The organism is Maribacter sp. TH_r10 (assembly GCF_033101095.1).
GTDB classification, from domain to species: Bacteria; Bacteroidota; Bacteroidia; order Flavobacteriales; family Flavobacteriaceae; genus Maribacter_A; species Maribacter_A luteus.
The window spans coordinates 115344-173014 of the sequence record NZ_JAWMPY010000007.1; the positions used below are offsets into that span (position 1 = coordinate 115344).

At 38.9% G+C, this 57671-nt stretch carries 64 protein-coding genes (2 of these 64 cut by a window edge); 48 read left to right on the top strand and 16 right to left on the bottom strand.

What is annotated here, in order from left to right; translation table 11 throughout:
• From R3X28_RS15390 to R3X28_RS15410, 5 genes are all read right to left on the bottom strand, one after another.
• Positions 1–147 carry the beginning of a SusC/RagA family TonB-linked outer membrane protein gene (locus R3X28_RS15390; RefSeq protein ID WP_317665492.1) on the bottom strand. 3033 nt of this gene lie to the left of the window's left edge, so the window shows 147 of its 3180 coding nt (coding positions 1–147); its start codon is at positions 145–147; the stop codon falls past the left edge of the window.
• A gap of 881 nt (positions 148–1028) precedes the next feature.
• Entirely contained in the window at positions 1029–1784 is a 756-nt protein-coding gene (locus R3X28_RS15395) for a hypothetical protein (RefSeq protein ID WP_317665494.1), read from the bottom strand.
• 513 nt (positions 1785–2297) lie between these two features.
• Entirely contained in the window at positions 2298–3257 is a 960-nt protein-coding gene (locus tag R3X28_RS15400; RefSeq protein ID WP_317665496.1) for a hypothetical protein, read from the bottom strand.
• A gap of 27 nt (positions 3258–3284) precedes the next feature.
• Positions 3285–5003 carry a SusD/RagB family nutrient-binding outer membrane lipoprotein gene (locus R3X28_RS15405; protein ID WP_317665498.1) on the bottom strand — a complete coding sequence of 573 codons (1719 nt, stop codon included), beginning with the start codon at positions 5001–5003 and terminating at the stop codon, positions 3285–3287.
• 26 nt (positions 5004–5029) lie between these two features.
• Positions 5030–8263, bottom strand: a complete 3234-nt coding sequence (locus R3X28_RS15410) for a SusC/RagA family TonB-linked outer membrane protein (protein ID WP_317665500.1) — start codon at positions 8261–8263, stop codon at positions 5030–5032.
• Between the two features lie 415 nt (positions 8264–8678).
• Between R3X28_RS15410 and rpsL the strand changes: the two genes are divergently transcribed.
• The 38 genes from rpsL to ctlX all read left to right on the top strand — a co-directional run bounded on the left by rpsL (position 8679) and on the right by ctlX (position 33646).
• Entirely contained in the window at positions 8679–9053 is a 375-nt protein-coding gene (gene rpsL, locus R3X28_RS15415) for a 30S ribosomal protein S12 (RefSeq protein ID WP_154363865.1), read from the top strand.
• A 24-nt stretch (positions 9054–9077) separates the two neighbouring features.
• Positions 9078–9554, top strand: a complete 477-nt coding sequence (gene rpsG / locus R3X28_RS15420; RefSeq protein ID WP_154363862.1) for a 30S ribosomal protein S7 — start codon at positions 9078–9080, stop codon at positions 9552–9554.
• A 6-nt stretch (positions 9555–9560) separates the two neighbouring features.
• Positions 9561–11693, top strand: coding sequence for an elongation factor G (gene fusA / locus R3X28_RS15425; protein WP_317665502.1), 2133 nt, complete (start codon positions 9561–9563; stop codon positions 11691–11693).
• Positions 11694–11703: 10 nt separating this feature from the next.
• Positions 11704–12009, top strand: coding sequence for a 30S ribosomal protein S10 (gene rpsJ / locus R3X28_RS15430; RefSeq protein WP_007094989.1), 306 nt, complete (start codon positions 11704–11706; stop codon positions 12007–12009).
• Between the two features lie 230 nt (positions 12010–12239).
• Positions 12240–12863, top strand: coding sequence for a 50S ribosomal protein L3 (gene rplC, locus R3X28_RS15435; protein WP_154363857.1), 624 nt, complete (start codon positions 12240–12242; stop codon positions 12861–12863).
• Positions 12863–13492, top strand: a complete 630-nt coding sequence (rplD, locus tag R3X28_RS15440) for a 50S ribosomal protein L4 (protein ID WP_154363855.1) — start codon at positions 12863–12865, stop codon at positions 13490–13492. Before rplC ends, rplD begins: the two co-directional genes overlap by 1 nt.
• Before the next feature lie 6 nt (positions 13493–13498).
• Entirely contained in the window at positions 13499–13789 is a 291-nt protein-coding gene (gene rplW, locus R3X28_RS15445) for a 50S ribosomal protein L23 (RefSeq protein ID WP_154363853.1), read from the top strand.
• Between the two features lie 9 nt (positions 13790–13798).
• Positions 13799–14623: a 50S ribosomal protein L2 gene (rplB, locus tag R3X28_RS15450; RefSeq protein ID WP_317665516.1), complete on the top strand. Its 825-nt coding sequence runs from the start codon at positions 13799–13801 to the stop codon at positions 14621–14623.
• Positions 14624–14635: 12 nt separating this feature from the next.
• Positions 14636–14914, top strand: a complete 279-nt coding sequence (gene rpsS, locus R3X28_RS15455) for a 30S ribosomal protein S19 (protein WP_154363848.1) — start codon at positions 14636–14638, stop codon at positions 14912–14914.
• A gap of 3 nt (positions 14915–14917) precedes the next feature.
• Complete coding sequence (rplV, locus tag R3X28_RS15460) at positions 14918–15325, top strand: 50S ribosomal protein L22 (protein WP_317665517.1); 408 nt, start codon at positions 14918–14920, stop codon at positions 15323–15325.
• Between the two features lies 1 nt (position 15326).
• Positions 15327–16046 (top strand): 30S ribosomal protein S3, encoded by a 720-nt coding sequence (gene rpsC / locus R3X28_RS15465; RefSeq protein ID WP_154363845.1) that lies wholly within the window; start codon positions 15327–15329, stop codon positions 16044–16046.
• A 20-nt stretch (positions 16047–16066) separates the two neighbouring features.
• The gene (gene rplP / locus R3X28_RS15470; RefSeq protein ID WP_154363842.1) at positions 16067–16492 is read left to right on the top strand and encodes a 50S ribosomal protein L16; all 426 of its coding nucleotides are present in this window, start codon (positions 16067–16069) and stop codon (positions 16490–16492) included.
• 12 nt (positions 16493–16504) lie between these two features.
• Positions 16505–16696 (top strand): 50S ribosomal protein L29, encoded by a 192-nt coding sequence (rpmC, locus tag R3X28_RS15475; RefSeq protein WP_282054593.1) that lies wholly within the window; start codon positions 16505–16507, stop codon positions 16694–16696.
• A gap of 13 nt (positions 16697–16709) precedes the next feature.
• Positions 16710–16967, top strand: coding sequence for a 30S ribosomal protein S17 (gene rpsQ / locus R3X28_RS15480; RefSeq protein WP_154363837.1), 258 nt, complete (start codon positions 16710–16712; stop codon positions 16965–16967).
• A 1-nt stretch (position 16968) separates the two neighbouring features.
• Complete coding sequence (gene rplN / locus R3X28_RS15485; protein ID WP_089894076.1) at positions 16969–17337, top strand: 50S ribosomal protein L14; 369 nt, start codon at positions 16969–16971, stop codon at positions 17335–17337.
• Positions 17338–17351: 14 nt separating this feature from the next.
• Positions 17352–17666, top strand: coding sequence for a 50S ribosomal protein L24 (gene rplX, locus R3X28_RS15490; RefSeq protein ID WP_154363835.1), 315 nt, complete (start codon positions 17352–17354; stop codon positions 17664–17666).
• Between the two features lie 2 nt (positions 17667–17668).
• Positions 17669–18220 (top strand): 50S ribosomal protein L5, encoded by a 552-nt coding sequence (gene rplE / locus R3X28_RS15495; RefSeq protein WP_154363833.1) that lies wholly within the window; start codon positions 17669–17671, stop codon positions 18218–18220.
• A gap of 1 nt (position 18221) precedes the next feature.
• Positions 18222–18491 (top strand): 30S ribosomal protein S14, encoded by a 270-nt coding sequence (gene rpsN, locus R3X28_RS15500; RefSeq protein ID WP_109649553.1) that lies wholly within the window; start codon positions 18222–18224, stop codon positions 18489–18491.
• A 67-nt stretch (positions 18492–18558) separates the two neighbouring features.
• Positions 18559–18957: a 30S ribosomal protein S8 gene (gene rpsH / locus R3X28_RS15505; protein ID WP_154363831.1), complete on the top strand. Its 399-nt coding sequence runs from the start codon at positions 18559–18561 to the stop codon at positions 18955–18957.
• A gap of 21 nt (positions 18958–18978) precedes the next feature.
• On the top strand, positions 18979–19521 hold the full coding sequence (rplF, locus tag R3X28_RS15510) for a 50S ribosomal protein L6 (RefSeq protein ID WP_154363829.1): 543 nt from the start codon (positions 18979–18981) through the stop codon (positions 19519–19521).
• 11 nt (positions 19522–19532) lie between these two features.
• Entirely contained in the window at positions 19533–19889 is a 357-nt protein-coding gene (rplR, locus tag R3X28_RS15515; RefSeq protein ID WP_154363827.1) for a 50S ribosomal protein L18, read from the top strand.
• A gap of 8 nt (positions 19890–19897) precedes the next feature.
• Positions 19898–20422, top strand: a complete 525-nt coding sequence (rpsE, locus tag R3X28_RS15520; RefSeq protein WP_154363825.1) for a 30S ribosomal protein S5 — start codon at positions 19898–19900, stop codon at positions 20420–20422.
• 89 nt (positions 20423–20511) lie between these two features.
• The gene (rpmD, locus tag R3X28_RS15525; protein WP_154363823.1) at positions 20512–20691 is read left to right on the top strand and encodes a 50S ribosomal protein L30; all 180 of its coding nucleotides are present in this window, start codon (positions 20512–20514) and stop codon (positions 20689–20691) included.
• Between the two features lie 16 nt (positions 20692–20707).
• Positions 20708–21160, top strand: a complete 453-nt coding sequence (gene rplO, locus R3X28_RS15530) for a 50S ribosomal protein L15 (RefSeq protein ID WP_154363822.1) — start codon at positions 20708–20710, stop codon at positions 21158–21160.
• 17 nt (positions 21161–21177) lie between these two features.
• Entirely contained in the window at positions 21178–22521 is a 1344-nt protein-coding gene (gene secY, locus R3X28_RS15535; protein ID WP_154363820.1) for a preprotein translocase subunit SecY, read from the top strand.
• 3 nt (positions 22522–22524) lie between these two features.
• Positions 22525–22740, top strand: coding sequence for a translation initiation factor IF-1 (gene infA / locus R3X28_RS15540; RefSeq protein ID WP_013305172.1), 216 nt, complete (start codon positions 22525–22527; stop codon positions 22738–22740).
• A 9-nt stretch (positions 22741–22749) separates the two neighbouring features.
• Positions 22750–22866: a type B 50S ribosomal protein L36 gene (gene ykgO, locus R3X28_RS15545; protein WP_013305171.1), complete on the top strand. Its 117-nt coding sequence runs from the start codon at positions 22750–22752 to the stop codon at positions 22864–22866.
• A 2-nt stretch (positions 22867–22868) separates the two neighbouring features.
• Positions 22869–23243, top strand: a complete 375-nt coding sequence (gene rpsM, locus R3X28_RS15550; protein ID WP_154363817.1) for a 30S ribosomal protein S13 — start codon at positions 22869–22871, stop codon at positions 23241–23243.
• 13 nt (positions 23244–23256) lie between these two features.
• Positions 23257–23649, top strand: coding sequence for a 30S ribosomal protein S11 (gene rpsK, locus R3X28_RS15555; protein ID WP_154363815.1), 393 nt, complete (start codon positions 23257–23259; stop codon positions 23647–23649).
• Positions 23650–23733: 84 nt separating this feature from the next.
• Positions 23734–24339 carry a 30S ribosomal protein S4 gene (gene rpsD, locus R3X28_RS15560; protein WP_317665541.1) on the top strand — a complete coding sequence of 202 codons (606 nt, stop codon included), beginning with the start codon at positions 23734–23736 and terminating at the stop codon, positions 24337–24339.
• Positions 24340–24357: 18 nt separating this feature from the next.
• Entirely contained in the window at positions 24358–25350 is a 993-nt protein-coding gene (locus tag R3X28_RS15565; protein ID WP_154363811.1) for a DNA-directed RNA polymerase subunit alpha, read from the top strand.
• A 67-nt stretch (positions 25351–25417) separates the two neighbouring features.
• A complete protein-coding gene (rplQ, locus tag R3X28_RS15570; protein WP_154363809.1) occupies positions 25418–25921 on the top strand; it encodes a 50S ribosomal protein L17 in 504 nt (167 codons plus the stop codon).
• Between the two features lie 95 nt (positions 25922–26016).
• Entirely contained in the window at positions 26017–27144 is a 1128-nt protein-coding gene (gene carA / locus R3X28_RS15575; RefSeq protein WP_317665544.1) for a glutamine-hydrolyzing carbamoyl-phosphate synthase small subunit, read from the top strand.
• Positions 27145–27246: 102 nt separating this feature from the next.
• Positions 27247–28539 (top strand): phosphopyruvate hydratase, encoded by a 1293-nt coding sequence (gene eno / locus R3X28_RS15580; RefSeq protein ID WP_154363806.1) that lies wholly within the window; start codon positions 27247–27249, stop codon positions 28537–28539.
• Positions 28540–28651: 112 nt separating this feature from the next.
• Complete coding sequence (locus R3X28_RS15585) at positions 28652–30193, top strand: glycogen synthase (RefSeq protein WP_317665546.1); 1542 nt, start codon at positions 28652–28654, stop codon at positions 30191–30193.
• A gap of 131 nt (positions 30194–30324) precedes the next feature.
• Positions 30325–31608, top strand: a complete 1284-nt coding sequence (locus R3X28_RS15590) for a citrate synthase (protein ID WP_317665547.1) — start codon at positions 30325–30327, stop codon at positions 31606–31608.
• Between the two features lie 102 nt (positions 31609–31710).
• Complete coding sequence (locus R3X28_RS15595) at positions 31711–32625, top strand: dimethylarginine dimethylaminohydrolase family protein (protein ID WP_317665609.1); 915 nt, start codon at positions 31711–31713, stop codon at positions 32623–32625.
• Positions 32626–32713: 88 nt separating this feature from the next.
• The gene (ctlX, locus tag R3X28_RS15600; protein WP_154363800.1) at positions 32714–33646 is read left to right on the top strand and encodes a citrulline utilization hydrolase CtlX; all 933 of its coding nucleotides are present in this window, start codon (positions 32714–32716) and stop codon (positions 33644–33646) included.
• Positions 33647–33717: 71 nt separating this feature from the next.
• Here ctlX and R3X28_RS15605 read toward each other — a convergent pair whose 3' ends face one another.
• The gene (locus tag R3X28_RS15605; protein WP_317665548.1) at positions 33718–35145 is read right to left on the bottom strand and encodes an SDR family oxidoreductase; all 1428 of its coding nucleotides are present in this window, start codon (positions 35143–35145) and stop codon (positions 33718–33720) included.
• Positions 35142–35567: a hypothetical protein gene (locus tag R3X28_RS15610; RefSeq protein ID WP_317665550.1), complete on the bottom strand. Its 426-nt coding sequence runs from the start codon at positions 35565–35567 to the stop codon at positions 35142–35144. The genes R3X28_RS15605 and R3X28_RS15610 overlap by 4 nt, the downstream gene beginning before the upstream one ends.
• A gap of 116 nt (positions 35568–35683) precedes the next feature.
• Between R3X28_RS15610 and argS the strand changes: the two genes are divergently transcribed.
• Entirely contained in the window at positions 35684–37471 is a 1788-nt protein-coding gene (argS, locus tag R3X28_RS15615; protein WP_317665552.1) for an arginine--tRNA ligase, read from the top strand.
• Positions 37472–38296, top strand: a complete 825-nt coding sequence (locus R3X28_RS15620) for a zinc-dependent peptidase (protein WP_317665554.1) — start codon at positions 37472–37474, stop codon at positions 38294–38296.
• 5 nt (positions 38297–38301) lie between these two features.
• Here R3X28_RS15620 and R3X28_RS15625 read toward each other — a convergent pair whose 3' ends face one another.
• From R3X28_RS15625 to R3X28_RS15635, 3 genes are all read right to left on the bottom strand, one after another.
• On the bottom strand, positions 38302–40872 hold the full coding sequence (locus R3X28_RS15625; protein WP_317665556.1) for a TonB-dependent receptor plug domain-containing protein: 2571 nt from the start codon (positions 40870–40872) through the stop codon (positions 38302–38304).
• Positions 40853–41764 carry a FecR family protein gene (locus R3X28_RS15630; RefSeq protein WP_317665558.1) on the bottom strand — a complete coding sequence of 304 codons (912 nt, stop codon included), beginning with the start codon at positions 41762–41764 and terminating at the stop codon, positions 40853–40855. Before R3X28_RS15630 ends, R3X28_RS15625 begins: the two co-directional genes overlap by 20 nt.
• An 80-nt stretch (positions 41765–41844) precedes the next feature.
• A complete protein-coding gene (locus tag R3X28_RS15635) occupies positions 41845–42357 on the bottom strand; it encodes an RNA polymerase sigma factor (RefSeq protein ID WP_317665560.1) in 513 nt (170 codons plus the stop codon).
• A gap of 104 nt (positions 42358–42461) precedes the next feature.
• Between R3X28_RS15635 and R3X28_RS15640 the strand changes: the two genes are divergently transcribed.
• From R3X28_RS15640 to R3X28_RS15670, 7 genes are all read left to right on the top strand, one after another.
• Entirely contained in the window at positions 42462–44225 is a 1764-nt protein-coding gene (locus R3X28_RS15640; protein WP_246200109.1) for a hypothetical protein, read from the top strand.
• 333 nt (positions 44226–44558) lie between these two features.
• The gene (gene ffh / locus R3X28_RS15645; RefSeq protein WP_317665561.1) at positions 44559–45899 is read left to right on the top strand and encodes a signal recognition particle protein; all 1341 of its coding nucleotides are present in this window, start codon (positions 44559–44561) and stop codon (positions 45897–45899) included.
• 25 nt (positions 45900–45924) lie between these two features.
• A complete protein-coding gene (locus R3X28_RS15650; protein WP_317665562.1) occupies positions 45925–46809 on the top strand; it encodes a bifunctional 5,10-methylenetetrahydrofolate dehydrogenase/5,10-methenyltetrahydrofolate cyclohydrolase in 885 nt (294 codons plus the stop codon).
• 99 nt (positions 46810–46908) lie between these two features.
• Positions 46909–48954, top strand: a complete 2046-nt coding sequence (locus R3X28_RS15655) for a M13 family metallopeptidase (protein ID WP_317665564.1) — start codon at positions 46909–46911, stop codon at positions 48952–48954.
• Between the two features lie 307 nt (positions 48955–49261).
• Positions 49262–50926, top strand: a complete 1665-nt coding sequence (locus R3X28_RS15660) for an alpha/beta hydrolase-fold protein (RefSeq protein WP_317665566.1) — start codon at positions 49262–49264, stop codon at positions 50924–50926.
• 200 nt (positions 50927–51126) lie between these two features.
• Positions 51127–51996: an alpha/beta hydrolase gene (locus tag R3X28_RS15665; protein WP_317665568.1), complete on the top strand. Its 870-nt coding sequence runs from the start codon at positions 51127–51129 to the stop codon at positions 51994–51996.
• An 8-nt stretch (positions 51997–52004) separates the two neighbouring features.
• The gene (locus R3X28_RS15670) at positions 52005–52193 is read left to right on the top strand and encodes a hypothetical protein (protein WP_154363777.1); all 189 of its coding nucleotides are present in this window, start codon (positions 52005–52007) and stop codon (positions 52191–52193) included.
• Positions 52194–52251: 58 nt separating this feature from the next.
• Here the strand turns inward: R3X28_RS15670 and R3X28_RS15675 are convergent, their stop codons facing one another.
• The 4 genes from R3X28_RS15675 to R3X28_RS15690 all read right to left on the bottom strand — a co-directional run bounded on the left by R3X28_RS15675 (position 52252) and on the right by R3X28_RS15690 (position 55702).
• The gene (locus R3X28_RS15675) at positions 52252–52674 is read right to left on the bottom strand and encodes a VOC family protein (protein WP_317665570.1); all 423 of its coding nucleotides are present in this window, start codon (positions 52672–52674) and stop codon (positions 52252–52254) included.
• A 67-nt stretch (positions 52675–52741) separates the two neighbouring features.
• Positions 52742–53581 carry an alpha/beta hydrolase gene (locus tag R3X28_RS15680; RefSeq protein WP_317665572.1) on the bottom strand — a complete coding sequence of 280 codons (840 nt, stop codon included), beginning with the start codon at positions 53579–53581 and terminating at the stop codon, positions 52742–52744.
• Between the two features lie 55 nt (positions 53582–53636).
• On the bottom strand, positions 53637–54191 hold the full coding sequence (locus R3X28_RS15685; RefSeq protein ID WP_154363771.1) for a hypothetical protein: 555 nt from the start codon (positions 54189–54191) through the stop codon (positions 53637–53639).
• 5 nt (positions 54192–54196) lie between these two features.
• Positions 54197–55702: a helicase HerA-like domain-containing protein gene (locus R3X28_RS15690; RefSeq protein ID WP_154363769.1), complete on the bottom strand. Its 1506-nt coding sequence runs from the start codon at positions 55700–55702 to the stop codon at positions 54197–54199.
• A gap of 74 nt (positions 55703–55776) precedes the next feature.
• Here R3X28_RS15690 and R3X28_RS15695 point away from each other — a divergent pair, with 74 nt between their 5' ends.
• Positions 55777–56409 (top strand): 7-carboxy-7-deazaguanine synthase QueE, encoded by a 633-nt coding sequence (locus tag R3X28_RS15695; protein WP_154363767.1) that lies wholly within the window; start codon positions 55777–55779, stop codon positions 56407–56409.
• 60 nt (positions 56410–56469) lie between these two features.
• On the opposite strand, the gene R3X28_RS15700 is transcribed toward R3X28_RS15695, so the two are convergent.
• Together R3X28_RS15700 and R3X28_RS15705 are read right to left on the bottom strand one after the other, a co-directional pair.
• Entirely contained in the window at positions 56470–57291 is an 822-nt protein-coding gene (locus R3X28_RS15700) for a hypothetical protein (protein ID WP_154363765.1), read from the bottom strand.
• Between the two features lie 42 nt (positions 57292–57333).
• Positions 57334–57671: the end of a class I SAM-dependent methyltransferase gene (locus tag R3X28_RS15705; RefSeq protein WP_317665573.1), read on the bottom strand. 376 nt of this gene lie beyond the right edge of the window; 338 of the gene's 714 nt are visible here — the last part of the coding sequence; its start codon lies beyond the right edge, outside the window; the stop codon is at positions 57334–57336.

Consider the following 57671-nt stretch of genomic DNA (forward strand, 5'->3'; position numbering starts at 1 on the left):
GGTATTTTTAATTAAAATGTTGACCCCGGGCAATGGTAGACCGTCTTGGTCCGTGACATTACCGGAAATCGATTTCTCTTGTGCAAAAGAAATGTGCACAACAAGCGCTAAAATTAGCGCTAGGATTCCACTTAAATTTGTTCTCATTTTTTATAATTATTTGATTTAGCAAAGGCAAAATTCACAAATTCACGTTAATATTCCTATAAATGTTAGTTAAACATTAAGGAAGTGTTGTGAAAATTATAACATTGTTAGTTAAATGTGTTTAGCATTATTATATATACAATAAATAACGATATAAATAAAAATACAATAAAAAAAAGCCCTTATAATTAAGAATATGGCTAATTAATTGAATTACAGCGGTTTATTTTTGTTGATACAATAATTGATATAATTGCTTAAAAACAATAAATTAACATAAGAAATAAACAAAATATAAAGAAATAAGCTCAGTTGCTCATTAAGTGTTGTTAATAGGTGCGATTGTTGAGAATAATGGTAAATGATAATTGCTTGGCTAGGTGTTTTCTGAATTTTGTATTTCTTTGGTTTACGTTAATTGTTCTACTATATAAGTGTTATTCTACGCAAGATTTGGGTTGATATAGTTTTCAGCAATGTTAATAGTAAAGGAATTTACTGTTAAGTAAGAGGTGTCTATGGTTTAAAAAGAGGTAAAATGTTGCGATATCGTTGTTATAAATTTTTCTATTGTGTTAGGGTATTCTTTTAAATAGAGGATTCTACTTGTTCTTAGGAAGTATTTAAATTTGGTGTTTGCTGATTGGAGTTCAGCTGTAACTTTTAGTGTTAAATTATAGTTTCTTGGTTTAATAGTAAGATATCTGGTTTGGAAGTGTTGTGATGTTTTGTGGCTAAGCTTCGAATGGAGTATATTTCATTTTGTTAGATGTCATATTTATTTTTCTATTGTTTAGTTGCTAAATACATATCTAATTAAGGCATAAAAAAACCATTCAGTTGTATCTGAATGGTATTTGTTTTTAAATATTTGCTTTATATTAAGGAAGTGAATTGTAGTAATCGATTAAAGTAATAGCATCCTTTTCTTCTTCTAAATTTAGATTGTTTGTTTTTATGTATTTTTTGAGTCTATCTTGGTTTTCTGGGAAAAGCTTTATGAATTTACCTTTTTTTAGTTTAATTTCAAAAGGAGCTTCATTGCCAAACTTTAAAAAATAGTTTTCATATGCTAAGAATTTAGCTGGAGTTGCTTTATGAAAACTTGTTTTTGCCTCTTGTGCAGGTTTCACTTTTTTGTATTTTCTTAAGAAAAGACTGGCTTTTGGTCCTTCTGATTTAATGATAAAAAAACCTTTTTTAATTTCTCCATTTTCATCAATATAATTTAAGGGTCTATAACTATCACCAGCTAAGTTTACCCTTAAATAGTCAGCTTTATTTAGGAATCCGGGTCCTTCTGCATTGCTGATTTCAAATTCATCGGCAAATGAATGATATCGCATTAGGTACTCCCCAAGTTCTATGCTGTCTTTGTACATTAGTCTGCCCTTTAAAAAATTTTCATTTAGATAAGGGTTGCCTTCAATTTCGGAGAGAGACAGCTCATTGTTGTTTTTTTGTTTCAAAACATCCTGTAATAAATCCCTGCCCCTTAGAACATTGTTGGCGGCTAAATTAGCCTCAAAGTTCGCATTGGATTGTCGACCATTGACATTGCCATATTGGGCAAAATTCGTAGCTGAAGTTAAAAGTGCTATAAGGCATACAGGAATGATTTTTTTTAGTTTGATCATAATTAATGTGTTTTATAATGGGTTGTTAATCAAATAATAAGCTCAAAAATCGGGCCAACATCTAGTTTTCATGGACAAAAAATTTAAACTTATCGAATTTCATTTAAATTGAAATGAGTTAAGTATAAAAGGTTTTGATTTGAATAAATTTAAGCATATTCTTTTTATTTAAATAAGGGTGTACTTGCAGGAAAATAAAATAGAATGTAAATATATTGGTAGTAGTATACTATGTATTTCAAGAAGAGGTATTGTATATTGACTCCTAACTCTTCTTAATGCCTTATTAAGTGGAGGTTGTTTTTATGATAAAGTATTTTTCCAAAAAAACATTAATCGTTATAGGATTTAGGGGGTAAAATATACTTATGAAATGGTCATATAGGGAAATACAATTATTAATTTAAAATTAGTTGTTAGGCATGTTTTTTAGGTTTAATTCCTAAAATAAAAAAGCCGTTCTAATACTAGAACGGCTTAATTATTTTAGGTATAATATGTTATACCTAATTATTATTCATTACATAAGTTCAGTGGGATTAATCCTTCACCAGAGCCTACACCATATGAAGCTATCAAATTACCACTTGGGGCGTAGATTTGAAATGATATTTCTGCGTAAAAATCACCTGGGAAATACCAATCTGCGGATGTAAGACCTTCAGGAATTGTTACCGTCGTAGTTCCGGCAAATCCGTCACCGGCTGTACAATCATAGGTTGTTTCGTATGCAGAGCAAAGACCTGCTTCAAGTATTTCTCCATTAGATAAGGTAATGGTGATACCAGGTCCTCCATTCCCGTTAGAAGTCTGCCAACCGTCACCATATGAATCTTGCATTACAAGAGTATAATCGCCAGCAGGTGGGGAAGGTAAGACGCAAACAACAGTATTGTCATACCTAAACCCAGAAGCAAAGAATTGACCTGTTACGTTACCATTTACGTTGGTGCTTGTGTAAACGGATCCGTCTTCTAAAATCATTGCTAAACGCACTCTGATAATGTCACCTCCATCTACCTTTGGTAGGTTGTCCCCGATGTTTAAAGCGGAAATCGCTTCGGCACCAGTAAAAGATACCGTGTATCTAGGTTTTCCACTTTCACTCGAAATAGTAAATTCGGAAGCGGATACGGTGGTGAATAGAACATCTGAAATGCTGATGTCTTCATCATCAAGTTCCGTTTCGGTTTCGCCATCACGGTCAACAAAATTATCGACTAAGGAAATATATACCTCCATAGAAGAGAATCTGGTATTGTTCTGAAAATCATCTGCCTCGACTTCTACAAAAAACTCAGAACTTCCTGGGTCATTTTTATTGATGTTAGCAGGGCTAACCAAATCAATAGTTCTTAAAACTGCTGCTTGTTCCAATATATCTAATGGAAACGGGTTCTTATCCTCATCCTCGCAGCCGAATATCAAGACCAATAGAGGTAGAAATAAGAAAAGTTTATTTATTTTTTTCATGATTATATTTTTTTCTTAAAATTATTTTTATTCCAATGTTGGTCCACCTTCAGCCCAGAAAACACGAACTGCTTGGCTAGCTTTTTGGCTTGCGCTTGAGTTTTGATTTACCAATTCATCTGGATAAAGGAAAGAATTGATGAAATCACCAGGGCTCTCTAATAAAGTAGGTTGCATATCTGATGGGAAACCTGTTCTTCTATACGTGTTATAGGCTTCTACACCGTTTCCAAAAAGGGCTTTGAAATATTCGTTAACAACAATTTCTACCCTGTCCTCGCCAGACGCGGCATCGTAAGCTGCTAATACGAAATTCACATATCGATCAACATCATCAGCGTCAGGTACATATAGGTCTCGAACGGTTTTTTCTTCATCTACATCTTCTGTGTCCGGGTCATCAGCTACAACAATGTCTTCTAGATAATCAACACCTTCACCAACTGCTTGGACTTTGGCAATCGAGGCTCTAACTCCAGCTTCAAGATAAGCTCTTGCATCTCCGGTAACCCCTGCTGTTAATACACCTTCGGCCAACATAAAGTTGGTAAAAGAAGATAGCATTATCGGAGATAGACCGGCACCTTGTAAACCTATGTTCCTTCCTGGTATAGCTTCGCCTCTACTGTCGTCAAATAAGCCACCTATTGGGTATACGCCCCAAGTTGATCTAATACCGCCATCTGGTGGAATACCATCGTCATCTGCATGGTCACGTCCCCAATACCCATCTCCAGGATTACAGAAAACATCGCTAGAAGAGTAATGGGAAGGTCTTGGTTGTGTTATACATTCTGCTTCGTTCGGGTCTTCAGTGAAATCTAAAGATTGTCTATAGAAGTAATATCTAGTTCTAGGGTCGGTACCACCGTATTCATCTTTTATCCTAACCATATATGAATTGGACATATAATCGGCAACATCGGCAGCAACGTTAAAGTTACGTGCAAAGATTGGGTGTCTACTATCTGGGTTGGCATCTGTCGTTGAATAAGTAAATGCAAAATCGTCGGCTTCCGATAATATTAAATTTCCACCATTCACCAAACTATTGATTTTACCACCAACGCTAGAGTCTACTAAACGAGTTTGGATGTATAATTTCAATTTTAATGTATTTACGAATTTTATCCATTTAGCTTCGTCTCCACCATAAAATAAATCAGATGTTGGGCCTGTAAGCTCTTCTTTATTGAATTCTGCCAAGGCTTCATCAAGTAAAGATTCTACTGCTGAATACACAGCGGCATCATCATCTAATGCAGGGTTGGTGTTATCGGCGCCCGCTAAAGCTTCTGAATAGGGTATGTCGCCATAGTTGTCTACAAGGGTCATAACCACGTATGCCTCAATTGCCTTACCTATACCTATATGGGTATAGAGTCCTGCTTCTTCAGCAACTTCCTCCATAGCTCTAATATCAGCAAGAACTTCGGCATACGCTTCTGTCCAATTTTCGTCGAAATCACTACCTGCGTATGCATTGGTATATGTAGGGCCGAACATATGTAACATTCTTGTTACTTCCATTCCTTGTTCTGATATTCCTTGGGTATCACCATCGAAAAAGGTCGCTAATCCTATTTCTACTGAATTAAGGAATAAGTCAGCGTCTGCTTGGGAAGGTGTCAGTGCATTAGGATTGTCTAGAATTTGCAACTCCGTTGTTTCGCAGGAGTTGAAACCAAAGGATAGCATTAGTATGCCTAAGCCTTTGGATATATGTTTTTTATATTGTCTTAACATTTTCTTTAAGTTTATAAAGTTTATTATTAAAATGTTGCTTTAACACTAAGTCCATATCTTCTAGAGCTAGGTCCTGTGATATAGTCAATCCCCTGTCCGTTTCCAACTCCTGTACTTAGGGTGTTCGTGTCAAATCTTACATCTTCCGGGAAATTAAATGCTTTATACCAAATGTTGTTTCCACTTAATGTAAAACTAAGTTTGCCAAAAGGGGTTTTGTCTAAAAATTTGGCAGGTAAATCATAACTAAGACTAACTTCGTTCAATCTTAGGGTGGATCCATCATAAATTTGTAAATCGTTACCGTCACTAAATCCGATTGTATTGAATCCAAGTGTTGTTGCAGTTACTTGGATGTTATTAGGAGAACCATCTTCTAAAACTCCAGGGAGGATATAAGTAGACTCGCGGTCAATTCCTGCAACGGCTACCGTACCACGGCCCAATAAAGTAGCTGCAGTTTGGGAGAAGATATCCCCGCCATGACGATATAATACGTTTGCGGAAAGAGTAAAGTTCTTAAAAGTGAAAGTCGAAGTAATACCGGCATTCCAATCTGGGTTGGGGTCGCCAATAACTTCTAAATCATTTCCAACCAAGTATTCTCCACTTGCCGCTACGATTCTATTTCCTGCGTCATCTTTTAAAGTTGCACGGCCTAGTAGGACACCGTAAGGCTGACCTTCGATAGCGTAGTTAGCTGGACGGCCTCCAATAGAACTGGTTAGAACGATTTGTTCAGTACCTGCAGGGAGCTCTGTGATTACACTTTCATCTGCAAAGAAATTTCCTGCAAGGTTCCATCTAAAGTTTGGAGTACTTATTGGTGTAAAATCAAAATCAACTTCAATACCTTTGGTTTCCAATGAACCTGCATTGATCCTTGTTACGGTGAAACCTGTTGAAGGATCAAGATTTTGATCGGTTATCAAATCCTCAGCGGTCTTTTTATAAACACTGACATTCAATGATAATCGGTTTTGGAAAAATTGGGCATCGATACCCGCTTCCAATTCTGAAACGGTTTCTGCTTTTAGATTCGGATTACCTAATCGGTTAGATACCGCATTACTGGATAAAACACTACCTGCAGACGTAACAAAATCCCTAGATGTTAAGGCTAATGTGTTCCTTGTACCATAAGGGTCAGGGAATCCTGCCGAAGTACCGTAACCTACTCGCATTTTAAGACTGCTCAGGAAGTTTTCACTAATCATACCATCTATAAATTTAGTGGGTATAAAAGAAAGACTTGCCGCAGGATAAAAGATGCTATAATTATCACGTTCCAAAGTAGAACTCCAATCATTACGGGCCGCAAGGTTCAAGAAAAGTCCTGATTTATAGCCTAGGGTAATATCAGCATAAATACCTGTTTGGTTTTCTAATTGTTCGCGGGCAATGTCCAAACCGGTAAAACTGTTTACTGTTGAGTGGTTAACGAAGTTAAAATGTTTAAGTACACCAAAAGCCAATTGATCTGTGCTTTCAACCCCGTCCCTGAAGAAAGAATCCTGACGGGAAGAAGCTCCTAGAACTGCCTGTAAATTCAAATCTTCGCTAAAGTCTTTATTATAACTAAAGTTAACGGCATGGTTCCATATCTTATTCTTGACAGTGGTAGTTCTATAGATACCCGTTGGGTCGCCATCAACACCACCAGCATTTTGACCATAAGTTCCGAATTCCGTGTAGGTATCAAGTCCTAGTTGGTATGATACGCCAAGATTTTCAGTAAGTTGGTAATTAAAACTTAGATTTCCATAAACACGTTCCGTATTTTGAGTTGTCTTGGCATTTGCCACGGTCCATCTTGGATTTTGAATATCGTTACCGGAACGGTAATAGATACTTCGTCCATCAGCAGTTTGATATGGAAGTCCGAATAAGTCAACTCCTCTTGGTGTGTACATTACATCACCAAATACTGATGAACCGTCACCAACGGTACCACTACCTGCGGATGCAGAGATTGGAGGGGTTCTATAATCGGTATTTGCATAATTCAATGTACCGCTAACGGTAATCTTGTTAGTTAAATTAGCAGAACCACCGATTCCGATGTTATTCCGTATTACCTTGTTTCCAGGGGTAAAACCTTTGTCCTCTAAATGACCCATGTTCACATTATAAGTGGCATTTTCAGTAGCTCCCCTTAAGTTGATTGAATTAGTGGAAACTCCACCGGTTCTAAAAAATTGCTGTACGCTGTTATAGTTTTGGTATCGGTAGTTGGAGGCTGCTAAATCTTCAAACCCAACGATTAAAGATTGGTCAGCAATAGCATCAAATGGGTGTCTAACTAAAACTGTGCCATCTGTGTCAATTCCTCTAAAGTTCGCTCCATATGGAAATTCTCTAGTGTCTGCGAAATCAGGTCCCCAGTTACTGAAGAAAAAACCGAAAGCTTGATGAAAACCACCGCCATATTGTGTTTGGAATTTAGGGAGTACGGCTTCACTAATAAAATAGGAAGAACTGGCTGTTACCTCTAGTTTCTTCGCGGTTGCTTTTGAACTCCCACTCTTTGTGGTTATAAGTACAACACCATTTCTACCTCTTTCTCCGTAAAGTACTGTTGCACTTAATCCTTTAAGTACTTTAACGTTTTCAATGGAATTAGGATCTAAATCCAAAAATCTACTGGATTCTCCCGCGCTGTCAAAAAAATCGGATTGTTCGTTAGCGCCACCGTCAAAAGGAACACCATCTACAATAAAAAGAGGTTGGTTGCTTCCTGATAATGAGGTGTAACCCCGTATGATGAAATTGGTACCCGAACCAGAAACACCGTTGGTAGCGGTTATGTTTACACCTGCGGCTTTACCTTGAAGTATTCTACCGATATCGCCTTGTGCGCGTTCCTCGATTTGTTCTCCGCCAACGTCACTAACAGCATAACCTAAGGAACCGGCTTCCCTTTTAATGTTTTGAGCAACAACAACAACCTCTTCAAGTGCTTGTGCGTCATCTTCCATTTGGATGCTAATAGTGTTGCCAACACCAATAACTTTTCTTACGTCTTTTTGACCTACATAAGTAAAAAGGAGTGTTTGTCCTTCCGAAGCACTAATTGAATAGAGTCCGTCAAAATCGGACTGTGTTCCAGTTGTGGTGCCAAGTACAACAACATTGACCCCCGGAAGCGGCAGACCATCTTGGTCTGTTATCGTACCGGAAATCGTTTTTTCCTGTGCAAACGTAATGTGCACAACAAACGCCAAGAGCAGCGTTAAGATTCCTCTTAAATTTGTTTTCATTTTTATAATATTTGAATTAGTTGGCGGCTAAAATCTTAATATAAAGTTAATAATGCAAGTTTATTTTAATAATATTTTAGGTTTTTGTGTAAATAATGCAACTAATGTAATATGAATTGTTATAAAATAGGGATAGTTTAAAATAATTTGAGCAAACTGAGGAAATGGTAAAAAACATTGAAAAGCTCAGCAAAAAGTAAGATAAATTACAATAAAGTATGCATTTAATGTAGCGTGGGATTTTGAGTTAATAGTAAGGAAGACAACGTTGTTCTGAAAACGGGCCAAGGCCAATTGAAGAACGTGGTCAAAAAAAACTTCAAAATTAATTCATATGTGTTTGAATTATAATGAAATATTACTACATTTGCCAGCCCTTAAACGAAGGGTAAAATATTTATACATTATATATAGTATGCCAACAATTTCACAATTAGTACGAAAAGGAAGGGCCTCGATTACCAAGAAGAGTAAATCGGCTGCTTTGGATTCGTGTCCTCAAAGGAGGGGTGTATGTACTAGGGTATATACAACTACTCCCAAGAAGCCAAACTCTGCAATGCGTAAAGTTGCAAGGGTAAGGTTGACCAATGGAAAGGAAGTGAACGCTTACATTCCAGGTGAAGGACACAACTTGCAAGAGCACTCGATAGTATTGGTAAGAGGCGGAAGAGTAAAAGATTTGCCAGGTGTTAGATATCATATTGTCCGAGGTGCCTTGGATACTGCTGGTGTTGCTGGAAGAACCCAGCGTAGGTCTAAGTATGGAGCAAAAAGACCTAAGAAGTAATCTAAACTTTTTTAAAAGACAGTAATGAGAAAAAGACAGGCAAAGAAAAGACCGATATTACCAGATCCAAGGTTTAACGATCAATTGGTGACTCGTTTCGTCAATATGATGATGTGGGACGGTAAGAAGTCAGTGGCATTCAGTGTATTTTATGATGCGATAGATATTGTAGAATCTAAAAATACGGATGAGGAGAAAACGGCATTGGAGTTGTGGAAAGACGCGCTTTCCAATGTTATGCCTCATGTAGAGGTAAGAAGTAGGAGAGTTGGTGGGGCTACCTTCCAGATTCCTATGCAAATCAGACCGGACAGGAAAATTTCCACAGCAATGAAGTGGCTTATCAGTTTTGCGCGTAAGCGTAATGAGAAAGGTATGGCCCAAAAGTTGGCTGCTGAGATTTTGGCGGCTTCAAAAGAAGAAGGCGCTGCTGTTAAGAAAAGGGTTGATACGCACAAGATGGCCGAAGCAAACAAAGCATTCTCTCACTTTAGATTTTAATCAGAAATGGCAAGAGATTTAAAATATACAAGGAATATAGGTATTGCAGCGCATATTGATGCTGGAAAAACTACGACTACCGAACGTATTTTGTTTTATACGGGGGTTAGTCATAAGATAGGAGAGGTGCACGATGGTGCTGCCACTATGGATTGGATGGAGCAGGAGCAGGAACGTGGTATTACCATTACTTCTGCTGCGACAACATGTGAGTGGAACTTCCCAATGAAGAATGGTAAGGTTACTGATGAGACAAAACCTTATCATTTTAATATTATTGATACTCCGGGACACGTTGATTTTACTGTGGAGGTGAATCGTTCATTGCGTGTTCTTGATGGATTGGTCTTCTTGTTCAGTGCTGTTGATGGTGTTGAGCCTCAGTCTGAGACGAACTGGAGGTTGGCAGACAACTATAAGGTTCCAAGGATTGGTTTCGTTAATAAGATGGACCGTCAAGGGTCTAACTTTTTAATGGTTAGCAAGCAGGTAAAGGAAATGTTAGGTTCCAATGCTGTGCCTATTGTTTTGCCTATTGGTGAAGAAGCTGATTTTAGGGGTATCGTTGATTTGGCCAAAAACAGGGCCATTATTTGGCACGATGAGAATTTTGGTTCCACCTTTGATGTTGTGGATATTCCAGAGGAGATGAAGGAAGAGGTACATGAATACCGTGCTGCCTTGATCGAAGCCGTAGCGGAGTATGATGAAAACTTAATGGAAAAATTCTTCGAGGATGAAGATTCCATTACTGAAGAAGAAGTACATGCTGCATTAAGGGCTGCCGTTATGGATAGGGCTATTATTCCTATGATTTGCGGTTCTTCATTTAAAAATAAAGGGGTTCAGTTTTTATTGGATGCCGTTTGTAGGTATTTGCCTTCTCCTTTGGATAAGGATGATATCGTTGGTATTAATCCCGATACGGAGAAGCCAGAAACCCGTAAGCCAGATGTAAAGGAGCCATTTGCTGCTTTGGCGTTCAAAATTGCGACCGATCCTTTTGTGGGTAGGTTGGCTTTCTTTAGAACTTATTCTGGAAGATTGGATGCTGGTTCGTATATTTTGAACAATAGGTCTGGTAAAAAAGAACGAATTTCTCGTATATACCAAATGCATTCCAATAAACAAAATGCTATCGATTATATCGAAGCAGGGGATATAGGTGCGGCCGTAGGTTTTAAAGATATTAAAACCGGGGATACCATGTCGGCTGAAAAACATCCTATCGTACTTGAAAGTATGGATTTTCCTGATCCTGTAATTGGTATAGCTGTTGAGCCTAAAACCAAGGTTGATGTGGATAAATTGGGTATGGCTTTGGCTAAATTGGCTGAAGAGGATCCAACTTTCCAAGTAAAGACCGACGAATCTTCAGGTCAAACAATTATATCCGGAATGGGAGAGCTTCATTTAGATATTATCGTTGATCGTTTAAGACGTGAATTCAAAGTAGAGGTAAACCAAGGTGAACCTCAGGTAGAGTATAAAGAAGCACTTACCAAGACTGCATCACATAGGGAAACTTATAAAAAGCAATCCGGTGGTAGAGGTAAATTCGGTGATATTGTATTTGAAATGGGGCCTGCTGATGAGGATTTCGAAGGAGATGGTCTTCAGTTTGTTGATGAAATCAAAGGTGGTCGTATTCCAAAAGAATTTATACCGTCCGTAGAGAAAGGTTTTATCGCGGCAATGAAAAATGGCCCTCTTGCAGGGTATGAAATGGATACCATGAAGGTTGTGCTTAAAGACGGTTCTTTCCACCCAGTGGATTCGGATGCATTGTCTTTTGAGTTGGCTGCAAAAATGGGTTATAAAGCGGCAGGTAAAGCTGCTGGTGCCGTAATCATGGAGCCTATTATGAAGCTTGAGGTATTGACTCCTGAAGAAAACATGGGTGATATCGTTGGGGATTTAAACCGAAGAAGGGGTACTATTTCAGATATGAGTGATAGGGCCGGTTCTAAAGTTGTAAAGGGTACTGTGCCTCTTTCAGAGATGTTCGGTTATGTTACTTCTTTGAGAACACTTTCATCCGGTAGGGCAACATCTACTATGGAGTTCTCGCACTATGCGGAAACACCCTCTAATATTGCAGATGAAGTAATTAAAGCAGCTAAAGGCGTAACCGCTTAATTTTAAGAAGATGAGTCAAAAAATCAGAATAAAACTAAAGTCATACGATCATAATCTAGTAGATAAGTCTGCAGAAAAAATCGTTAAAACGGTAAAGACTACGGGTGCTGTTGTTACAGGGCCAATACCTTTGCCAACGCATAAAAAGATTTTTACCGTGTTGCGTTCGCCACACGTGAACAAAAAGTCAAGGGAACAATTCCAATTAAGCTCTTATAAGCGTTTGTTGGATATTTATAGTTCTTCATCCAAAACTATCGATGCCTTAATGAAGTTAGAGCTTCCTAGTGGTGTTGAAGTTGAGATCAAGGTATAAGGATTACAGATTCCTCTTTTTTTAAGAGGAAGGGTGTTGGGCAAACATTTCAGGTAAATTGTTAGTTTCAAGACCTAAAATTTGAAAAACGGACTCTGAATGAAGTTCAGGGTAACATGTCCCAAGCTGCGTGCGAGGGAAAAACGGAATCAAAGATAAATTCAGGGCTGAATTATTTTTGGCCCTGTTTTTTTGAAAAGAATTAATAGTAATTAATAAATAGTAATAATATGTCTGGGTTAATAGGTAAAAAAGTAGGTATGACCAGCATCTTCGACGAGAACGGGAAGAATATTCCTTGTACTGTCATTGAAGCAGGGCCATGCGTAATTACCCAAGTCAGAACCGAAGAGGTCGACGGGTATAATGCCCTTCAGCTTGGTTTCGATGACAAGGCAGAAAAACGTGCAATCAAGGCCGAACTGGGCCATTTTAAGAAAGCAGGTACTTCTCCCAAGAAAAAAGTCGCTGAATTCCAAGGTTTTGAAGGTGAATACAAACTAGGGGACACCGTAGGTGTTGATGTGTTTGTAGAAGGTGAATTTGTTGATGTTATAGGAACATCAAAAGGAAAAGGTTTTCAAGGTGTTGTTAAAAGACACGGTTTTGGAGGTGTTGGACAGGCTACGCACGGTCAACATAACAGACTAAGGGCCCCTGGTTCCATCGGTGCCGCTTCTTATCCTGCAAGAGTATTCAAGGGTATGAAAATGGCCGGTAGAATGGGTGGTGAAAAAGTGACAGTTCAGAACCTGAAAGTTTTAAAAGTAGTTCCAGAGAAAAATCTTTTAGTTGTTAAAGGTTGTGTTCCTGGTCATAAGAATGCTTATGTAACCATTAAAAGGTGGCAGTAATGAAAGTAGCAGTTTTAGATATTAAAGGAAAAGAAACAGGTAGAAAGGTAGACCTTTCCGATACTGTTTTCGCCATAGAACCGAACAATCACGCAATTTACCTTGATGTTAAGCAGTATTTGGCGCATCAAAGACAAGGTACCCACAAGGCTAAAGAACGTGGTGAGATTGCCGGTAGTACAAGGAAGATTAAAAAACAAAAAGGTACTGGTACCGCTAGGGCCGGTAGTATCAAATCTCCCATATTCAGAGGTGGTGGTCGAATATTTGGCCCAAGACCTAAGGATTATACCCAAAAATTGAATAAAAATTTAAAACGTTTAGCCAGGAAATCCGCCTTGAGTCTTAAGACAAAAGAGAATTCTGTAATGGTTGTTGAGGATTTTGATTTTGATACCCCGAAAACAAAGGATTTTGTGCAAATTTTAAAGTCTTTAGGTTTGGAAAACAAAAAATCTTTAATTGTGTTGGGTGATTCAAATAATGGTGTATATTTGTCTTCGCGTAATTTGGAGCGCTCTGAAGTTGTAACTAACACAGAATTAAGCACTTACAAAATATTGAACGCAAATAATATCGTATTGTTGGAAGGTTCTTTGGAAGGAATTGAAACGAACTTAAATAAATAGGAAGCCATGAGTGTGTTGATAAAGCCAATTATAACGGAAAAAATGACTGCGGATAGCGAGTTGCATAATCGTTATGGTTTCGTTGTGGATCCTAAGGCGAACAAAATTCAAATCAAAGATGCTGTTGAAGCAACTTATGGTGTCTCTGTCAAAAAGGTAAGAACCATGAATTATGGTCCTACCAGAAAGACGAGATATACTAAGACCGGAATTCAGCATGGAAAGACAAACGCAGTTAAGAAAGCGATTGTTGATGTTGTAGAAGGTGATATAATTGATTTTTACAGTAATCTATAAAGACAAAAAATGTCAGTTAGAAAATTAAAACCAATCACTCCAGGACAGCGTTTTAGAGTAGTAAATGGATTTGACTCCATTACTACTGATAAGCCGGAGAAGAGCTTACTCGCTCCGTTAAAAAAGTCCGGAGGTAGAAACAGTCAAGGAAAAATGACCATGCGCCATAGAGGTGGGGGTCATAAAAGAAGGTATCGAGTTGTTGATTTCAAAAGGGATAAGCAGGATGTTGCTTCTACTGTGAAATCAATTCAATATGATCCAAACAGAACGGCATTTTTAGCTTTGTTGGAATATACGGATGGGGAGAAACGATATGTTATTGCCCAAAATGGTTTGCAAGTTGGTCAAACTGTATCTTCCGGTGATAATGTGGCTCCAGAAATCGGAAACGCATTGCCGTTAAAGAATATTCCTTTGGGTACTATTATTTCTTGTATAGAGTTGCGTCCAGGGCAAGGGTCTGTAATGGCCAGAAGTGCTGGTACTTTTGCTCAGTTAATGGCTAAGGAAGGTAAGTTTGTTACCGTTAAAATGCCATCTGGGGAAACAAGATTGATATTGTCCGAGTGTATGGCCACTATAGGTGCTATCTCGAATTCCGATCATCAGTTATTGGTGTCTGGAAAAGCTGGTAGAAGTAGATGGTTGGGTAGAAGGCCAAGGACAAGGCCGGTAGCTATGAACCCTGTTGATCACCCAATGGGTGGTGGTGAAGGTAGGGCTTCAGGAGGTCACCCACGATCTAAAAACGGAATTCCTGCTAAAGGCTTTAGGACTCGTTCTAAGACTAAGAGTACGAATAGATATATATTAGAACGTAGAAAGAAATAAAAAGAAAAAGAAATGGCACGTTCATTAAAAAAAGGACCTTACGTTCATTATAGTTTGGAAAATAAAATCCAACAAAGTGTATCCTCGGGTAAGAAAAGCGTTATCAAGACTTGGTCTAGGGCTTCAATGATTACACCGGATTTCGTAGGGTTGACAATAGCAGTACACAACGGTAGACAATTTGTTCCAGTATATGTTACTGAAAACATGGTAGGTCACAAATTAGGCGAATTTTCTCCGACGAGATCTTTTAGGGGTCATGCAGGGGCAAAGAATAAAGGTAAAAAGTAAGCTATGGGAGTTCGAAAAAGACAAATGGCCGAAAGAATCAAGGCTGAAAAAAAACAAATGGCTTTCGCCAAATTGAACAACTGTCCTACATCACCTAGAAAGATGAGATTGGTAGCTGATTTAATTAGAGGGGTTGAAGTAGAGAAGGCATTGGCTATCTTGAAATTCAACTCAAAGGAAGCTTCTCGAAAATTAGAGAAATTGCTTTTATCGGCTTTGGCTAACTGGCAAGCTAAGAATGAGGATTCTAGTTTGGAAGATGCTGACCTTATCGTCAAAGAAGTAAGGGTCGATAGTGGTACTATGTTGAAAAGATTGCGACCAGCCCCACAAGGTAGAGCGCATAGAATAAGAAAACGTTCAAACCATGTGACATTGGTTTTGGGGTCTAATAATAATACAGCAAGCTAGAATGGGACAGAAAACAAATCCAATAGGAAATCGTCTTGGAATTATCAGAGGATGGGAATCTAACTGGTACGGTGGAAATGATTATGGTGATAAGCTGGCTGAAGACGACAAAATACGTAAGTACATACATGCGCGTCTTTCAAAGGCAAGTGTGTCTAGGGTAATAATTGAAAGAACCTTAAAGTTAATCACTATTACGGTTACCACTGCTAGGCCTGGTATCATTATCGGGAAAGGTGGTCAGGAAGTTGATAAACTTAAAGAGGAATTAAAGAAGATTACCAATAAAGAGGTTCAGATCAATATCTACGAGATCAAAAGACCTGAAGTAGATGCGAATTTGGTTGCTGCAAGTATTGCAAGGCAGATCGAGAGTAGAATTTCATTCAGAAGGGCTATTAAAATGTCGATTGCTGCAGCTATGAGAATGAATGCTGAAGGAATTAAAGTGCAGATTTCAGGACGTTTGAACGGTGCTGAAATGGCAAGGTCTGAGTCTTATAAAGATGGTCGTATTCCATTATCCACTTTTAGAGCAGATATAGATTATGCTTTACATGAAGCCCATACTACCTATGGAAGATTAGGTATCAAAGTTTGGATCATGAAAGGTGAGGTTTATGGTAAGAGGGAACTTTCCCCGTTGGTCGGAATGCAAAAAGGCCAAAGTGGAAAAGGTGGAAAACAGGACGGTCAAAGAAAGCAACGTCGTAGAAAGTAATTTTTTAAAGAACTAAAGAAATGTTACAACCGAAAAGAACCAAGTTTCGTAAAATGCAGAAAGGCCGGATGAAGGGTAACTCCGGAAGGGGTCATCAGCTTTCGAATGGTATGTTTGGCATTAAATCCTTGGATTCATCATTTTTGACTTCCCGTCAAATCGAAGCTGCGCGTATCGCTGCAACAAGGTATATGAAAAGGGAAGGTCAATTGTGGATAAAGATATTCCCAGATAAGCCTATTACCAAGAAGCCCTTGGAGGTACGTATGGGTAAAGGTAAAGGTGCTCCTGAATATTTCGTGGCTGTGGTTAAACCAGGAAGGGTTATGTTCGAAGTTGGTGGAGTAAGCCAAGAAATTGCGAAGGAAGCCTTGCGTTTAGCGGCTCAGAAATTACCTGTAAAAACGAAATTTGTTGTTGCAAGGGATTATACGGATCAGAATTAATCGTAAGGAATCATGAAAAATTTAGAAGTACAAAAATTATCGGTCGAAGAACTTACGGAGAAGCTAGCTGAGTATAAGAAGCAGCATGCCGATTTAAAAATGGCACATTTTGTAACTCCTTTGGAGAATCCACTTCAGATCAGGAAAGTAAGAAGAACGGTTGCAAGATTAGCTACTGAATTAACTAAAAGGGAAAACCAATAATTGGTTCTGCTTTATGGAAAAAAGAAACTTAAGAAAAGAGAGAGTAGGGGTTGTTACTAGTGACAAAATGGAAAAATCCATTGTTGTGTCCGAAGTAAAAAGAGTTAAGCACCCTATGTACGGTAAGTTCGTGTTGAAAACAAAGAAATATGTTGCCCACGACGAGAAAAACGATTGCAATATTGGTGATACCGTAAAGATTATGGAGACCCGTCCCATGAGTAAGACCAAATGTTGGAGGTTAGTAGAAATCCTAGAAAGAGCTAAATAATATGTTACAGCAAGAATCAAGACTAAAGGTAGCAGACAATACTGGAGCAAAAGAGGTTTTGACCATTAGAGTTCTGGGTGGTACAAAAAGAAGATATGCTTCAATTGGTGACAAGATCGTTGTTGCCGTGAAAGAGGCTACGCCGAATGGTGGCATCAAAAAAGGAGCAGTTTCTACCGCGGTTGTGGTAAGAACAAAAAAAGAAGTTAGAAGACCGGATGGTTCATATATTCGTTTTGATGACAATGCTTGCGTATTATTGAACCCAACCGGTGAAATGAGGGGTACACGTGTATTCGGACCTGTTGCAAGGGAATTGCGTGATAAGCAATTCATGAAAATTGTATCATTGGCCCCAGAGGTACTTTAATATTTAAGACTACGATGAAAAAGTTAAAGATAAGAACAGGAGATACCGTAAGGATCATTGCCGGAGACCATAAAGGTACCGAAGGTAAAGTTACTAAGGTGTTTATCGAAAAAAATAAGGCTATCGTTGAAGGTGCCAACATGGTTTCCAAGCATGAGAAGCCAAGTGCGAACAACCCTCAAGGTGGTATTGTGAAGAAGGAAGCTCCTATCCATATTTCCAATCTATCGTTGATCGATTCAAAATCGAACGATACTACTAGGGTAGGATTGGAAGTTCGCGATGGTAAGAAGGTTAGGTTTTCTAAAAAATCCAATGAAGTAATTTAGTTATGGCTTACGTTGCAAGATTAAAAAAAGAGTACAGTGAGCGTATCGTAGATGCGCTTAAGGAGGAATTTGGTTACAAAAATGTAATGCAAGTGCCTAAATTAGAGAAAATCGTGGTAAGTAGAGGTGTAGGTGCTGCCGTGGCCGATAAAAAGTTGATTGATCACGCTGTTGATGAATTGACTATGATTACCGGTCAGAAAGCGGTCTCCACGATGTCTAAGAAGGATGTAGCTGCATTTAAATTACGAAAAGGAATGCCTATTGGGGCTAAAGTAACCTTACGTGGTGAGAAGATGTATGAATTCTTAGATCGATTGGTTACCTCGGCTTTGCCAAGGGTAAGGGATTTTCAAGGAATACGTGCAACGGGTTTTGACGGTCGTGGAAATTATAGTTTGGGAGTTACCGAACAAATTATCTTCCCGGAAATAAATATTGACAAGATCAACAGGATAAATGGTATGGATATTACCTTTGTCACTTCTGCGCCAACCGACAAAGAAGCAAAATCATTATTAACAGAATTAGGATTACCTTTTAAAAAGAATTAGTATGGCTAAAGAATCAATGAAGGCCCGTGAAAGAAAAAGGGCGAGAACAGTTGCTAAGTACGCTGAAAAGCGTAAAGCTTTGAAAGAAGCTGGTGACTATGAAGCACTTCAAAAATTGCCAAAAAACGCTTCTCCTGTTCGTATGCACAATCGTTGTAAGCTGACCGGAAGACCTAAAGGGTATATGAGGACATTTGGTATTTCAAGGGTAACTTTCAGGGAAATGGCCAATCAAGGTCTTATACCCGGAGTTAAAAAGGCCAGCTGGTAATAAGAAATTAATAAACTGGTTTCAGGTTTAGCAATAATGCTAAAAACCGTCACCGAATTATATAAAAATGGTAACAGATACTATAGCAGATTATTTAACACGAGTAAGAAATGCCAGTTCGGCAGGCCATAGAGTGGTTGAGATTCCTGCTTCTAACGTTAAGAAAGAGATAACTAAGATATTGTTCGATCAAGGATATATCTTGAGTTATAAATTTGAAGAAGATCAAGTACAGGGTTCTATTAAAATAGCTTTGAAATATGACAAGGCCACTAAAGAACCTGTGATTAAAAGAATACAGCGCATCAGTAAGCCAGGTTTGCGTAAATATGCGAATTCCAGCGATATGCCAAGGGTACTTAATGGTTTGGGAATTGCGATCGTTTCAACTTCTCATGGAGTAATGACCAGTAAGCAGGCCAAGAAAGAGAACGTAGGTGGCGAGGTTTTATGCTATGTGTATTAATACTATATAAAGAGTAAAAAAATGTCAAGAATAGGTAATAATCCGATAGCAATTCCAGAAGGAGTAACTATAGATGTTAAAGAGAATGTTGTTACTGTAAAAGGTAAGTTGGGTGAATTGACCCAAGATTTTTCTGGTGTGGCTATAAAGATTGAAGACGGACAAGCTTGGGTTACAAGACCATCTGATTCAAAAGAGCATAAAGCTAAGCATGGTCTTTATAGATCGCTTGTTTTGAACATGGTAGAAGGTGTTTCTAAAGGTTGGACCAAAGAATTGGAATTGGTAGGGGTTGGTTATAGAGCAAGCCATCAAGGACAAAAGTTAGATTTAGCTTTAGGTTTTTCACATAACATCGTTATGGATATTGCTCCTGAAGTTAAAATTGAGACTACTTCTGAAAAAGGGAAGAACCCGATCATAAAACTTACCTCTTTTGACAAACAGTTGGTAGGGCAGGTAGCGGCCAAGATTCGTTCTTTCCGTAAGCCAGAACCTTACAAAGGTAAAGGAATCAAGTTCGTAGGTGAACTATTAAGAAGAAAAGCAGGTAAATCAGCTTAATAATTAGTGTCATGGGATTATCAAAGACTCAGAGAAAATTTAGAATTAGAAGGAGAATCAGAAAGGTCTCTTTCGGAACCGCTGAAAGGCCGAGATTAGCTGTATTTAGAAGTAATACGGGTATCTACGTCCAAGTAATCGATGATAATAAAGGAACTACTTTATGTGCTGCTTCATCTAGAGACAAGGATTTGGCATCTGCTAAAGGTAGCAAATCTGAAATAGCCAAATTGGTCGGTAAGACAATTGCTGAAAAATGTGTAAATGCCGGAATAGATAAAGTTGCTTTCGATAGAGGTGGCAATCTATATCACGGTAGGGTTAAATCACTCGCTGACGGAGCAAGGGAAGCAGGACTAAAATTTTAATAAATAGTATGTACCAGAAATACAAAAACGTAGAAACTGTTAAGCCAGGAGGTTTAGAGCTAAAAGATAGGTTGGTTGGTGTACAAAGGGTAACCAAAGTAACCAAAGGTGGTAGGGCATTCGGCTTTTCTGCTATCGTAGTGGTAGGTGATGAAGCCGGCGTGGTTGGTCATGGTTTGGGTAAATCCAAAGAGGTTGCCACGGCTATTGCCAAAGCTATCGAGGACGCTAAAAAGAACCTTATAAGAATTCCTTTGGATAAACATACACTTCCCCATGAGCAAAAAGGGAAATTTGGAGGGGCAAGAGTTTATATTCAGCCTGCATCCCATGGTACAGGAGTAATTGCAGGTGGTGCCGTAAGAGCGGTATTGGAGGCAGTTGGTGTACATGATGTGTTATCTAAGTCCCAAGGTTCTTCCAATCCACACAACGTAGTTAAAGCTACTTTCGATGCTCTTTTACAATTAAGGGGAGCCAGTACGGTAGCCAAACAAAGAGGGGTATCATTGGAAAAAGTATTTAAAGGATAAATTCGGGTAATAGGTAAATAGTTGAAACCATAAGGTTTTTAATTGGGTCATTATGACCAAAGATCTAGATACCAAATACTAAAAAGAAAATGGCAAAGATTAAAGTAAAACAGTTAAAGAGTAGTATAAAGCGTCCTCAGAACCAAAAAAGGACTTTGGAAGCTTTGGGACTACATAAGATTGGCCAGATTGTAGAACATGATGCCACGCCAAATATACTTGGCATGATAGATAAAGTTAAACACTTAGTTTCCACAGAGGAAGCTTAATATACATACCTGTGTAATGAATTTAAGTAATTTAACACCAGCTGAAGGTGCTGTCAATAGAGATGGCAAAAGGGTAGGAAGAGGTCAAGGTTCCGGTAAAGGAGGAACTGCAACCAGAGGTCACAAAGGTGCCAAGTCCAGGTCCGGTTATTCTAAGAAAATGGGTTTTGAAGGTGGTCAAATGCCTTTGCAAAGACGTGTTCCTAAGTTCGGGTTTACCAACATCAACAGAAAAGAATATAAAGGGATCAATCTTGATAAACTTCAAGAATTGGTAGACAACAAGGTCATCAAGGATGAAGTTACTTTTGATAACCTTGTAGAGAACGGTTTGGTAAGGAAAAACGATTTGGTAAAGATTTTAGGAGGAGGAGAGTTAAAGGCTTCTTTGAAAATATCAGTACATAAGTTTACAGCTACTGCAAAAGCAGCTATTGAAGCAGCTGGCGGAGAAGCAATAAATTTATAAGCAGATAATACACTACTATGAAGAAATTTTTCGAGACACTATCCAATATTTGGAAGATTGAAGAGCTAAGGAATCGAATAATGATCACCTTAGGTCTTCTTTTGGTATACCGCTTTGGTTGTCAAATAGTTCTTCCAGGTATTGATACCGCGCAATTGGCGGAATTGAGTTCAAGTACGGACAGTGGTATACTAGGTATTTTAAACGCATTTACAGGAGGGGCCTTTGCCAATGCTTCCGTTTTTGCTTTGGGTATCATGCCATATATCTCGGCTTCAATTGTGGTGCAGTTGATGGGTATCGCTATACCGTATTTGCAGAAATTGCAGAAAGAGGGTGAGAGTGGTAGAAAAACCATCAATCAGATTACAAGATGGTTGACCATAGGTATCTGTATAGTACAAGCACCTGCTTATTTGTATAGCCTTGGTGCATTGGGTGTTCCTGATAGTGCTTTCGTTCTTGGAAAAGGATTGGATTTTATAGTTCCTTCTGTGATTATATTGGTAACGGGATGTGTGTTCGCTATGTGGTTGGGTGAAAAAATTACCGATAAAGGTATTGGTAATGGTATTTCCTTATTGATCATGGTTGGTATTATAGCTAGATTGCCACAATCTTTCGTTCAGGAGTTTATTTCTAGAACGGCCAACAATAATGGAGGTTTGATGTTCATTTTAATTGAGGTTATTCTTTGGTTCTTGGTGATTTTGGCCAGTATATTATTGGTCATGGCCACAAGGCAGATACCTGTGCAATATGCAAGAAGAACGGCGTCTGGAGGGTATGAAAAGAACATTATGGGGTCTAGGCAATATATTCCTTTAAAATTGAATGCATCGGGTGTAATGCCTATAATCTTTGCTCAAGCAATCATGTTCGCACCAGGTTTGTTAGGTAGAACGTTTAATGATACTGCTGTTGGGCAATGGATGGAAGTGCAGTTTCAGGATATATTCGGTTTGGCTTATAACATTTTATTTGCACTATTGATTATAATTTTCACCTACTTCTATACGGCTATAACTGTTCCTACGAATAAAATGGCCGATGACCTAAAAAGGAGCGGAGGATTTATTCCCGGAATTAGGCCAGGAAAAGAAACTGGTGATTTTTTAGATAAGATCATGTCATTGATCACTTTACCTGGATCTGTATTCTTGGCACTTTTGGCGGTATTACCTGCCATTGTGGTTAAGCTTATGGATGTTCAATCCGGTTGGGCCATGTTTTATGGTGGAACTTCGTTATTGATTATGGTAGGTGTGGCCATTGATACCGTGCAACAGGTTAATGCGTATTTGTTGAATAGGCATTATGATGGTCTAATGAAATCCGGTAAAAACAGGAAAGTAGCATAAGTTATGGCTAAACAAGCAGCAATAGAACAAGATGGGTCTATTATAGAGGCCCTTTCCAATGCAATGTTTCGAGTGGAATTGGAAAATGGCCATGTGGTCACAGCACATATTTCAGGAAAAATGAGAATGCATTATATAAAATTGCTTCCCGGTGACAAGGTTAAATTGGAAATGAGTCCATATGACCTTACCAAAGCGAGAATTACATATAGATATTAAGAAAGTAAGATGAAAGTTAGAGCTTCAGTAAAAAAAAGAAGTGCCGATTGCAAAATAGTACGCAGGAAAGGCAGGTTGTACGTAATCAACAAAAAGAATCCTAGATTTAAACAAAGACAAGGATAATTATGGCAAGAATTGCAGGTATAGATATACCAAAACAGAAAAGAGGGGTTATAGCCCTTACCTATATTTTTGGTATTGGAAAAAGTAGAGCTAAAGAGATTTTAGAAAAGGCACAAGTTAGTGAAGATACTAAAGTGTCCGACTGGAACGATGATGAAATCGGTCGTATTCGTGAGGCGGTAGCCTTATTTACCATAGAAGGTGAATTGCGATCAGAGACCCAATTGAACATTAAGCGTTTAATGGATATTGGTTGTTATAGGGGTATTCGCCATAGAGCCGGTCTGCCATTGAGAGGGCAAAGGACCAAAAACAACTCTAGAACCCGTAAAGGAAAAAGAAAAACAGTCGCCAACAAGAAAAAGGCAACTAAATAATAAGTAGCAGATTATGGCAAAGTCAAATGCAAAAGCGGCTAAGAAACGTAAGGTTATAGTTGATGCGGTCGGGGAAGCTCACGTTACGGCATCTTTCAATAATATCATTATTTCATTGACCAATAAAAAGGGAGATGTTATTTCTTGGTCATCAGCCGGTAAACAAGGTTTTAGAGGGTCTAAAAAGAACACTCCTTATGCTGCACAGGTTGCTGCGGAGGATTGTGCGAAGGTAGCCCATGAAGCCGGTCTTAGAAAAGTAAAGGTATATGTTAAGGGACCAGGTAATGGTAGGGAATCTGCAATTCGTTCTATTCATAATGCTGGGATCGAGGTTACTGAAATCATCGATGTTACCCCAATGCCACACAATGGCTGTAGACCACCAAAAAGAAGAAGAGTTTAATAAAAAGTAATTCATAGGAAGTGTAGTTACGATTATCGAAGGATAAAGCCTTAATTCATAATCACATTTCCAAATTTAAAGAAGATGGCAAGATACACAGGACCAAAAAGTAAAATCGCCCGTAAATTCGGTGAAGCGATTTTTGGAGACGACAAGTCTTTTGAAAAGAAAAATTATCCTCCAGGACAACACGGACAAAATAGGCGTAGAGGTAAAAAATCTGAATACGCAGTTCAGTTGATGGAGAAACAAAAAGCAAAATATACCTATGGTATTTTAGAACGTCAATTTAGAAATCTGTTCTCCAGTGCGAATAGAAGTAAAGGAGTAACGGGTGAGGTTCTTTTGCAATTATGCGAATCTAGACTTGACAATGTTGTTTACAGAATGGGTATATCCACTTCTAGAAGAGGAGCAAGGCAATTGGTTTCACATAGGCATATTACTGTTAACGGTGAGTTGGTAGATATACCTTCTTATTCTCTAAAGGCAGGTGATGTTGTTGGTGTAAGGGAAAAATCAAAGTCTTTGCAAACTATTCAAGATTCTTTGGCAACGAGCAATCATGTGTATGAATGGATTACCTGGAATTCTGAAAAGAAAGAAGGAACTTTTGTTTCGATTCCGGAAAGAATTCAGATTCCTGAGAATATCAAGGAACAATTAATAGTCGAGTTATACTCAAAATAAAACAACACTGATCCAATTATGGCATTATTTAATTTTCAGAAACCCGATAAAGTAATAATGATCGATTCTTCAGATTTCGAAGGGAAATTTGAATTTCGACCATTGGAACCTGGCTACGGATTAACCATTGGGAATGCATTAAGAAGAGTATTGCTTTCATCTTTGGAAGGCCACGCGATTACTTCGGTTAGAATTGACAAAGTTGAACATGAGTTCTCGGTTATACCTGGTGTTGTAGAAGATGTTACCGAGATTATACTGAACTTAAAGCAAGTTCGTTTCAAAAAACAGATCGAGGATTCTGAAGCAGAGGTGGTTTCTATATCCGTAAGTGGTAAAGATCAAATGACTGCAGGTGATTTTCAAAAATTCATATCCGGTTATCAAGTTCTAAATCCTGATTTGGTTATCTGTAACATGGATTCCAAAGTCGCTATCAATATGGAAATAGTTATTGATAAAGGAAGGGGATATGTTCCTGCTGAGGAAAATAAAAAATCAAATGCCGCTTTAGGGACTATTGCAGTTGATTCGATTTTTACACCAATAAAAAATGTAAAATACAGTATTGAGAACTTTAGGGTAGAACAAAAAACCGATTATGAGAAATTGGTTTTTGAAATCGTTACCGATGGGTCGATCCACCCAAAAGATGCATTGACAGAAGGTGCTAAGGTTTTGATTCATCATTTCATGTTATTCTCAGATGAGCGTATTACATTAGAGGCTGATGAAATTGCCCAAACTGAAACTTATGATGAGGAATCCTTACATATGCGTCAGTTGTTGAAAACCAAATTAGTGGATATGGATCTTTCAGTCCGTGCCTTGAATTGTTTAAAAGCGGCGGAAGTCGATACTTTGGGTGATTTAGTTTCCTTCAATAAAAACGATTTGATGAAGTTCAGGAATTTCGGAAAGAAATCCTTGACTGAATTAGAGGAGTTGGTTATCAATAAGGGTCTTAGCTTCGGTATGGATCTATCAAAATATAAATTAGACAAAGATTAAATAATCATATTTTGCTCTCTTGATGTTGATTGTCGGGATTTGGTAGCAAGATGATAAAAAAGAAGTAATGAGACACGGAAAGAAAGTTAATCATTTAGGAAGAAAGGCAGCGCATAGAAAAGCGATGTTGGCTAATATGGCCTGTTCCTTGATCGAGCATAAGAGAATTAATACTACTGTAGCCAAAGCTAAGGCTTTAAAACAGTTCGTTGAGCCTTTGATTACCAAATCAAAAGCGGAAAACAACCAAACTGCAGATAAGGGCACACATAATAGACGTATCGTTTTTAAATACTTAAGAAACAAATTGGCCGTTGCTGAATTGTTCAGTGAAGTATCTGAAAAAGTTGGTGATAGACCAGGTGGTTATACTAGGATCATCAAATTAGGAAATCGTTTAGGTGATAACGCTGATATGGCAATGATCGAATTGGTGGATTTCAATGAAATTTACAATGCGGATAAGCCTAAGAAGAAAACTACAAGAAGAAGTAGAAGAGGTGGAGGTACCAAGGCTGAAGTGCCGCCGGTTCCTGTGGCTGATAACAAATCTGACGATTCAGAAGAATAGAATGTTATTAACTAATAATATTTACAAAAGGATAAACTTTACAGTTTATCCTTTTTTTATGTTTATTTGTGAAATTAAATTATCGAGATAATAGTATGAAGTATCAAACCAAGAAAAGAGCATTGTTGTTATTGGCTGATGGAACTATCTTCCATGGAAAATCCGTTGGTGGAAAAGAGGGGACATCCTTCGGCGAAGTATGTTTTAACACCGGAATGACCGGGTATCAAGAGATTTTTACCGATCCATCCTACTTTGGGCAACTTATGGTAACTACCAATGCCCATATCGGTAATTATGGTACTAATGCCGAAGAGGTAGAATCTGATTCGGTAAAGATCGCCGGATTGATCTGTAAAAATTTCAGCTATGATTATTCCCGTCCAGTCGCGGATATGGGGCTATTGCAATTTTTGGAAAACAACAATACCCTTGCCATTTCTGATGTAGATACTAGGGCTTTGGTGAGTTACATCCGTGATAATGGTGCTATGAACGCGGTAATATCAACAGAAGTTGACCAAGTAGAAAGACTTAAGGAAGAGCTTCTGGAAATGCCTAGTATGAAAGGCTTGGAACTTGCTTCAAAGGTTTCGACGAAAGAAGCTTACTTTGTTGGTGATGAAAATGCAACTTACAAAGTTTCTGCCTTGGACATAGGTATTAAAAAGAATATTCTTCGAAACCTAGCAAAGAGGGACTGTTATATTAAAGTATTTCCGTACGACACAAGTTTTAAAGAAATGAGCGAGTGGAACCCTGACGGTTATTTTATCTCAAATGGTCCTGGGGACCCAGAGCCATTAAAAAGTGCCATCAAAACGGCTAAGGATATCATAGAAAGTAATAAGCCACTTTTTGGTATATGTTTAGGGCACCAGGTAATTGCGTTGGCCAATGGGGTTTCTACTTATAAAATGCACAATGGGCATCGAGGAATAAACCATCCGGTGATGAACCTGTTAACCGGTAAAGGGGAAATTACAAGCCAGAACCATGGTTTCGCCATTGATCGGGAGGAGACCGAAAACCATCCGGAACTGGAAATTACCCATGTACATCTTAATGACCATACGGTAGCCGGTTTGCGCATGAAAAATAAAGATGTTTTTTCTGTGCAATATCACCCTGAAGCAAGTCCAGGGCCGCATGATGCGGAATATCTGTTCGATCAATTCATTGAATTGATCCAGAATTCAACTATAGAAAAAACAGAAGTTTAAAGTATTGTTATTTTCATGTAAATATAGGCTATAAAGACACCCTAAAACCTCGTTGTTTTGTATCTTTGTGCTTTCAAAAATCAATACTAAAAACAAATTAATATGAGTATTATTCTTAGTGTCCACGCAAGACAGATATTAGATTCTCGGGGCAATCCAACAGTAGAAGTTGATGTAATTACAGAAAATGGTGTTATGGGTCGTGCAGCGGTTCCTTCCGGAGCTTCTACAGGAGAGCATGAGGCGGTTGAACTTCGCGATGGTGGTAGTGCTTTTATGGGTAAAGGAGTCAGCAAAGCTGTTGAAAATGTAAATACGGTAATCGCAGAGGAAATCTTGGGAATGTCCGTTTTTGAGCAGAACCTTATAGATCAAACCATGATAGATTTGGATGGTACGCCAAACAAATCAAAACTTGGTGCTAATGCAATTTTGGGAGTTTCCTTGGCTGCTGCTAAAGCTGCTGCCAATGAATTGGGAATTTCCTTATATAGATATGTAGGTGGTGTCAGTGCCAATACCCTTCCGGTTCCTATGATGAACATCATTAACGGTGGGTCGCATTCAGATGCCCCGATCGCTTTCCAGGAATTTATGATCATGCCTGTGAAGGCAAAGACTTTTTCACATGCCATGCAAATGGGTACTGAAATATTCCACAATCTGAAAAAAGTATTGCATGATAGAAACCTAAGTACCGCTGTTGGTGATGAAGGTGGTTTTGCACCTACTTTGGATGGTACTGAGGATGCTATTGAAACTATCGGTAAAGCTGTTGAAAATGCCGGATATAAATTTGGTAGTGATGTTAAGATAGCATTGGACTGTGCTTCTGCCGAATTCTACGAAAACGGTAAATACGATTATACAAAATTCGAAGGTGATAAAGGTGCTGTTCGTACTTCGGAAGAGCAGGCTAAATATTTGGCTGAACTTTGTGAAAAGTATCCAATTATTTCAATCGAGGACGGTATGGATGAAAACGACTGGGACGGTTGGAAAGTATTGACAGATATGATCGGCGATAAAGTGCAATTGGTTGGTGACGACCTTTATGTAACTAACGTAGAACGTTTGTCAAAAGGTATTGAGAATGGTATTGCTAACTCTATCTTGATCAAAGTAAACCAAATCGGTTCTTTAACTGAGACCATTGCTGCAGTGAACATGGCTAAAGATGCTGGTTACACTTCTGTAATGTCTCACCGTTCAGGTGAAACAGAAGACAATACCATTGCTGATTTGGCAGTAGCATTGAATACCGGTCAAATTAAAACCGGTTCTGCTTCCCGTTCAGATAGGATGGCAAAATACAACCAATTGCTTCGTATTGAGGAAGAATTAGGGACTACGGCCTATTTTCCGCAAGAGAAAGCTTTTAAAGTAAATCAGTAATCTGAAAAGATTCAAAAAAGCCTTTCGAATGAAAGGCTTTTTTTTTGGCCTTATGCGTAAGTTTACCTAACTTAATAGAATATTGACTACTAATTAATGATTTCTCTATTGCATGACTAATTTTCTTTTTGTAGCCGCGGAAAACGATGGGCTATATAAGTGTAAGGCTGGTGGTATGGGCGATGTTGTTCGTGATGTACCTAGACAAATTTCAGAAAGGGGAGATAAGGCACATGTTGTTGTGCCAGCGTATAGCAGGTTGCATAAAGGTGGTACCTTCAAAACCAATCTTCATTTTGAGTTGAGGGGTACGATCTATATAGCAGAGTTATATGAGGTTGTTCCCAAGAAAGAATATCCGAATATTACCCATTATGTAATTCATCACCCCGAAATAGAGGCTGGGGATATTGCCCAGATCTATCATAATAATCCTGTAGAGCCTTTTTATTCTGATTTTGTAAAATATGTAATTTTCTGTACGGCAGTTGCCGAGGCAATAAAACAAGGGGCATTTGGTGATTTGGATATCGTACATATGCACGATTGGCACTCAAGTCTGGTTTTATTCCTTAAGACATTCCATCCTGCATATACCGATCTAAAGAAAATCAGATTTGTATATAGTATACATAATTTGGCCATACAAGGAATTCGCCCTTTTGAGAATAATTATGCATCGTTACGAAATTGGTTTCGCGATATTGATTATGATACTGAACAATTAAAGGATTATAGGTATCAGGATTGTATTAATCTTATGGCAGTGGGCATTCGTTTTGCAGATGCCGTGCATACCGTTTCACCGTCTTACAAAGAAGATGTGTTGTTGCCAAGTGCTCCACCCGAATTTATAGGAGGTGAAGGTCTTGAATTGGATTTGCAAAAGGCGGATAATGAAGGTAGGTTGTTCGGTATTCTAAATGGAAGTAATTATTCCAATATCCGGGTAGCAAAAGAAAATCAGATTTACAAAAATATAATAAAGGCCATTTTTCAATGGTTGCAAGAAGAGTCAAAGAAGTATAAAGCCGATTTTTTGGCCCATACTGGCGAGAAAGTGGTTAAGTTCTTAAGCAAACCACCCAGTTTTATCGTCTCAAGTGTCGCGAGGTTAACTGAGCAGAAATTTTATTTCTTTAAACGATCTCCTGAAGCTCTTTTCGAAATACTGAAAAAGTTGGAAGAGCAAAATGGTATTCTTATGATTTTGGGTACAGGGGCTCCGGAATATGAGGAATTACTGCGATCTATCAGTTATGAATACGAGAACTTGATTTTCATTAATGGACAATCGGAGGATGTGATTGATTCTATTTATATGGAATCTGACCTATATTTTATGCCTAGTTTGTTCGAGCCTTGTGGAATAAGCCAAATGCTGGCCATGAGGAATGGGCATCCTTGTTTGGTACATCATACAGGTGGATTGAAGGATACCGTGGAACATATGAAGACAGGGTTTAGTTTCGATGGAAACACCTATGATGAAAAAATCAGGAATATGGTAGCTTCTTTCGATTTGATATTGGATATTTACAACAATGATAAAGCGCTATGGAAAAAAATTCAAAATGACGCCAAAAAAGTGAGGTTCACCTGGAAAAAGTCGGTCGATGCCTATTATAAGTCGTTATATTTATGTGGTTCTTAGTCCATTTTTGATACATTTTTACTTAAAAACCCAATAGTAATCCTTAAGTAGATTATTAACAATTGCGGAATTGTTAAAATGAAGCGTTTTGTTTAAATTTACCGCTTAATTAAATTCATTAAAATATAAAAATGTCAGACAAAGCAATTCTTGAATACGATGGTAAGAGATATGAATTTCCAGTTATTAAAGATTCTGAGAACGAATTGGCCATCGATATCAAATCATTAAGGTCGTCCACAGGGATGATAACCATCGATCCAGGATTTAAGAATACAGGTTCTTGTGAGAGTGCAATAACTTTTTTGGATGGTGAAAAAGGAATGCTTAGATACAGGGGATACGCGATTGAAGAGTTGGCAGAAAAGGCCGATTTTCTTGAGGTTGCCTATTTGTTGATATTTGGTGAATTACCGAACAAAGAACAATTAAATACTTTTCACGAGGATATAAAAGCCGAATCCCAAGTAGATGAGGAAATGAAAAAGATTTTGGATGGTTTTCCAAAATCGGCGCATCCAATGGGGGTTTTGTCATCCTTGACAAGTGCTTTGATCGCTTTTAATCCTACATCGGTGAATATCTCATCAGAGAAGGATATGTACCATTCCATTGTTAAGATTTTAGGTAAGTTCCCCGTTTTGGTCGCTTGGACCATGCGTAAAAAGAAAGGCTTGCCGCTTGACTATGGTGATGATAATTTGGGCTATGTTGAAAATCTTCATAAAATGATGTTCAAAAAGCCGAGTAAGGAATATAAGTGCAACAAAATAATAATCGATGCCCTAGATAAATTGTTGATTCTTCATGCCGATCATGAGCAGAATTGTTCAACTTCTGCGGTTAGAATCACCGGTTCTTCCCATGCAGGATTGTTCGTTTCATTGTCTGCCGGTATTTCTGCCCTTTGGGGGCCGTTGCACGGAGGTGCGAACCAAGCTGTGATAGAAATGTTAGAGGGTATACAGAAAGATGGTGGCGATACCCATAAATATATGGCTAAGGCAAAGGATAAAAACGATGAGTTTAGATTAATGGGCTTTGGTCACCGTGTTTATAAGAATTTTGACCCAAGGGCAAGGATAATAAAAAAGGCGGCCGATGAGGTCCTTGAAGATTTAGGTATCGTGGATCCTATTTTGGATATTGCCAAGAGATTGGAGAAAGTAGCTTTGGAAGATCCTTATTTTGTGAAGCGTAATTTATATCCTAATGTTGATTTCTACTCAGGAATCATATATAGGGCCTTGGGTATTCCGAGGGAAATGTTCACCGTTATGTTCGCGATGGGTCGACTTCCAGGATGGATTGCACAGTGGAGGGAAATGAGATTGAATCATGAACCTATCGGTAGACCAAGACAAGTTTATATTGGAGAAACCTACAGACCTTTTAAACCATTGGAAGAGAGGTAGGTATCTACTTAGTACAAATATAAGCACCCTTTTCTTAATTAGAATAGGGTGTTTTTTTATGGGCAAAGAAACCGAATGGCTATATTTGGCCAAAATTTGATGATGCTAGATTTACATGTAAATAATGAAACCTCAAAGTTGAAGGTCGTTGTGTTAGGTACCGCTAAAAAGTGTGGGCCTGTGCCATTACCGGAAGAAGCATATGATCCAAAATCCTTAGAACATATTATGGCAGGAACATATCCGTTAGAAAAGGATATGGTTAGGGAAATGGAAGCATTTGCGGAAGTGTTTAAAAAATATGGAGTCAAAGTATTTCGCCCGAAAGTACTTGAGGATTGTAACCAGATTTTTTCCCGTGATATAGCTTTTGTTATTGATGATACCTTGGTAAAGGCCAATATTCTTCCGGATCGCGAAGAAGAATTTGAAGCCATTAAACATGTAATCGATAAGATCGATGAGAAAAAAATACTCTATCCACCACAAGAAGTCCATATAGAAGGGGGCGATGTAATGCCTTGGAACGATTATATCTTTATCGGAACTTATACCGGAAGTGATTATCCTGATTATATAACTGCACGTACAAACAAGGAAGGTGTGGAATATGTAAGGAAGATGTTTCCGAATAAGAAGGTCAAATCTTTTGAGTTGAGAAAGTCGATCACGAATCCAAGGGAAAATGCACTGCACTTGGATTGTTGCTTTCAACCCGTTGGGAAAAATAAAGCAATCATTCACAAGAACGGATTTTTGGTTAAGGAAGAGTACGAATGGTTGGTGGCTTATTTTGGAAAGGAAAACATTTTTGAAATCAATGCAGATGAAATGTATCAAATGTGCTGTAATGTATTTTCAATTGCGCCCGATGTTGTCGTTTCTGAAAAAAACTTCACACGATTGAACATCTGGTTAAGAGAACAAGGGTTTACGGTCGAGGAAATACCGTATGCTGAAATCTCAAAGCAAGGGGGATTACTTCGATGTAGTACCATGCCTTTGATACGTGAATAGTTGTATTCTTAACATACTAGCTCATTTTTGTGTTTTTAAATAGTCAATAGCCGAGCAAAAAGCTATTTTTGCCCAAATTCCATTTGAAATGAAACAGATTACCAATACCATATTGATGATTCGCCCGATCAATTTCAGGATGAACGAGCAAACGGCCGTGAATAATTATTTCATGGAGGAAATGGAGTTGAAAAATCAGACCATAAATAAAAATGCCCAGGATGAATTCGATACTTTCGTAAATACATTGAGGGGCAAAGGGGTACATGTCATAGTTATAGATGATACTAATGAATATGATACTCCGGATTCTATTTTTCCGAATAACTGGATATCTTTTCACGAAAGCGGCAATGTTGTTATATATCCCATGTTCGCGGAGAACAGGCGAAATGAACGTAGGGAAGATATTTTGGATGTTCTTGAGGAAAATGGATTCAAAATAAAAGATATAGTGGATTATACTTCTGCAGAAGAACAAGACGTTTTTTTGGAGGGTACCGGTAGTATCTTAATGGATAGGGTGAACCAAAAGGTGTATTGTGCCCTATCCGATAGGGCACATGAGGAATTGATCATTGAATTTTGTGAGGATTTTGACTGTTTTCCTGTAATATTTACGGCTAATCAAACCGTTGAAGGTCAGCGACTACCGATTTACCATACCAATGTGATGATGGCTTTGGGCGAAGATTTTGCCATAATCTGTTTAGATTCCATCGATGATAAGAAAGAGCGTAAAAATGTCATCGAGCATTTGAAAAAGGATGGCAAAGAGCTTATTAGGATATCCGAAGCTCAAATGCATCAATTCGCTGGTAATATGTTAGAAGTCCTTGGTAGCGATGATAAACGTTTTTTGGTGATGAGTTCTGCGGCATACAACAGTCTTGATTCAGGTCAATTAGCACAAATAGAAAAGCGTTGCGAAATCATCCATAGTCCGTTGGATACCATCGAAACCTGTGGAGGTGGTAGTGCAAGGTGTATGATGGCGGAGGTGTTCTTGCCAAAAGCCTAAGGTATTTGATAGGAGTTTGAAATTTAAGGTTATAGTATCCTGATTATAAGTTTTTTGGGTACATGATATTATTATTCTGTTTTGGTTATATTTCTAATCATTCCGCCAAAGATAAAATAATGAAAGGGAACAATGCTGTACCAGTATAGTCGGCCTTTCAATCCTCGAGGTCTGAACGTAGCGGTTTGGTGCAGTATATTGTTTTCGTCTATTCTAAATTCGAGCCATGCCTCTCCCGGTAGTTTCATTTCGGCAAAAAGCAAAAGTCTTTTGGCTTCTTTATCGGCAAGGAGGACCCTCCAGAAATCCAAAGCGTCGCCAGGGAAGATCTTGTCGGGGTGGGTTCGTCCCCTTCTAAGTCCAACACCACCATTCACCTTATCTAGGAACCCTCTGATTTTCCAGAGCCAATTGCCGTAGTACCATCCATTATCACCACCTATTTTCCAGATGTTATCCAATACGGCCTGTTCGTTAATGACTTTTCGTTTCTGTACGTCTTTTAGAACACCGAATTTTGGAACCTGTATGTATTTTTCCAGATTCCTATCAAAACGACCACTGACCATACTATCCTTCCAACTACTAACAACAAGGTTCTGTTCTATTTTTTTAAAGGCCATTGCAATGGCTTCCTTATAACTATGGGTTTCGATTCCCAGAATATCTTGTAACCTGTGGTCCTTTGCTACGACTTCCATCTTCATACTATCAACAAGATTAACAGCTAATTTATAAGATGTTGAAGTAACGAAATATAGCCAATAGGAAGATAACTTGGGGGTCATGATCGGTACGGTTACGATCCAATTCTTAAATCCCCGTGATTTGGCGTATTGATGCAGCATCTCTTTATAGGTCAGTACATCGGGCCCTCCAATATCAAAAGAGTCATTATAGGTTTTTTCATTGCCGATTACCCCCGTTAAAAATCGAATTACATCCCTAATGGCAATAGGTTGGGTTTTGGTCAACACCCATTTTGGGGTGATCATAAAAGGTAATTTCTCGCAGAGGTCACGAATGATCTCAAAAGAGGAACTTCCTGAGCCTACAATGATACCGGCTCGTAAAACGGTTAAGTTAAAATCTCCTTGGTACAGGATTTCCTCGACGTTTTTTCGTGAACTCAAATGTTTCGATAGTTTTTCATCATTTACGATACCGCTCAAATAAACCACCTGTTTTACATTGGTTTCGGCCATATATCTATTAAATGCAATGGCCGATTGGGCCTCTTTTTCATCAAAGTCAGATGTAGAGGAACTCATGGAATGTATAAGGTAGTAGGCAATATCAATGTTCTTTGGAATACTTCCGGTAGAAAATACTTTTAAGAAATCCAATTCGATAATCTGAACCCGCTCTTTGGTCTGTTCATCAATCGAAAAACGATTTTTGTCCCTGACCGCACAGATGACCTCGTGTCCTAACTCAAGTAGGTTTGGTAATAATCGCATTCCAATATAGCCATTGGCACCTGTGAGCAATATTTTCATAAGTCCTCGATTGAAGTGGGTTTGTTGTCGGTTCTGTAATCCAATATTTTCTTAAAGAACTTTTGGATCGCTTTGGTGTCGGATCGTACTTTAATGAAGTGATGGTCCCGGTAAATTGAATATACAGCCAAATTACCCTTGTAAATGCTTAATTTATAAAAAGGGATAACCAATGCATAGGATTCCAATAAGGAACGGAACCCTACTATAATTCCTTTGGGGCGCAATTCGATGTTGCAGCAATCTAAATTGTTGTCGAGAATCAACAAATTCCTGATTTCGAGACTGGTCTCGGTAATGAACAATTTTGGTGACCCAATACCGCCCATGTCCCAACGTTCCTTAAGGGTAAACGGTTTTCCAACTTCCCTATCTATCTTTTCGGTAATTTCAATACGATTGTAGGAAACATTAAGTAGCATAGTGTTTCTTTTTCATTAGCAGTACTAAAGTTAACCAATTAGTAACGATTTAGAGAATCGCTGCATTATTAAACCTTAAAAAATGTTTAGTTTTGCAGCTCATAATCCATAGTTAAATGAACATTCAAGAAGTCCTGTCAGACAAGGTCAAAGAAGCGATTAACTCAATTTTTAATGTAGAATTGCCGACTGTTGAGTTTCAACCTACCCGAAAAGATTTTGAAGGTGATGTCACTGTTGTGGTATTTCCGATGCTCCGTTTCGTTAAGGGTAATCCGGAACTGATCGGTAAACAGGTTGGGGAGTTTCTTCAAAATAACGTTGAGGCAGTATCAGGCTTTAATGTTGTCAAGGGATTTTTGAATATTGTAATTAGCGATACTTATTATCTTGGTTTTTTCAATAAGATAAAGGATAAAGGTGATTTTGGATATACTCAGGAAACCGGTAATGAGGCGGTAATGGTCGAGTACTCCTCTCCCAACACCAATAAGCCGTTGCATTTGGGTCATATTCGTAATAATTTATTGGGATATTCCGTCGCCGAGATTTTAAAGGCATCGGGTAGAAAAGTGTACAAGACACAGATCATCAACGATCGTGGTATACATATTTGTAAAAGTATGTTGGCCTGGCAACGCTTCGGTAATGGGGAAACACCTGAAAGTTCCGGATTAAAGGGAGATAAGTTAGTCGGCAATTATTATGTGGCATTCGATAAGGCTTATAAAGAAGAGATCGCGGAAATGGTTGCAAAAGGTAGCGATAAGGAAATCGCGGAGAAAGAAGCCCCCATTTTGATAGAAGCCCAAAAAATGTTGCGTAAATGGGAAGCTGGTGACGATGAGGTCGTTGATCTATGGAAACGAATGAACGGCTGGGTCTACAAAGGTTTTGAAGAAACATATAAAAACCTTGGGGTCGACTTTGATCAATTGTATTTTGAAAGTGACACCTACCTTCTAGGGAAGGATGTTGTTGCTGAAGGATTGGAAAAAGGGGTGTTTTATAAAAAAGAGGATGGCAGTGTTTGGATCGATCTTACTGATGAAGGTCTCGATGAAAAAATTGTTCTGCGCTCAGATGGGACTGCGGTGTATATGACCCAGGATATAGGTACTGCGATACAGCGTGTAAAAGATTACCCTGATATTACCGGAATGGTCTATACAGTGGGGAATGAACAGGATTATCATTTTAAGGTATTGTTTTTGATCCTGAAAAAATTAGGTTTTGCATGGGCAGAAAGATTACACCATTTAAGTTACGGAATGGTCGATTTGCCTAGTGGGAAAATGAAAAGTAGGGAAGGTACAGTAGTAGATGCCGATGATCTTATGGATGATATGTCCCAAACGGCCGCCACGATATCCGAGGAGTTGGGTAAGTTGGAAGACTATTCCGAAACTGAAAAACAGGAGTTGTACAAAATGATAGGTTTGGGGGCCTTAAAATATTACATATTAAAGGTGGATCCCAAAAAACGTATTTTGTTCGATCCCGAAGAATCGGTGGATTTTCAAGGAAATACAGGTCCGTTTATCCAATATACCTATGCGCGAATACAATCTATCTTAAGAAAGGCCAATGAAATCCAGGATGTCTGGACAACCACGGTTGATTCTTCCATGGAATTGCATATAAAGGAAAAGGAGCTTTTAAAACAAATTCAATTGTTTCCAGAGGTTATTCAATTGGCGGCTGAAAATTATAGTCCGGCATTGATTGCCAATTACACTTATGATCTGGTGAAGGAATTCAATTCATTCTACCAACAGGTTTCCATTTTGGGTGAATCTGACGTTCAAAGAAAAATACTTCGTGTACAATTGTCCAAAAAGGTGGGGGAGGTAATCCAATCCGCATTTTTACTTTTGGGGATACAGGTTCCTGAACGTATGTAAATGGTAGGGGTCATAAATGTATTGATTTCGGCGGAAGATATTGTACCGTTACTTTTCTTGGCCATGCCGTTCGGTTACTTTTTGTACATCGTTTTTTATACATTGGACCTGTTTTTTTTGAATCCATTCAAAAGGATTCCTCCGTTGACGAAACAAGAAGAACGTTTGATCGCTTCAGAATTACCTTTTTTCAATCAACTTTCCATATCTAAAAAAGAAAAGTTCAAAAAGAGGGTAGTGCGATTTAGAAAGCGTAAAAAGATTGATTTTCATGAAGATGTGGAGGAAAGGGAAAAGATAACCTTATTATTAAGTGCCACTGCTGCAATGCTAACTTTGGGAATGGCTGATTTTCTTATATTATCAATCAAAAGGGTCATTGTTTACCCTACTCAGTATTATTCCCGAATTACCAAAAAGGACCATTACGGGGAGTATAATCCGGGTTTGAAGACCATTGTTTTTTCGGCAGATCATTTATTGGAAGGGTTTCGGATTCCGAACGATAATAGGAATTTGGCCGTACATGAATTTGCCCATGCGATCAGCTTTAATGTTGCCAATAAATTTTATACGCGATCCTATGTTTTCCTTTTGGGATTGAAAAAAATCAAGTGGTTGTTCAAAAATCCTGAATTCAACCTAAAGATGGAGGAATCGGGATATTTTAGGGCATATGGTAAAACCAATGTGCATGAATTTTTCGCGGTGGCCGTAGAGAATTTCGTGGAAACGCCCGAGATATTCGAGAATCAGTTTCCTAAATTATATCGAATCATTAAACGGATGCTCAATTTTGGTTTTTATAGAATGCCCCAACTTTAATAGTTCTAAAAGGTTACCCTGAAGCTTATATTGGGGGTTAGGCCAAGAGAAACATTTTCTATGGTTTCGATTTCATCATTTTCATTAATTTGATAATACCGATTCAAAATATTCTTTCTGTTTATGAAATTCAAAACCGAGATACCGGTGGTGGCCTTGATTCTTGGTGTTAGATTAAAGTTGTAAATGGCAGAGGCATCTGCACGAAGATATTCGGGCAATCTACTACTGTTGGTTTTTTCAAAGGCTATTCTACTTGGGAAAAAATTGTTGTCCACTGGGTTTTCGGCATCAGGTCGGGTGTATGGTTTTCCTGTTCTATAATTAAGTCCTACACCAAATTTAAATTGATTATAGGTGTAATTCCCGGCAAAGGTGATGGTGTGTCTAATGTCTAAGTTATTCGGAAACTTTCTGGGATCGATATCATTGAAATGATAATCGTTCACATTGTAACCATAACTTAACCATGAACTGTAATCCTTTGTTTTTTTATTGATTAAAAATTCAAGGCCTTTTACCGTATAGCCGCCTATTTCCTCATTGAATTCCCCTTCACTTTGAAAACCTTGGGTTCTTGCGCTTATGCCATTAACATCTTTATAAAAACCTTCAAGACCTACATAAAGACTATGATGGTCGTAATTGAGACCTATGGAACCTTGTTTACTTTTGGTTATGGGTAATGGTATCAAAGGGTTATCCGGATCTGCAATATACCAACGGCGTTTCTCTATGCCTAAAAAATTTTGCTCAAGATCAACTACCTGATGGGTGGTTTGGTTTTTGTATTCCCCCTGTAGTTCTATTTTCAAATGGTCTGCGAATTCATAATTGACATTGAGTCTTGGTTCTAGCCGTAATTCACTGAAGGTATTCAGGTTTTCGTTGTAATTAAGGCGTATTCCCCCACGGGCATAGAGCTTGGTATTGGGAGATGTGTATTCCATTTCAGAAAAAAGGACATGTGTCCTCATTACCCCTTTTATTTTATTGCTGTATGGCGGTTGTGTTACATCGGAAAAATTCAAAATCCCGGTTTCTGTAAACTCATATCCATTCAGCCAATTCAACGATTCGCTTAATTTATAAAAGGTATTGGCCTTCAATCCGGTTTCTATGACTTCATTTTCTTGTGATAACAATTGGGGAGAATTTATGGTGGTGTGCTCAGAATCTAAATTATACCTAGTGTAATAAGTGTTTATTTTACTGGAGAAAACAGTATTCCATTCGCTTTCCAAACTCCCTCCGAAAGAAATATTGGTTTGGTTTAATCTACTTTGTGTTTCGCTTGGGGCGCTGAGGTCCTGTTCTGAATAATCCAGATTATTGTGAATATTGATAAAACTGATTCTAATTTTATGCGCTGGATTTATATCGAAAAGAAATTTTCCCGTAAAATCATAGAAGTAGAAATCCTCCGTTCTTTTTATTTCTTCAGTCTGTCCTGTATCTCCTATGATCTGGCTATCCTGGAATGCCCTGTCAAAAAATTGTTTGTAGGTGGGGGTGTCAAAAAAATCGGTCAATGAGCGGCGGGCCGAAAATTGAAAAGCGGCATTATCCGCTATGGGAATTTCTCCGTAAACATCACCATTGATAAGATTGAAACCTGCACCTCCATAAAAATCACCGGTAATATCATTTTTGGACTCAATATCAAGGACACCACTAACGCCACCTCCGTATTGTGAACTTGTACCATTTTTAATTAAAGTCACTTTGTCGGTGAGGTAAGGGTTAAAAGCGGAAATAAGTCCAAAAAAATGGCCGGACTGGTACATTTTAATCCCGTCCCAGAGAATAAGGTTTTGGTCGTTGGTTCCTCCCCGTATATTAATGTTCGATACGGTTTCGTCTATGCTTTCAATACCTGGTAATGCTTGTATGGTTTGCAAGACATCGGGCTCTATCAATCCGGGTAGGATACCAAAATCCTTTGAGGTCATTTGAATACTGGCATCCATTTCTTTGCTAAGCCCCGTGGTCAAAAATTGATAAACAATGACTTCATTCAATTGTTCATAATTCAAGTCTAATAGCAATGTTTTGCAAGGGTTATGGTTCATCAGTTCTTCGGCAGCTATGAACAGGGGTTTAAAGCCTATATGTTTTATCTGTAATATGGAATTCCTTGGAATGTCTTTTAAATGAAATTGCCCTTGATCATCAGTAATCAATGCAATATCGCTTCCTAAAACCTCTACAGAGGAACCGGTTACCGTATTTTCTTTGTAATTGTCCAATACCTTGGCGCAAACATCAATGGTCGTGGTTTTGGAAATAGTATAATAGCGCTCATTCAGTCGCTTTATCTTTAATTGGGTGTGGTTTTGAATATGGTCCAATACGTCTTGCAGTTCCTTCGATGAAATCGGTGGGATGTATATGTTTTTTAAATCTTCATCTACATATGAGAATTTAATATTGTATTCTTTTTCGATAGAATGGATTGCTGTAGTAAGGCGTATGGGTTCGGCATTGTTTTCCTGTGCCATTATCTTCTGGAAGAAAAAAAATGGCAGTAGGCAGATTACAATGGTTAAAAGTGGTTTATGGAGCACTTTCGGCATAGAACAACACTTTATTTCCTTCTAATTTAAACTTGAGTTGAGAAGGTACGCTAATACTTTGTAACGCCAAATCTGTATCTGTGTTGCTAAAAGTGCCGGTAAAAACTTTGTTTAGGTCTATATTTTGGGTTTCGACCTTTACATCATGTTGTCTTTGAAATTCATCCAAAACATATTTTAGGGGAATGCTTTTAAAACTACTTTCCTTATTGATCCATGAAGGCATTGGGCTATTTGGTTTTTCCGCGGAAATGATATTTCCATCAATGACCATGAAAGATGTCCCGGCGGGCAATTTGGTTTCTTTGCCATAATAAGTTACGCTTACCAAGCCTTCGAAACAAGTGACCTCGAAAATTCCCTCGCGATTTTCAACATTGAATTGTGTGCCCAGAACGGCCACCGTACCTTGCTCTGTGGATACCGTAAAACGTTTGCCTTTGGCCACTTTAAAGAATGCCTCCCCTTTTAAGGATACATTCCTTTTTTCATGCCATTTTTTAGAACTGAAAGATAGTTCCGAATCTGCATTCATTATTATTTTTGAGGAATCGGGAAGAAGTACTTCTTCACTTTGTGCAAATTGGGTGGTGAAAATTTCATCAAAAGTATTCAAGTAAAAATAAGAGCCGATCATGATAGCGGCAACTGCGGCCGCAACCTTCAAGAATCTTCTAAAAGGCTTTAAGCGAATTACTCTCGGTTCATTGAGGGTTATTCTGTTTTTGACGGACTCCAAGGCACTATCAATATTAAAATCAGGTGCTTCCAGGGAGTTTGAGGCCCCTACGATACGCTCATAGGAAGCATACTCGTCAGATTTTTTGAATGCTGCGAGCTCTTCTTCAGTGAGTTCGTTGTTGAGCCATTTTGCCAAGTAATTCTCTTGCATTATTTCTTGCTTTACTATGTTATAACAATCAAGGTTGTAAAAACCCTACTTAATACGGGGTTATATCTGTTCTTTCTTTACTAAATCCCTTCAATCTGATTCCTCAAGGATTTTAAGGCCAAGTGCATTCGTTTTTCAATAGCTTTTACACTTACCCCTTCCATTTCCGCGATTTCCGCATATTTTTTGCCGTCGATCCTATTGAGTAGAAAAGTTAAACGCTGATTTTCCGGCAGACCGTTCAATGCATTATCCAACTTTTTATTGAACTCTCCTTCTTCCATTACATATTCCGGAGTCTCATGGTCGGTGGTTTTGACCCGGTCGGCATATTTTAAACGAACTTTCTCGGCCTTTAACACGTTAAGATAAAGGTTGTTGGCTATAGTGTATACATAGGCCTTTGCTTTGGCAGGGGCAACTTTGCCGCAATTTTCCCAAAGTCTCGCAAAAGCTTCTTGTACAGCATCATAAGCCTTTTCTTCATTCCCATATTTATAATATATGTAATTGAAAACCGTTTTTGAATTGGCCTTGAAGAGTTCGCTGTATACCTCTTCATTACATACGTTGTCCTTAGTGTCGTTGTTCAAAACATTGGTTTTGTATCAAAGATATTTGAAAAAAATGAAACAGAGGGTAGGGTTTTTTTTAAGTGGGTTGTTTCAAGAGGGTACAAACAAAATACCAAATCGTTATGAAAAAGTTTTTTAGTTACGCATTTTACACAGGCCTACTGGTAATGGCGTTGAGTTTAACTTCATGTCAAGAAGAATTTGAACCGTTACCGGAAGAAGGTGTTGAAACGGAAGCGATTGCAGCAAGTTCATCAACGGCCAAACTAATAGAGGATACCTGCTCCAATGATGGGTCTTTTGATAATATCGTGGATGAGGCAAGTTGTTTCAATATCAATTTTCCGTATACGGTAAAAGTCAATGGGGTTGAGTTGACCATTAATGGCATAGAAGATCTTGGTGCTATCGAAGAGGTCTTTGATTCATTGGAAGATGATGAGGATATTCTCGATATTATATTTCCAATTACCATTACACTGGCTGATTATACCGAAATCACAATTGATGGAATCGATGATTTAAGGGAAATGGCCCAAGAATGTAAAGAAGAAGGTGAGGATGATGATATTGAATGTATCGACTTCGTTTATCCGATTACGATCTATACTTTCAACCTTAACAATGAAACCACGGGTAATGTTTCTGTAGAGAGTGATAAACAACTTAGACGGTTCTTTGCCGGCTTGGGCGAGAATGATCTGGTCAGTATGGATTTCCCCGTGACCTTAAAGCTTTATGACGAAAGTGAAATCATTGTGAATTCGAATGCAGAGTTGGCCATCGCCATTGAAAATGCAAGAGATCTTTGCGATGAAGACGACGACAACGATTATAACGATGATGATTTTACCCAAGAGGGCTTAGAGGATTATTTGATAGAATGTCCTTTATTGGTCAAAGAGGTGAAAAGGAACGATCAATCGCAAACCGAGCAATACATAGACTATGTCATGAATTTTGATGAAGATGGTTCGGTAACGGTCAAAGACTGGGAAGGAAATAACATGACAGGTGCATGGAGTACTAGGGAAACTGAATTCGGATTACTTCTTAAATTGGAGTTTGAGACGTTGGTCGATTTTAATTTGGAATGGTTCTTATATGATCAAGGAGAAGGAGTGGTTAAGCTACATGTAAGTGATGGGGATAGGATAATCCTGAAAAGTGGCTGCGACGTTATTAATGATGATCCCGATACCTTGAGGGGAGCCTTAAAAGAATGTAGTTGGATAATTAAACGTGTTTTCAATGACGATCAAGAAGTAAAAAGGTTGTTAGGTTTCGAATTCAACTTCGAGGCAGAAGGAGTTGTAACACTTAGTAATGACAATACGATATCCGAAGGAACATGGGATGTTACCACCAATGAACAAGGTAGGTTGGTTATGGCCATTACCATGGGGGATGAGCCGGGAGTAGATTTCGAGTGGCCATTGTCTTCTTTAGCTAACGAAAGGTTGAAGTTTGAAATTCCTGAGACTGATTATGAATTGGTTCTTGAAAGAAACTGTGACAACGATGAGAACGATAATGATGTAACTTGGATCAGGGGACTCTTCAATGATTCGCAATGGGAGCTGGCTTTGTTTTCCCAAAATGAAGATCCTTTGACCGAAGCCTATGGCGTTTTTACCTATGAATTCAATGTTGATGGTACTATTTCCGTACTTGATCAAGATGCAATCGCGATCAGTGTAGGTAATTGGTTTGTGTATCGAAACAGTGATGGTAAGTTGGAAATGATCATTCGTTTCGGATCGGATAGTAACTTCTATCCATTAGGTAATGATTACCTTGTGGTCGAGGTCACCGAAAACCGTTTAGAACTTAAACATGAGAATGAGTATGATGGTTACGACCGTCTTGTTTTCGAAAAGAAATAAATTTGGAACTCCCCGATGTACATTGCATCGGGGTTTCTTTTGTAGTTTGGAATGCGAACAAGGTTCAGATTTTAAAATCAGATGAACAGATTACTTTGAAGTGAATATTTAATCTGATTCTTTGAACTGTAAAATAGATCGATCTTATTTTTGCCCCACAGTTTTTGAAAGCATCCATTTTTAAATGGGTGCTTTTTTTGTCTTTAATAATCAATGGGTCAAGTAATCAACGATTAATTAAATACTGAACAATCGACCATTGTTATTAACACTCCCTTGCCTAGGGGCGCTATATTTCTTTACTTTGCAATCCTCCGCTAATAAGGAAAGCATATGTTCGACAATTTAAGCGAAAAGTTAGATAAGGCCCTGCACGTTCTTAAGGGACATGGGCAGATTACAGAAATCAATGTTGCAGAAACGACCAAGGAAGTCCGTCGGGCTTTGTTGGATGCGGATGTCAACTTTAAGATAGCCAAGGAATTTACCAATCGGGTAAAAGAGAAAGCCTTGGGGCAAGATGTATTGACCACCTTGCAACCGGGCCAGTTAATGGTCAAGATCGTTAAAGACGAGCTTACACAGCTTATGGGTGGCGAGACCGAAGGCGTTAATCTTTCGGGTGCACCATCGATTATCTTAATGTCGGGGCTACAAGGTTCGGGTAAAACCACTTTCTCCGGCAAATTGGCGAATTATCTCAAAACGAAGAAAACAAAGAAACCTTTATTGGTAGCCTGTGATGTTTATCGTCCTGCGGCAATTGACCAGTTGCATGTGGTTGGTGACCAAATCGGTGTTGAGGTATATTCCGACAGGGAAAATAATGACCCGGTAGCTATAGCTAAAGCCGGTGTTGCCCATGCCAAGGCAAATGGCCATAATGTGGTTATCATCGATACCGCCGGTCGTTTGGCCGTAGATGAGAAGATGATGACCGAGATATCGAATATCCGTGATGCCATACAACCACAGGAAACCTTGTTCGTTGTAGATTCAATGACCGGTCAGGATGCCGTAAATACGGCAAAGGCCTTTAACGACGTCCTGAATTTTGATGGGGTGATCCTTACCAAATTGGATGGTGATACCCGTGGTGGTGCTGCCATTTCTATTAAATCCGTGGTAGATAAACCTATTAAGTTCATCGGTACCGGGGAGAAGATGGAAGCCATCGATGTTTTCCATCCTTCGCGAATGGCCGATCGAATTTTGGGAATGGGTGACGTGATTTCATTGGTTGAAAGGGCCCAAGAACAGTTTGATGAGGAAGAGGCCCGAAAGATCCAAAAGAAAATCGCCAAGAACAAGTTCGGTTTTGATGACTTCCTTAACCAGATCCAACAGATCAAGAAAATGGGTAACATCAAAGATCTTATGGGTATGATTCCCGGAGCAGGAAAAGCATTGAAGGGATTGGATATCGATGATGACGCCTTTAAACATATCGAAGCGATTATTCATTCGATGACACCGGATGAGCGTTCTACACCATCAAAATTAAACGCCAGTAGAAAAAAGAGAATAGCCAAGGGTAGTGGTAGAACCATTCAAGAGGTAAACCAACTATTAAAGCAATTTGACCAAATGAGCAAAATGATGAAGATGATGCAAGGCGGTGGCGGTAAAAAAATGATGCAGATGATGGGTGGCATGAAAGGAATGCGTCCCTGATTTTAAAACCAACTAAATAGAACCAATGGAAATTCTAGACGGAAAGAAAATTTCAAATCAAATAAAGGATGAAATTGCGGCCGAGGTCGTCAAAATGAAGGAAAAGGGAGAGAAAGTTCCTCATTTGGCAGCTATCATCGTGGGTAATGATGGGGCTAGCCTTACTTATGTCGGTAGTAAAGTGCGTTCGTGCAAGCGGGTCGGCTTTGAATCTACCTTGGTGCAAATGCCAAGTACTACTTCTGAGATCGAATTGTTGAAAAAGATAAAGGAGTTGAATGAGAATACCGATATCGATGGTTTTATCGTACAATTACCATTACCTGACCAAATAGATACCCAAAAGGTAATCATGGCCATTGATCCAGATAAGGATGTAGATGGTTTTCATCCTACCAACTTTGGTAAAATGGCATTGGATATGAGCACCTTTATTCCGGCAACGCCATTCGGTATTTTGGAATTGCTCGAACGTTATGGGGTAGAGACCCAAGGTAAACATACCGTAGTTATTGGTAGAAGCCATATTGTTGGGCGCCCGATGAGTATTCTAATGGGCCGTAAGGGATTTCCAGGGAACTCCACGGTAACCCTCACCCATAGTAGAACCAAAAATATCACCCAGATTACTTCACAGGCCGATATTATTATCTCCGCCTTGGGCGTACCCAAATTCCTAAAGGCCGAAATGGTGAAAGATGATGTGGTCATCATCGATGTTGGTATTACCCGTGTTCCTGATGATAACAAAGAAAAAGGGTATTACATTACAGGGGATGTCGATTTTGAGCATGTGAGTAAAAAGGCATCTTATATAACACCGGTACCCGGCGGGGTTGGTCCCATGACCATTGCCATGTTGATGAAAAACACCTTATTGGCCCGCGAAAGACATAGAAGTAGAAGGTAGAAAAACTTTTATTGCAGTTTTGGGTATATTTATAAGATGGTTTTGTAACGAAATGCCAAAAGAACCGTCATACTTCATATCTAACTCAAAAAACAATAAATGAAAAATTCAATTGTCTTTAAAGCTACATTTTTGGCAATCGTTTTTACTGGAGTTTCCTGTAAAAATGAGGTCAAGGATGAACAACCTGAAAAAGCGGTTACTTCCGGAATTCTAACACAATATATGGACACCTTGGTTAATCCAGGGGATAATTTCACGGCCTACGTGAATGGTACCTGGGTGAAAAACACCGAAATACCGGCCGATAAGTCCTCGTATGGTGTTGGTTACATTGTACATGAAGAATCTGAGGATAATGTAAAGAAGATAATTGAAGAATCGGCCTCCGGAGATTTCGATGAGGGTTCCGATGAGCAAAAAGTAGGCGATTTATATAAGTCTTTCATGAATATTGAAAAGCGCAATGAACTAGGGGTTTCACCGCTTATAGAAGATTTTGCCAAAATAGATGCGATTAAGGATTATGATGACTTGGCCACCTATTTTGCCTACGCCAACAAGGTGGGGATAAATGTTCCTTTGGGGATTTTTATTTATCAGGATTTCAAGGACCCTACCATTTACACGGTGTACACTTGGCAAGCTGGATTGGGGTTGCCAGATCGTGAGTATTATCTAAAGGGTGATGAAAGGTCAAAGGAATTACGATCCAAATATATAGCACACATTGAAAAGATGTTCGAATTGGCCAATTTACCTAATGGGGCGATTGCGGCAAAAAAAGTGATGGATTTGGAAACTGAAATTGCATCCAAACACATGGAAAAGGAAAAAACCCGTGATTTGGTTGCGCTGTATAACATGTTCCCAGTGGATACCTTGTCTAACATTATGCCCAAATTCAATTGGAAGGGTTTTTTAAGCGAGGCCGGTTTAGACAAGCAAGACAAATTGGGAGTCCTTATGTTGGATTATACGAAGGCGCTTGATGGCATTATCACATCAACAGATTTGAACACTTGGAAAACGTATTTAAAATGGAGTGTTTTGGATGCTAGTTCTATGCGATTAACTGAAGCTTTGGATAATCAAAACTGGGAATTTTTCAGTAAAGAACTTAGGGGGACAAAAGAACAAAGACCTTTATGGCGTAGAGGTGTCTCAACCGTAAATGGAACATTGGGTGAGGTTGTGGGTAAGGTTTATGTAAAAAGACATTTTCCGCCCGAAGCAAAGGAACGAATGGAAACCTTGGTCGATAATCTATTAAAGGCGTATGAGGTAAGCATCAAGGATTTGGAATGGATGAGTGAAGACACCAAAAAAGAGGCCTTGGATAAATTAAGTAAGTTTACCCCGAAAATCGGATATCCTGATACATGGAAGGCCTACGATTTGGAAATAAAGGCAGATGATCTTTACGGTAATTTGAGAAGGTCCTCACTTATGGAATATGATAGGGAATTGGCCAAATTGGGCCAGCCCATTGATAAGACCGAATGGGGAATGACCCCACAGACCGTAAATGCCTACTACAATCCGACCATGAACGAGATTGTTTTCCCAGCGGCTATTTTGCAACCTCCGTTCTTTGATTTGAATGCTGAAGATGCGGTTAACTATGGTTCTATTGGAGCCGTTATTGGGCATGAGATCGGTCACGGTTTTGATGATATGGGAAGTACTTTCGATGGGGATGGAGCCATGCGTAACTGGTGGACCGAAGCAGATAAAGAGGAGTTTAAAAAGCGGACTTCGGCATTGGTCGAACAATATAATGGTTTTGAAGTTTTGCCTGATTTGTATATTAACGGTGAGTTTACCCTTGGTGAGAACATTGGGGATCTCGGCGGATTGAGTATTGCTTTAAAAGCCTATAATATGTCGTTAGAGGATAAGGAATCTCCCATTATCGATGGTTTTACGGGAGATCAACGCGTTTTTATCGGGTATGCCCAATCCTGGAGGAACAAAGCAAGGGATGAATCACTACGGGTTCAGATAAATACCGATCCCCATTCCCCAGCAGACTTTCGGGTAAATGGCGTGGTCAGGAACATTCCTGAATTTTACACGACCTTTAATGTCAAAGAAGGCGATTCTTTATATTTGGCTCCTGAAGAAAGGGTAAAAATCTGGTAATATCCATTCCGAAAAATTAAGATCAAAACCCCAATTATAAAGATTGGGGTTTTTTTATGTAATCAATATTTTATACAAAATGGGCATTGTGCCGGCTTAAGCTCATTTACGTTATCACGGTCGTAATCGACCATGTTATTCCTGTCTATAAATTAGAAAGCATCTAGTTCATATGTTGAGGGTTTGATTGGTTGGCTGTAAATGAGTACCTTTTTGGTTAAAATCTACCAGCCCTATGAAAAACCTCTTTCCTTTATCCTTTCTTGTTCTTTTTAGCTTAATTGGATGCCAATCAAGTCCAAAAGACATGAATCGGAACAAGATTACCGTATCCTTTACTGAAACTGTAAATAACCAAAAACTCGATGGGCGTTTATTGCTTATGCTTTCCAGTAACAATGAAAAAGAACCTCGGTTTCAGATCAATGACGGACTCAATACCCAATTGATTTTCGGAATCAATGTTGATGGCATGGCGGCAGGGGAGAACATGGTTTTTGACGATAGCGTTTTTGGGTATCCTTATCCAAGTTTAGGGGAAGTGCCTCCGGGGGAGTATTATGTACAGGCCTTGCTCCATGTGTATGAGACCTTTAATCTGTCAACCGGGCATACGGTTAAATTACCGATGGATAATGGTGAAGGACAACAATGGAACAAGTCACCCGGCAATTTGTATAGTAAACCTTTTAAGGTCACGGTAACAGAAGAGGGTATCAAGGATGTTAATGTGGTCATGGATGAGGTTATTCCACCTATTGAAGAACCTGCTGACACCGAATGGATAAAGCATATAAAAGTTAAATCGGAGAAATTGTCCGAATTCTGGGGAAGGGATGTCTATTTGGGTGCCCACATATTATTGCCTAAAGGTTTTGATGAACATCCTGAAGCCAAATATCCTCTAATGGTCTTCCATGGTCATTTCCCCTCCGATTTTGGAGGTTTTAGTACCACGCCACCTGATCCGAATATGAAACCTGAATATTCCGAACGTTTTGATATGGAAGGGTACAATATAGTTCAGGCACAGGAGTCCTACGATTTTTTTAAACGCTGGAACGAACCTGACTTTCCTCGTTTTTTGATTGTTGAAATACAACATCCTACTCCTTATTACGATGATTCCTATGCCGTGAATTCGGCCAGTCAAGGTCCTTATGGCGATGCCATCACTTATGAATTGATTCCTGAGATCGAAAAACAGTTCCGTGGTATGGGGGAAGGTTGGTCCCGATTTTTATACGGAGGTTCAACAGGAGGCTGGGAAGCCTTGGCCGTGCAGGTGAAATATCCTGAAGAATATAATGGTTGTTTTGCAGCTTGTCCCGACCCGATTGATTTTAGGGCGTATTGCCTTACCAATATCTATGAAGATGATAATGCATACTATTATGACAGTGAGCATAAAAAATTGGAAGTGCCATCCCATCGTAATTATCTAGGGCAAATCCAATCGACGCTTCGCCAAGGAAATCATCTGGAGCTGGTATTGGGCGATAAATCCAGATCGGGACAACAATGGGATATTTGGGAAGCTACCTATTCACCTCAAGGGGAAAACGGATATCCTGTTCGTATATGGGATAAAATGTCTGGGGATATAGATCATAAGGTTGCTGAATATTGGAAAGAGAATTACGATCTACGACATATTCTGGAACGGGATTGGGATAAATTAGGTAATCAACTAAAAGGAAAGATCCATATTTATTGTGGGGATATGGATAATTATTACCTGAACAATGCGGTATATCTTATGGAAGACTTTTTAGAAAGTACCACGGAACCCTATTATGGGGGAGAAGTGACCTACGGTGATAAGGCGGAGCATTGTTGGAATGGTGATCCAGAACAACCCAATGCCATTAGTCGTATGCACTATAATAGCATGTACGTACCGAAAATCATGAAACGCATTGCCGAAAGTGCTCCAAAAGGGGCCGATTTGGGCAGTTGGAGGTATAAATAGAATTTGAACATATTTAGAGGGTTTTGGGTTTGTATTTTGTCTGGAATCCCATTCCCTGATTTCTACGAAATAGGGTGGGGCCTGGGCAGGGCCTATATGGTTTTATAAATTGATTTTTATGTCCTGAAGATTATGATTCCGGTAAAGAATCTGGCCATATTTCATTACCTTGTAAGTTCATATTTTTAATGGTGATAATCATGTTTGGTATTAAAAGAATTCAGCTGGTATTTTGTCTTTTCTTAGGGGGTATGGTTGTGGCTAATGCCCAAAACGGTAAGGTTTTCGATAATTTGACCGTGAAAAGTAAAATCCTGAAAAGCGAGCGTAAGTATTCGGTTTATCTGCCGCCGGACTATGAGACTTCTGAACGAAGTTATCCCGTGTTATATTTATTGCATGGTGCGGGGGATGATCAAACAGGTTGGGTGCAATTCGGTGAGATTTTGAGAATTGCGGATAACGCCATAAAGGATGGTACCGCCACTCCCATGGTTATTGTAATGCCTGATGCGAATACGGGTAAAAGAGGGTATTTTAATCAAGGTGACGATTGGCGATATGAGGATTTCTTTTTTGAGGAATTATTACCCTATGTTGAACAGGAATATCGTATAAAAGGTGAAAAAAGGTTTCGAGCCATAGCCGGACTATCAATGGGAGGGGGAGGTTCTTTCATGTACGCCATGCACCATCCCGAATTGTTTTCCTCTGCTTGTCCGTTAAGTGCATATGTTGGTCCTTTGACCTTGGAAGAACAAAAAGCTAGATATCCTGTTATTGAAGGGGAACATTCCGAGGAGGACGTTGTAGCATATTTTAGAAGGCATAACGCGTTGAATTTAATGGATAGTGTTTCGGTTGAAGATTTGAAGTCCGTTCGGTGGTACATTGATTGTGGAGACGATGATTTTTTATATGAAGGGAATAGTTTGGTTCATATCGCTATGCGAAAGAAAGAGGTTCCCCATGAATATAGGGTTCGTGAAGGAGGCCATAGTTGGACGTATTGGCGGCAATCCTTGCCTGAGGTGTTGCAATTTGTTTCCCAAGCCTTCCATCAATATTAGAGTATAGAATGAACAAGAAAAGATTATTTATACAAGTAGCTGCGGCGATTGTGCTGTACGTGGTAATTTCCTTGATATTGGAAAAGGAATATACACAACCTGTCATCATCAGGGAAATCTTGGAAGGCGTCGTTTTTGGACTTTTATATGGGGTGTTCGTTTATTTTCGGGAAAAATTTAAGAATAAAAAGGAGTAATAGGTATCGACAATTCTACCCCAACCTACATACAGTTGTGCAGAACCTATCAATTGCGTTATTTCGCGAACAACTGTGACATATCCTTGAATGCCTTGAATTCCAGTGCATTTCCGGCAGGATCTAAGAAGAACATAGTTGCTTGTTCACCTACAAGCCCCTCAAACCGTATGTAGGGTTCAATGATAAAATCCACTCCTTTAGTTTTCAGTTCCTCGGCAAAGCTTTTGAAAACCTCCCACGGTAAAACCACACCATAATGGGGTACGGGAACATTTTTCCCATCTACGGCATTGGTGTGCAGTACTTCTTCGGATTTAGGTTTGTAATGAATGACCAATTGGTGCCCGAATAGGTTGAAATCTACCCAGTGGTCGCTGCTACGACCTTCTTCACAATTTAAGACTTCCCTGTAGAAGATGCGGCATTCATCTAAATTATGGACGGGAATGGCAATATGGAAAGGAGCTATATTTTGCATGGAAAGAGGTTTTTGGTCTAAACGCTTTAAATGATTCTGGATTATTCCCCTTAAAAATACCGCTTTCCTAGGTATTTAAAAAGTCAATGATCTTTAGGTTCACATTATCCTGATGCATGGAATGTCCTAGGCCTTTGGTAATATATAAATAACTGTTCTCCCATTGGGCGTGGACCTTCTCCGAAGCGATGAAAGGTGCTATCGGGTCTTCCTTATCATGGATCACCAGACCTTTTTTAGGTAAATGACCTTTGAATTTCGAGGTTGAAAAATCTTTGATCCCAAATCCGTAAATTTCATTAAGGTATTCATTTAACCCTTCAAGTACCTTATCATTGAAACGCAATAGTCTTTGATAATGGTTCATGATATCTTCGAGATCGGAAGGGGCACCAATAGTAATGAGCTTTTCCGTAATCCTATTCGGGTATTTTTCCTCATGATATAAAGTGGTCATGCCACCCATAGAATGACCTATGACATATTTTGGCTTATATTGGTCGATTATGGCTTGGGTACATTCCGTATACAAAGGAACGTTCAATATTTTGCCTGTTGAATATCCTTGGGCGGGAGCGTCAAATGCGATGATGTTATAGTCTTCTTTCTTTAAATACGAAATAAGGTTTCTCCAGCGAAAGACATTGCTTTCCCATCCGTGGATTAAAAGTACGGTCTCTTTATTTCCTTTCCATTGATAGGTCTGCAGTTCAAGGCCGTTTGTTTTGATCCTATTGCTTTTGGCTTCATCCAAAAATTCCCGTTGCAGATCGAGAACCTTCCCTTTTCTAGGGGTACAGAATAGCATAAAGGCTTTTTCGGCTGCCTTTTTTTTTGCAATGTGGGACCAAAGATTAAAATAAGCACCATAAAATATGGGGATGTACTTATTAAGGATTTTGCTCATATGTTAAACAGTAAGGAATTGTGGGCATTTGTTACGGATAGGTTAGGTCAGTAGCCTATTCCCATGCGATCATCAAATATTTGATTTTTGCATTGTCCGGAACTTGAACGGCTTCGATATTTGGGCTGGAAACATATCTAAGGCTCTCGGGCAATTGGCTTTTGTCTATGGTAAAATAAACATCACTATCCTTTACGAAAATGATGATGTTGTTTATTGAGGTAACGATTTTTTGAATCGTATATTTTTCTTTGATATCCTTGAAGGTGCTGTTCAGGCCTATGCCTTTCTCGGTTTCAAATCGGGGGTCGTTTACCCTTACATTCTGTATTTTGGGTATGCTATCTAAACTAGGGGTCAGGGTCAATAAATGATTGCCTCCCTTTTCATATACTTTTATACTTCTTGCTCCTAGTCCTGAAGCCAGTTTCATGGTGTCCTTTACGATGGAATCTTGATAGAAAATCAGGTCCAGATCCCGAACCAAACTTATCTTTTCAAGTTTACCCACACTATTGTTGGTGATAAGGAAACTCGTATCCTTTTCTTTTTGGCATTGTACCATTACCGCAAGGATACAGATGCCCATAACTAAAGTTATCTTTTTCATTTCTATTAACGCATTACCTTTTTTAACACTCCTAATACGCCACGAATAAACGTGGCACTGGTCAAGACTTTGATAACGGGATTCTGCCTCGTACTCCTTCGTGTTGTAGTTCTTCTGCTTGTTGGCTTTTCTTTTTCTTTTTCGGCCTCTTTCTCGGCTTTTTCTATTTTTTCATTCAAGATTTCGTAGGCACTTTCCCTATCGATTTCTTCATTGTATTTAGGTACTAAACCGGAACTTTTGATGACAGCGTTCAATTCCTTTTCCGTTAGAACATCCATACGGCTCATTGGTGCGCGCAATAACGTGGCTGCCAATGGGGTCGGTCGTCCTTTTTCATCCAAGGCCGATATCAGCGCCTCCCCGATTCCTAGTGAAGTCAAGACCTCTTTTGTGTCATAGAATTCGGATATAGGATAGTTTTCCGCTGTTAATTTAATCGCCTTTCGGTCCCTCGCGGTAAAGGCACGTAAAGCGTGCTGAACTTTTAGTCCCAACTGTGCAAGTACCTCATTCGGTACATCGGTAGGGTTTTGGGTAACGAAATAGAGGCCGATACCTTTAGAACGAATCAATTTTACGATACTTTCAATCTGATCTAGTAAAGCTTTTGAAGCTTCCTTGAAAATCAAATGTGCCTCATCTATGAAGAGGATAAGTTCTGGTCTATCACTATCTCCCTGCTCAGGAAAGGTTGCGTATATCTCGGCCAAAAGGCTCAGCATGAATGTAGAGAACAATTTGGGGCGATCTTGTATATCGGTCAAACGTAGAATATTAATATATCCCCTGCCATTTTCATCGATTCGGGTCAAATCATCTACTTCGAAGGATTTTTCACCAAAGAACAGGTCGGCACCTTGTTGTTCCAATTCTATGATTTTACGTAAAATAGTACCTGTAGAACTTGTTGAAATTCGACCATAATCCTTGGTGAATTCTTTTTTGCCCGTTCCTGTAGCGTATTGAAGTACTTTTTTGAAATCCTTTAAATCCAGTAGCGGTAATTTGTTGTCATCGCAGTATTTGAATACCACGGCAACGATACCTTCTTGGGTTTCGGTCAAATCCAAAATCCTGGAAAGGAGTGTAGGGCCGAATTCAGAAACCGTGGCACGTAATTTTACACCGTCCTGTTCTGAAAGTGAAAGTATTTCCACAGGAAAACTATTGGCTTCAAAAGGGATGCCGATTTTAGCATGCCGTTCATCTATTTTTGGGTGTCCGGGGCTCGGCTGGGCGAGTCCGCTAAGGTCACCTTTTAGATCCATCAGCAAAACAGGAATTCCCTTATCCGATAAATTCTCGGCGAGTACCTGGAGCGTTTTGGTTTTTCCCGTTCCTGTTGCCCCTGCGATCAAACCATGGCGGTTCAAGGTTTTTAGGGGTATTTTAACCAAGGCATTTGTAACGGCTTCACCATTAAGCATCGCCGCTCCCATGGTAATTGAATCTCCTTTTGTGGCATATCCTTTTTCGATATGCGCAAAGAATTCGTCTTTGGTACTCATAAGGTCTAATTTTCGATAAAAATAGGGCATTTTTAGGCAACAATAAAACGATTGGTAAGTACTATCTTTGCCAAATGATTAAAGATGATGTTTTAGAATTGGTAAACAAGGGATTGATGCTTCCGTTAATGGAGGAATTTTATACCATTCAAGGTGAAGGTTTCCATAAAGGGACCGCTGCTTATTTTATTCGTGTAGGTGGTTGTGATGTGGGCTGTCATTGGTGTGATGTGAAAGAAAGTTGGAATGCCGAGACACATCCTCCAACAGCTATTGAAAGTATTGTGGAAAAAGCGGTGACGTATTCCGATACGATTGTCGTAACGGGAGGTGAACCTTTGACATGGGATATGGGGCCTTTGACCAAGGCATTGAAGGCGAAAAATGTACAGACCCATATTGAGACTTCCGGAGCCTACCCGCTTAGTGGTGAATGGGATTGGATCTGTCTTTCCCCGAAAAAAAACAAATTACCGACAGGTGTAATCTATGATAAGGCACATGAATTAAAGGTGATCGTTTACAATAAGCACGATTTTATTTTTGCAGAGGAGCAGGCGGCGAAGGTGAATAAGGATTGTATTCTGTACTTGCAACCTGAATGGAGCGTACGTGATAAAGTGATGCCCATGATCGTTGATTTTGTTATGAAAAACCCGAAATGGAAGGTGTCCTTACAAACGCACAAGTATCTGAATATTCCGTAGACCGGAGTCAGTAGTCAGTAAGCAGTGAAAAGTAAGCACCGGTAAGTGGTACTGTTAAATTTATCTACCACCATTGGCCTGCAGGTCTAAAACGCATTCATCGCCTAGTTCGGGAATGGAAACAAGACCTTTGGCGGCCCTATTCTGTAAAAATTTCCCCATACTGGTGCCAAATTGCAATTCAGCACGCATAAGGCATCCTTCTTCGGTACAATGGTTGTCCCCAATTTCATTACCGTCATCATCTGTCGTAGTCCCTTCATGGTCGTTTACGGGTGTGGAGCCTATATTGACAAGACCCATCAAATGGCCGAACTCGTGGTTTAAGGTTGCGGTTTCTACATCGTCGATATCAACGGCAAAGCTTTTGTTGGCCAAGGTTCTAATGGTTTCTTCATAAATGACCATAGAGGTATTCCAATATACAGCACCTAAGGTAACCAGGTCTTCGTCCTCTATATCGTCTTCTGAAGGGGCATCGGTAAAATATATATAAATGCCAAGGGTGCTTCCATCATTGTAGATAGTTCTATTTTCTTTTTCCAGATCGTCAATTTCCTCCAACGTCAACTTTTCTTCGTTTGGGGAATCCAGTTCGGTATATATCAATTCAATATCCTCTTTGAAGGAATATTTTTTAAGGAATGCAATAAAATCCGTCATCGCATTTGTTGTGGGTTTATAACCGGTTACATATGCGATTTCTATTTTAAGCTTGTCGAATGTATTATTCGATAGGATATCATTGGCAGAAGCGCCAGAAGTTTTATAATTGGCCGAATAATCTATTTTATTTTGATCAACGGAATCGTTCGAATCTTTTGAGCAACTGTTTATCAGCCCAAAAAATATAAACAGTAATGCCCAAAGTCGATTTTTCATAGCTTGTTTTTATAAAATAACGTATTAAGAATTGAATTGGTATTATAAATGTGTTAAACGGGCCAAATAATCGAAATGCTCACCCTCACATATGAGTTCACATTTCAGTTTGGCATCTGAGGCTGCATTATTCAAGGTGTTAAAATCCAAGTATAACCAAGGGAATAATGAACTTGTGGCTCCTTTATACTGCATGGTGAAATCCACTTCCCCGTAATAGGTTTCTATTTCGGGTTTCCAATCCCCATCGGACTCATCTTCATCCTCAAACATATAAATGATATCCGAAGAATCCAACAATATCTGTCCATTTGGTCGCATCAGTGATTTAAAATGTTCCAAATAGGTTTTTAATAACTCCAACTTTCCTGCAATGCCAA

Coding starts and splice junctions, on each gene's coding strand:
- R3X28_RS15395 (WP_317665494.1), bottom strand. CDS start 1,784: ATGATCAAACTAAAAAAAATCATTCCTGTATGCCTTATAGCACTTTTA.
- R3X28_RS15400 (WP_317665496.1), bottom strand. CDS start 3,257: ATGAAAAAAATAAATAAACTTTTCTTATTTCTACCTCTATTGGTCTTG.
- R3X28_RS15405 (WP_317665498.1), bottom strand. CDS start 5,003: ATGTTAAGACAATATAAAAAACATATATCCAAAGGCTTAGGCATACTA.
- R3X28_RS15410 (WP_317665500.1), bottom strand. CDS start 8,263: ATGAAAACAAATTTAAGAGGAATCTTAACGCTGCTCTTGGCGTTTGTT.
- rpsL (WP_154363865.1), top strand. CDS start 8,679: ATGCCAACAATTTCACAATTAGTACGAAAAGGAAGGGCCTCGATTACC.
- rpsG (WP_154363862.1), top strand. CDS start 9,078: ATGAGAAAAAGACAGGCAAAGAAAAGACCGATATTACCAGATCCAAGG.
- fusA (WP_317665502.1), top strand. CDS start 9,561: ATGGCAAGAGATTTAAAATATACAAGGAATATAGGTATTGCAGCGCAT.
- rpsJ (WP_007094989.1), top strand. CDS start 11,704: ATGAGTCAAAAAATCAGAATAAAACTAAAGTCATACGATCATAATCTA.
- rplC (WP_154363857.1), top strand. CDS start 12,240: ATGTCTGGGTTAATAGGTAAAAAAGTAGGTATGACCAGCATCTTCGAC.
- rplD (WP_154363855.1), top strand. CDS start 12,863: ATGAAAGTAGCAGTTTTAGATATTAAAGGAAAAGAAACAGGTAGAAAG.
- rplW (WP_154363853.1), top strand. CDS start 13,499: ATGAGTGTGTTGATAAAGCCAATTATAACGGAAAAAATGACTGCGGAT.
- rplB (WP_317665516.1), top strand. CDS start 13,799: ATGTCAGTTAGAAAATTAAAACCAATCACTCCAGGACAGCGTTTTAGA.
- rpsS (WP_154363848.1), top strand. CDS start 14,636: ATGGCACGTTCATTAAAAAAAGGACCTTACGTTCATTATAGTTTGGAA.
- rplV (WP_317665517.1), top strand. CDS start 14,918: ATGGGAGTTCGAAAAAGACAAATGGCCGAAAGAATCAAGGCTGAAAAA.
- rpsC (WP_154363845.1), top strand. CDS start 15,327: ATGGGACAGAAAACAAATCCAATAGGAAATCGTCTTGGAATTATCAGA.
- rplP (WP_154363842.1), top strand. CDS start 16,067: ATGTTACAACCGAAAAGAACCAAGTTTCGTAAAATGCAGAAAGGCCGG.
- rpmC (WP_282054593.1), top strand. CDS start 16,505: ATGAAAAATTTAGAAGTACAAAAATTATCGGTCGAAGAACTTACGGAG.
- rpsQ (WP_154363837.1), top strand. CDS start 16,710: ATGGAAAAAAGAAACTTAAGAAAAGAGAGAGTAGGGGTTGTTACTAGT.
- rplN (WP_089894076.1), top strand. CDS start 16,969: ATGTTACAGCAAGAATCAAGACTAAAGGTAGCAGACAATACTGGAGCA.
- rplX (WP_154363835.1), top strand. CDS start 17,352: ATGAAAAAGTTAAAGATAAGAACAGGAGATACCGTAAGGATCATTGCC.
- rplE (WP_154363833.1), top strand. CDS start 17,669: ATGGCTTACGTTGCAAGATTAAAAAAAGAGTACAGTGAGCGTATCGTA.
- rpsN (WP_109649553.1), top strand. CDS start 18,222: ATGGCTAAAGAATCAATGAAGGCCCGTGAAAGAAAAAGGGCGAGAACA.
- rpsH (WP_154363831.1), top strand. CDS start 18,559: ATGGTAACAGATACTATAGCAGATTATTTAACACGAGTAAGAAATGCC.
- rplF (WP_154363829.1), top strand. CDS start 18,979: ATGTCAAGAATAGGTAATAATCCGATAGCAATTCCAGAAGGAGTAACT.
- rplR (WP_154363827.1), top strand. CDS start 19,533: ATGGGATTATCAAAGACTCAGAGAAAATTTAGAATTAGAAGGAGAATC.
- rpsE (WP_154363825.1), top strand. CDS start 19,898: ATGTACCAGAAATACAAAAACGTAGAAACTGTTAAGCCAGGAGGTTTA.
- rpmD (WP_154363823.1), top strand. CDS start 20,512: ATGGCAAAGATTAAAGTAAAACAGTTAAAGAGTAGTATAAAGCGTCCT.
- rplO (WP_154363822.1), top strand. CDS start 20,708: ATGAATTTAAGTAATTTAACACCAGCTGAAGGTGCTGTCAATAGAGAT.
- secY (WP_154363820.1), top strand. CDS start 21,178: ATGAAGAAATTTTTCGAGACACTATCCAATATTTGGAAGATTGAAGAG.
- infA (WP_013305172.1), top strand. CDS start 22,525: ATGGCTAAACAAGCAGCAATAGAACAAGATGGGTCTATTATAGAGGCC.
- ykgO (WP_013305171.1), top strand. CDS start 22,750: ATGAAAGTTAGAGCTTCAGTAAAAAAAAGAAGTGCCGATTGCAAAATA.
- rpsM (WP_154363817.1), top strand. CDS start 22,869: ATGGCAAGAATTGCAGGTATAGATATACCAAAACAGAAAAGAGGGGTT.
- rpsK (WP_154363815.1), top strand. CDS start 23,257: ATGGCAAAGTCAAATGCAAAAGCGGCTAAGAAACGTAAGGTTATAGTT.
- rpsD (WP_317665541.1), top strand. CDS start 23,734: ATGGCAAGATACACAGGACCAAAAAGTAAAATCGCCCGTAAATTCGGT.
- R3X28_RS15565 (WP_154363811.1), top strand. CDS start 24,358: ATGGCATTATTTAATTTTCAGAAACCCGATAAAGTAATAATGATCGAT.
- rplQ (WP_154363809.1), top strand. CDS start 25,418: ATGAGACACGGAAAGAAAGTTAATCATTTAGGAAGAAAGGCAGCGCAT.
- carA (WP_317665544.1), top strand. CDS start 26,017: ATGAAGTATCAAACCAAGAAAAGAGCATTGTTGTTATTGGCTGATGGA.
- eno (WP_154363806.1), top strand. CDS start 27,247: ATGAGTATTATTCTTAGTGTCCACGCAAGACAGATATTAGATTCTCGG.
- R3X28_RS15585 (WP_317665546.1), top strand. CDS start 28,652: ATGACTAATTTTCTTTTTGTAGCCGCGGAAAACGATGGGCTATATAAG.
- R3X28_RS15590 (WP_317665547.1), top strand. CDS start 30,325: ATGTCAGACAAAGCAATTCTTGAATACGATGGTAAGAGATATGAATTT.
- R3X28_RS15595 (WP_317665609.1), top strand. CDS start 31,711: ATGCTAGATTTACATGTAAATAATGAAACCTCAAAGTTGAAGGTCGTT.
- ctlX (WP_154363800.1), top strand. CDS start 32,714: ATGAAACAGATTACCAATACCATATTGATGATTCGCCCGATCAATTTC.
- R3X28_RS15605 (WP_317665548.1), bottom strand. CDS start 35,145: ATGAAAATATTGCTCACAGGTGCCAATGGCTATATTGGAATGCGATTA.
- R3X28_RS15610 (WP_317665550.1), bottom strand. CDS start 35,567: ATGCTACTTAATGTTTCCTACAATCGTATTGAAATTACCGAAAAGATA.
- argS (WP_317665552.1), top strand. CDS start 35,684: ATGAACATTCAAGAAGTCCTGTCAGACAAGGTCAAAGAAGCGATTAAC.
- R3X28_RS15620 (WP_317665554.1), top strand. CDS start 37,472: ATGGTAGGGGTCATAAATGTATTGATTTCGGCGGAAGATATTGTACCG.
- R3X28_RS15625 (WP_317665556.1), bottom strand. CDS start 40,872: ATGCCGAAAGTGCTCCATAAACCACTTTTAACCATTGTAATCTGCCTA.
- R3X28_RS15630 (WP_317665558.1), bottom strand. CDS start 41,764: ATGCAAGAGAATTACTTGGCAAAATGGCTCAACAACGAACTCACTGAA.
- R3X28_RS15640 (WP_246200109.1), top strand. CDS start 42,462: ATGAAAAAGTTTTTTAGTTACGCATTTTACACAGGCCTACTGGTAATG.
- ffh (WP_317665561.1), top strand. CDS start 44,559: ATGTTCGACAATTTAAGCGAAAAGTTAGATAAGGCCCTGCACGTTCTT.
- R3X28_RS15650 (WP_317665562.1), top strand. CDS start 45,925: ATGGAAATTCTAGACGGAAAGAAAATTTCAAATCAAATAAAGGATGAA.
- R3X28_RS15655 (WP_317665564.1), top strand. CDS start 46,909: ATGAAAAATTCAATTGTCTTTAAAGCTACATTTTTGGCAATCGTTTTT.
- R3X28_RS15660 (WP_317665566.1), top strand. CDS start 49,262: ATGAATCGGAACAAGATTACCGTATCCTTTACTGAAACTGTAAATAAC.
- R3X28_RS15665 (WP_317665568.1), top strand. CDS start 51,127: ATGTTTGGTATTAAAAGAATTCAGCTGGTATTTTGTCTTTTCTTAGGG.
- R3X28_RS15670 (WP_154363777.1), top strand. CDS start 52,005: ATGAACAAGAAAAGATTATTTATACAAGTAGCTGCGGCGATTGTGCTG.
- R3X28_RS15675 (WP_317665570.1), bottom strand. CDS start 52,674: ATGCAAAATATAGCTCCTTTCCATATTGCCATTCCCGTCCATAATTTA.
- R3X28_RS15680 (WP_317665572.1), bottom strand. CDS start 53,581: ATGAGCAAAATCCTTAATAAGTACATCCCCATATTTTATGGTGCTTAT.
- R3X28_RS15685 (WP_154363771.1), bottom strand. CDS start 54,191: ATGAAAAAGATAACTTTAGTTATGGGCATCTGTATCCTTGCGGTAATG.
- R3X28_RS15690 (WP_154363769.1), bottom strand. CDS start 55,702: ATGAGTACCAAAGACGAATTCTTTGCGCATATCGAAAAAGGATATGCC.
- R3X28_RS15695 (WP_154363767.1), top strand. CDS start 55,777: ATGATTAAAGATGATGTTTTAGAATTGGTAAACAAGGGATTGATGCTT.
- R3X28_RS15700 (WP_154363765.1), bottom strand. CDS start 57,291: ATGAAAAATCGACTTTGGGCATTACTGTTTATATTTTTTGGGCTGATA.